At 68.8% G+C, this 57,671-nt stretch carries 50 protein-coding genes, 2 tRNA genes, 1 pseudogene and 1 riboswitch (2 of these 54 cut by a window edge); of the genes and pseudogenes, 30 read left to right on the top strand and 23 right to left on the bottom strand.

The window, feature by feature from the left end; all coding sequences use genetic code 11:
• Together ACWELJ_RS00370 and ACWELJ_RS00375 are read left to right on the top strand one after the other, a co-directional pair.
• Positions 1–101: the 3' end of an SDR family NAD(P)-dependent oxidoreductase gene (locus ACWELJ_RS00370; RefSeq protein ID WP_452364009.1), read on the top strand. It extends 15,835 nt beyond the left edge of the window; only the last 101 of its 15,936 coding nucleotides appear in the window; its start codon lies off the left edge, out of view; the stop codon is at positions 99–101.
• Between the two features lie 31 nt (positions 102–132).
• Positions 133–6,258: pseudogene (locus ACWELJ_RS00375) on the top strand (type I polyketide synthase); the annotation flags it as partial.
• A 66-nt stretch (positions 6,259–6,324) separates the two neighbouring features.
• Here ACWELJ_RS00375 and ACWELJ_RS00380 read toward each other — a convergent pair.
• The 5 genes from ACWELJ_RS00380 to ppgK all read right to left on the bottom strand — a co-directional run bounded on the left by ACWELJ_RS00380 (position 6,325) and on the right by ppgK (position 11,483).
• On the bottom strand, positions 6,325–7,185 hold the full coding sequence (locus tag ACWELJ_RS00380) for a class I SAM-dependent methyltransferase (protein ID WP_452364075.1): 861 nt from the start codon (positions 7,183–7,185) through the stop codon (positions 6,325–6,327).
• Complete coding sequence (locus ACWELJ_RS00385) at positions 7,178–7,933, bottom strand: thioesterase II family protein (RefSeq protein ID WP_452364010.1); 756 nt, start codon at positions 7,931–7,933, stop codon at positions 7,178–7,180. Before ACWELJ_RS00385 ends, ACWELJ_RS00380 begins: the two co-directional genes overlap by 8 nt.
• Positions 7,934–7,975: 42 nt before the next feature.
• Positions 7,976–9,055 carry a cytochrome P450 family protein gene (locus ACWELJ_RS00390; protein ID WP_452364011.1) on the bottom strand — a complete coding sequence of 360 codons (1,080 nt, stop codon included), beginning with the start codon at positions 9,053–9,055 and terminating at the stop codon, positions 7,976–7,978.
• Between the two features lie 280 nt (positions 9,056–9,335).
• Entirely contained in the window at positions 9,336–10,619 is a 1,284-nt protein-coding gene (locus ACWELJ_RS00395; RefSeq protein ID WP_452364012.1) for a cytochrome P450, read from the bottom strand.
• Between the two features lie 123 nt (positions 10,620–10,742).
• The gene (gene ppgK / locus ACWELJ_RS00400; protein ID WP_452364013.1) at positions 10,743–11,483 is read right to left on the bottom strand and encodes a polyphosphate--glucose phosphotransferase; all 741 of its coding nucleotides are present in this window, start codon (positions 11,481–11,483) and stop codon (positions 10,743–10,745) included.
• Between the two features lie 177 nt (positions 11,484–11,660).
• Between ppgK and ACWELJ_RS00405 the strand changes: the two genes are divergently transcribed.
• The 6 genes from ACWELJ_RS00405 to ACWELJ_RS00430 all read left to right on the top strand — a co-directional run bounded on the left by ACWELJ_RS00405 (position 11,661) and on the right by ACWELJ_RS00430 (position 15,905).
• Positions 11,661–12,425: a Crp/Fnr family transcriptional regulator gene (locus ACWELJ_RS00405; protein ID WP_452364014.1), complete on the top strand. Its 765-nt coding sequence runs from the start codon at positions 11,661–11,663 to the stop codon at positions 12,423–12,425.
• A gap of 113 nt (positions 12,426–12,538) precedes the next feature.
• Complete coding sequence (locus ACWELJ_RS00410) at positions 12,539–12,697, top strand: hypothetical protein (RefSeq protein WP_452364015.1); 159 nt, start codon at positions 12,539–12,541, stop codon at positions 12,695–12,697.
• A gap of 5 nt (positions 12,698–12,702) precedes the next feature.
• Positions 12,703–13,008, top strand: coding sequence for a hypothetical protein (locus ACWELJ_RS00415; protein ID WP_452364016.1), 306 nt, complete (start codon positions 12,703–12,705; stop codon positions 13,006–13,008).
• 251 nt (positions 13,009–13,259) lie between these two features.
• Entirely contained in the window at positions 13,260–13,730 is a 471-nt protein-coding gene (locus tag ACWELJ_RS00420; RefSeq protein ID WP_452364017.1) for a prevent-host-death protein, read from the top strand.
• A complete protein-coding gene (locus tag ACWELJ_RS00425; RefSeq protein WP_452364018.1) occupies positions 13,706–14,161 on the top strand; it encodes a cytotoxic translational repressor of toxin-antitoxin stability system in 456 nt (151 codons plus the stop codon). The genes ACWELJ_RS00420 and ACWELJ_RS00425 overlap by 25 nt, the downstream gene beginning before the upstream one ends.
• A 244-nt stretch (positions 14,162–14,405) precedes the next feature.
• Positions 14,406–15,905: an ATP-binding protein gene (locus ACWELJ_RS00430; protein WP_452364019.1), complete on the top strand. Its 1,500-nt coding sequence runs from the start codon at positions 14,406–14,408 to the stop codon at positions 15,903–15,905.
• A 75-nt stretch (positions 15,906–15,980) separates the two neighbouring features.
• On the opposite strand, the gene ACWELJ_RS00435 is transcribed toward ACWELJ_RS00430, so the two are convergent.
• Positions 15,981–16,053, bottom strand: a tRNA-Ala gene (locus ACWELJ_RS00435).
• Between the two features lie 385 nt (positions 16,054–16,438).
• On the opposite strand from ACWELJ_RS00435, the gene ACWELJ_RS00440 reads away from it, so the two are divergent.
• Entirely contained in the window at positions 16,439–17,236 is a 798-nt protein-coding gene (locus tag ACWELJ_RS00440) for a hypothetical protein (RefSeq protein WP_452364020.1), read from the top strand.
• A gap of 7 nt (positions 17,237–17,243) precedes the next feature.
• Here ACWELJ_RS00440 and ACWELJ_RS00445 read toward each other — a convergent pair whose 3' ends face one another.
• On the bottom strand, positions 17,244–18,566 hold the full coding sequence (locus tag ACWELJ_RS00445; RefSeq protein WP_452364021.1) for a putative glycoside hydrolase: 1,323 nt from the start codon (positions 18,564–18,566) through the stop codon (positions 17,244–17,246).
• A gap of 123 nt (positions 18,567–18,689) precedes the next feature.
• Here ACWELJ_RS00445 and ACWELJ_RS00450 point away from each other — a divergent pair, with 123 nt between their 5' ends.
• Complete coding sequence (locus ACWELJ_RS00450; protein WP_452364022.1) at positions 18,690–19,688, top strand: polysaccharide deacetylase family protein; 999 nt, start codon at positions 18,690–18,692, stop codon at positions 19,686–19,688.
• 9 nt (positions 19,689–19,697) lie between these two features.
• Here the strand turns inward: ACWELJ_RS00450 and ACWELJ_RS00455 are convergent, their stop codons facing one another.
• Positions 19,698–20,651 (bottom strand): QcrA and Rieske domain-containing protein, encoded by a 954-nt coding sequence (locus tag ACWELJ_RS00455; protein WP_452364023.1) that lies wholly within the window; start codon positions 20,649–20,651, stop codon positions 19,698–19,700.
• A 159-nt stretch (positions 20,652–20,810) separates the two neighbouring features.
• On the opposite strand from ACWELJ_RS00455, the gene ACWELJ_RS00460 reads away from it, so the two are divergent.
• The 3 genes from ACWELJ_RS00460 to ACWELJ_RS00470 are packed head-to-tail and all read left to right on the top strand — an operon-like array spanning position 20,811 to position 24,460.
• A complete protein-coding gene (locus ACWELJ_RS00460) occupies positions 20,811–21,884 on the top strand; it encodes a hypothetical protein (RefSeq protein WP_452364024.1) in 1,074 nt (357 codons plus the stop codon).
• Positions 21,881–23,332 carry an FtsW/RodA/SpoVE family cell cycle protein gene (locus tag ACWELJ_RS00465; protein ID WP_452364025.1) on the top strand — a complete coding sequence of 484 codons (1,452 nt, stop codon included), beginning with the start codon at positions 21,881–21,883 and terminating at the stop codon, positions 23,330–23,332. The genes ACWELJ_RS00460 and ACWELJ_RS00465 overlap by 4 nt, the downstream gene beginning before the upstream one ends.
• A 57-nt stretch (positions 23,333–23,389) precedes the next feature.
• The gene (locus ACWELJ_RS00470; protein ID WP_452364026.1) at positions 23,390–24,460 is read left to right on the top strand and encodes an amidohydrolase family protein; all 1,071 of its coding nucleotides are present in this window, start codon (positions 23,390–23,392) and stop codon (positions 24,458–24,460) included.
• Here ACWELJ_RS00470 and ACWELJ_RS00475 read toward each other — a convergent pair.
• Positions 24,457–25,170, bottom strand: a complete 714-nt coding sequence (locus ACWELJ_RS00475; RefSeq protein WP_452364027.1) for a phosphatase PAP2 family protein — start codon at positions 25,168–25,170, stop codon at positions 24,457–24,459. The two genes, ACWELJ_RS00470 and ACWELJ_RS00475, sit on opposite strands and share 4 nt — an antisense overlap.
• A gap of 87 nt (positions 25,171–25,257) precedes the next feature.
• Between ACWELJ_RS00475 and ACWELJ_RS00480 the strand changes: the two genes are divergently transcribed.
• A complete protein-coding gene (locus tag ACWELJ_RS00480) occupies positions 25,258–25,947 on the top strand; it encodes a response regulator transcription factor (protein WP_452364076.1) in 690 nt (229 codons plus the stop codon).
• On the opposite strand, the gene ACWELJ_RS00485 is transcribed toward ACWELJ_RS00480, so the two are convergent.
• A complete protein-coding gene (locus ACWELJ_RS00485; RefSeq protein ID WP_452364028.1) occupies positions 25,894–27,303 on the bottom strand; it encodes a sensor histidine kinase in 1,410 nt (469 codons plus the stop codon). The genes ACWELJ_RS00480 and ACWELJ_RS00485 overlap by 54 nt on opposite strands.
• Before the next feature lie 166 nt (positions 27,304–27,469).
• Here ACWELJ_RS00485 and ACWELJ_RS00490 point away from each other — a divergent pair, with 166 nt between their 5' ends.
• Positions 27,470–28,279 carry a class I SAM-dependent methyltransferase gene (locus tag ACWELJ_RS00490; RefSeq protein WP_452364029.1) on the top strand — a complete coding sequence of 270 codons (810 nt, stop codon included), beginning with the start codon at positions 27,470–27,472 and terminating at the stop codon, positions 28,277–28,279.
• A 22-nt stretch (positions 28,280–28,301) separates the two neighbouring features.
• Here ACWELJ_RS00490 and ACWELJ_RS00495 read toward each other — a convergent pair whose 3' ends face one another.
• Positions 28,302–29,414 (bottom strand): cytochrome P450, encoded by a 1,113-nt coding sequence (locus tag ACWELJ_RS00495; RefSeq protein WP_452364030.1) that lies wholly within the window; start codon positions 29,412–29,414, stop codon positions 28,302–28,304.
• A gap of 172 nt (positions 29,415–29,586) precedes the next feature.
• Here ACWELJ_RS00495 and ACWELJ_RS00500 point away from each other — a divergent pair, with 172 nt between their 5' ends.
• Positions 29,587–30,399, top strand: a complete 813-nt coding sequence (locus ACWELJ_RS00500; protein ID WP_452364031.1) for an SAM-dependent methyltransferase — start codon at positions 29,587–29,589, stop codon at positions 30,397–30,399.
• A gap of 23 nt (positions 30,400–30,422) precedes the next feature.
• Here the strand turns inward: ACWELJ_RS00500 and ACWELJ_RS00505 are convergent, their stop codons facing one another.
• From ACWELJ_RS00505 to ACWELJ_RS00520, 4 genes are all read right to left on the bottom strand, one after another.
• On the bottom strand, positions 30,423–30,863 hold the full coding sequence (locus ACWELJ_RS00505) for a hypothetical protein (protein WP_452364032.1): 441 nt from the start codon (positions 30,861–30,863) through the stop codon (positions 30,423–30,425).
• On the bottom strand, positions 30,860–31,717 hold the full coding sequence (locus ACWELJ_RS00510; RefSeq protein ID WP_452364033.1) for a hypothetical protein: 858 nt from the start codon (positions 31,715–31,717) through the stop codon (positions 30,860–30,862). The genes ACWELJ_RS00505 and ACWELJ_RS00510 overlap by 4 nt, the downstream gene beginning before the upstream one ends.
• A gap of 397 nt (positions 31,718–32,114) precedes the next feature.
• Positions 32,115–33,185 (bottom strand): polyprenyl synthetase family protein, encoded by a 1,071-nt coding sequence (locus ACWELJ_RS00515; protein ID WP_452364034.1) that lies wholly within the window; start codon positions 33,183–33,185, stop codon positions 32,115–32,117.
• Between the two features lie 114 nt (positions 33,186–33,299).
• Positions 33,300–35,462: a terpene synthase family protein gene (locus ACWELJ_RS00520; protein ID WP_452364035.1), complete on the bottom strand. Its 2,163-nt coding sequence runs from the start codon at positions 35,460–35,462 to the stop codon at positions 33,300–33,302.
• A 302-nt stretch (positions 35,463–35,764) separates the two neighbouring features.
• On the opposite strand from ACWELJ_RS00520, the gene ACWELJ_RS00525 reads away from it, so the two are divergent.
• Complete coding sequence (locus ACWELJ_RS00525) at positions 35,765–36,973, top strand: UDP-N-acetylglucosamine--N-acetylmuramyl-(pentapeptide) pyrophosphoryl-undecaprenol N-acetylglucosamine transferase (protein WP_452364036.1); 1,209 nt, start codon at positions 35,765–35,767, stop codon at positions 36,971–36,973.
• A gap of 120 nt (positions 36,974–37,093) precedes the next feature.
• Positions 37,094–37,450, top strand: coding sequence for a ribosomal subunit interface protein (locus ACWELJ_RS00530; RefSeq protein WP_452364037.1), 357 nt, complete (start codon positions 37,094–37,096; stop codon positions 37,448–37,450).
• A 26-nt stretch (positions 37,451–37,476) separates the two neighbouring features.
• Here the strand turns inward: ACWELJ_RS00530 and ACWELJ_RS00535 are convergent, their stop codons facing one another.
• Positions 37,477–38,337 carry a response regulator transcription factor gene (locus ACWELJ_RS00535; protein WP_452364038.1) on the bottom strand — a complete coding sequence of 287 codons (861 nt, stop codon included), beginning with the start codon at positions 38,335–38,337 and terminating at the stop codon, positions 37,477–37,479.
• Between the two features lie 55 nt (positions 38,338–38,392).
• Here ACWELJ_RS00535 and ACWELJ_RS00540 point away from each other — a divergent pair, with 55 nt between their 5' ends.
• From ACWELJ_RS00540 to ACWELJ_RS00570, 7 genes are all read left to right on the top strand, one after another.
• On the top strand, positions 38,393–40,030 hold the full coding sequence (locus ACWELJ_RS00540) for an AMP-binding protein (RefSeq protein ID WP_452364039.1): 1,638 nt from the start codon (positions 38,393–38,395) through the stop codon (positions 40,028–40,030).
• A complete protein-coding gene (locus tag ACWELJ_RS00545; protein ID WP_452364040.1) occupies positions 40,027–41,748 on the top strand; it encodes an AMP-binding protein in 1,722 nt (573 codons plus the stop codon). The genes ACWELJ_RS00540 and ACWELJ_RS00545 overlap by 4 nt, the downstream gene beginning before the upstream one ends.
• A 52-nt stretch (positions 41,749–41,800) precedes the next feature.
• Positions 41,801–41,992 (top strand): hypothetical protein, encoded by a 192-nt coding sequence (locus ACWELJ_RS00550; protein ID WP_379094651.1) that lies wholly within the window; start codon positions 41,801–41,803, stop codon positions 41,990–41,992.
• Between the two features lie 68 nt (positions 41,993–42,060).
• Complete coding sequence (locus tag ACWELJ_RS00555) at positions 42,061–42,975, top strand: AraC family transcriptional regulator ligand-binding domain-containing protein (RefSeq protein WP_452364041.1); 915 nt, start codon at positions 42,061–42,063, stop codon at positions 42,973–42,975.
• 49 nt (positions 42,976–43,024) lie between these two features.
• The gene (locus ACWELJ_RS00560; RefSeq protein WP_452364042.1) at positions 43,025–43,951 is read left to right on the top strand and encodes an AraC family transcriptional regulator ligand-binding domain-containing protein; all 927 of its coding nucleotides are present in this window, start codon (positions 43,025–43,027) and stop codon (positions 43,949–43,951) included.
• Positions 43,952–43,960: 9 nt separating this feature from the next.
• Entirely contained in the window at positions 43,961–44,971 is a 1,011-nt protein-coding gene (locus ACWELJ_RS00565) for an AraC family transcriptional regulator ligand-binding domain-containing protein (RefSeq protein ID WP_452364043.1), read from the top strand.
• A gap of 179 nt (positions 44,972–45,150) precedes the next feature.
• Complete coding sequence (locus ACWELJ_RS00570) at positions 45,151–45,342, top strand: hypothetical protein (RefSeq protein ID WP_379275014.1); 192 nt, start codon at positions 45,151–45,153, stop codon at positions 45,340–45,342.
• Positions 45,343–45,364: 22 nt separating this feature from the next.
• Here the strand turns inward: ACWELJ_RS00570 and ACWELJ_RS00575 are convergent, their stop codons facing one another.
• Positions 45,365–45,877, bottom strand: a complete 513-nt coding sequence (locus tag ACWELJ_RS00575; RefSeq protein ID WP_452364044.1) for a DUF3558 family protein — start codon at positions 45,875–45,877, stop codon at positions 45,365–45,367.
• Positions 45,877–46,389, bottom strand: a complete 513-nt coding sequence (locus ACWELJ_RS00580; RefSeq protein ID WP_452364045.1) for a DUF3558 family protein — start codon at positions 46,387–46,389, stop codon at positions 45,877–45,879. Before ACWELJ_RS00580 ends, ACWELJ_RS00575 begins: the two co-directional genes overlap by 1 nt.
• 78 nt (positions 46,390–46,467) lie before the next feature.
• A riboswitch (M-box (ykoK) riboswitch) is annotated at positions 46,468–46,637 on the top strand.
• Between the two features lie 220 nt (positions 46,638–46,857).
• On the opposite strand from ACWELJ_RS00580, the gene ACWELJ_RS00585 reads away from it, so the two are divergent.
• A complete protein-coding gene (locus ACWELJ_RS00585) occupies positions 46,858–48,615 on the top strand; it encodes an ABC transporter permease (protein WP_452364046.1) in 1,758 nt (585 codons plus the stop codon).
• A gap of 25 nt (positions 48,616–48,640) precedes the next feature.
• Entirely contained in the window at positions 48,641–49,438 is a 798-nt protein-coding gene (locus ACWELJ_RS00590; protein WP_452364047.1) for an ABC transporter ATP-binding protein, read from the top strand.
• 3 nt (positions 49,439–49,441) lie between these two features.
• Here ACWELJ_RS00590 and ACWELJ_RS00595 read toward each other — a convergent pair whose 3' ends face one another.
• Positions 49,442–50,404, bottom strand: coding sequence for a DNA polymerase domain-containing protein (locus tag ACWELJ_RS00595; protein ID WP_452364048.1), 963 nt, complete (start codon positions 50,402–50,404; stop codon positions 49,442–49,444).
• Between the two features lie 66 nt (positions 50,405–50,470).
• Here ACWELJ_RS00595 and ACWELJ_RS00600 point away from each other — a divergent pair, with 66 nt between their 5' ends.
• On the top strand, positions 50,471–51,787 hold the full coding sequence (locus tag ACWELJ_RS00600; RefSeq protein ID WP_452364049.1) for a DUF2786 domain-containing protein: 1,317 nt from the start codon (positions 50,471–50,473) through the stop codon (positions 51,785–51,787).
• An 80-nt stretch (positions 51,788–51,867) separates the two neighbouring features.
• Entirely contained in the window at positions 51,868–52,500 is a 633-nt protein-coding gene (locus ACWELJ_RS00605) for a hypothetical protein (RefSeq protein WP_452364050.1), read from the top strand.
• Positions 52,501–52,926: 426 nt separating this feature from the next.
• On the opposite strand, the gene ACWELJ_RS00610 is transcribed toward ACWELJ_RS00605, so the two are convergent.
• A complete protein-coding gene (locus tag ACWELJ_RS00610; protein WP_452364051.1) occupies positions 52,927–53,427 on the bottom strand; it encodes a DUF4232 domain-containing protein in 501 nt (166 codons plus the stop codon).
• A 510-nt stretch (positions 53,428–53,937) separates the two neighbouring features.
• A tRNA-Ala gene (locus tag ACWELJ_RS00615) sits at positions 53,938–54,010 on the bottom strand.
• Between the two features lie 129 nt (positions 54,011–54,139).
• Here ACWELJ_RS00615 and ACWELJ_RS00620 point away from each other — a divergent pair.
• Positions 54,140–55,918 carry a DUF222 domain-containing protein gene (locus tag ACWELJ_RS00620; protein WP_452364052.1) on the top strand — a complete coding sequence of 593 codons (1,779 nt, stop codon included), beginning with the start codon at positions 54,140–54,142 and terminating at the stop codon, positions 55,916–55,918.
• A gap of 214 nt (positions 55,919–56,132) precedes the next feature.
• On the opposite strand, the gene ACWELJ_RS00625 is transcribed toward ACWELJ_RS00620, so the two are convergent.
• A complete protein-coding gene (locus ACWELJ_RS00625; protein ID WP_452364053.1) occupies positions 56,133–56,873 on the bottom strand; it encodes a DsbA family protein in 741 nt (246 codons plus the stop codon).
• Between the two features lie 44 nt (positions 56,874–56,917).
• Positions 56,918–57,671, bottom strand: the 3' portion of a protein-coding gene (locus tag ACWELJ_RS00630; RefSeq protein WP_452364054.1) for an MFS transporter. It continues 467 nt past the right edge of the window; 754 of the gene's 1,221 nt are visible here — the last part of the coding sequence; its start codon lies beyond the right edge, outside the window; the stop codon is at positions 56,918–56,920.

The following is a 57,671-nucleotide window of genomic DNA, read 5'->3' on the forward strand; positions in this document are numbered from 1 at the left end:
AGCACGGCGCGGACGCGTCCGCAGAGCGCAGCGCGGACGAGTCCATCGACGAACTCGATCTCGACGACTTGATCAATCTGGCCTACCACTCCGAGGACTGACAGCGATATGACGAATACAGAGAGCACCGCCAAACTCGCCGACGCGCTGCGGGCCTCGCTGAAGGAGACCGATCGGCTGCGGGCGCGCAATCGTCAACTCGACGCCGCCCTGCGTGAGCCGATCGCGATCGTGGGCATGGCCTGCCGCTACCCCGGCGGCGTCGAGTCACCGGAAGACCTGTGGCGACTGGTCTCCGACGGGGTCGACGCCACCACCGACCTCCCCGCCAACCGCGGCTGGGATATCGAACGCATCTACGACCCCACCGGCGAACTACCCGGCCGCTCCCACACCCGGTCCGGCGGATTCCTGCACACCGCAGGCGATTTCGATCCCACGTTCTTCGGCATCAGCCCGAACGAAGCGGCCACCATGGATCCGCAGCAGTTCCTGCTCCTCGAAACCTCCTGGGAGGCCTTCGAACGCGCCGGAATCGACCCGGCGACCTTGCGCGGCAGCGCGACCGGCGTCTGGGTCGGCATGATGTACCACGACTACCCGGCCAACGCGAACGCGGGATCGCTGGCCTCGGGCCGGGTCTCCTACACCTTCGGACTCCAGGGACCGTCGGTCACCGTCGACACCGCGTGCTCGTCCTCGCTGGTGGCCATGCATTCGGCCGCCGCCGCACTGCGCGCGGGCGAGTGCGAGCTGGCCCTGGCGGGCGGTGTGACCGTGATGGCGGGCCCGGATACGCTGGTGGAGTTCAGCCGCCAACGCGGGCTGGCGATCGACGGCCGCTGTAAATCGTTCTCCGACAGCGCCGACGGCGTCGGCTGGGCGGAGGGCGCCGGTGTGCTGGTGCTGGAACGACTCTCGGACGCGCAACGCAACGGCCACCGCGTTCTCGCCGTGATGGCCGGTTCGGCGGTGAACTCCGACGGCGCCTCCAACGGTCTGACCGCGCCCAACGGTCCCGCGCAGCGGCGCGTCATCGAGCAGGCGCTGGCCAGTGCCGGAATCGCCGCGGATGGAGTCGACGCGGTCGAAGGACACGGCACCGGAACGACTTTGGGCGACCCGATCGAAGCACAGGCCCTGCTGGGCACCTACGGCCGCGATCGCGCGCCGGAACAGCCGCTGTGGCTCGGGTCGCTGAAGTCGAACATCGGACACGCGCAGGCCGCCGCGGGCGTGGGCGGCGTGATCAAGATGGTGATGGCGATGCGGCACGGAACGCTGCCGCGCACGCTGCACGTGGACCGGCCGTCGACCAAGGTCGATTGGTCCGCGGGCGAGGTGCGGCTGCTGACCGAACCGGTGCCGTGGCCGCGGCTCGATCGCCCACGCCGCGCGGGTGTGTCGTCCTTCGGCATCAGCGGCACCAACGCACATGTCATTCTCGAACAGGCGACCGCCGTCGCCGCCGCGACGCCCCCGGCCGAGCCCGCTGCGGTGATCCCGGCCGAGCCCGCCGGCGCGGTCATGCCCTGGGTGCTGTCCGCCGCCAGCGCCCGTGCGCTCGGTGAACAGGCCGTTCGCTTGCGGTCGTATGTCCGCGGCAACGACGTCGCGGCACACGATGTCGGATACTCCTTGGCCGCCACCCGCGCCACGCTCGGCCATCGAGCGGTGGCCCTCGGTGCCGATCGCGACGAACTGCTGTCGGGTATCGAGGCATTGGGGCGCGGAGAGTCCGCACCCCGTGTGGTGTCGGGTCGGGTGGCCTCGGGTTCGACAGGGTTCGTCTTCTCGGGTCAGGGTGCGCAGTGGGCCGGTATGGCCGAACAGCTGCGTACGCACCCGGCTTTCGCGGCGACGTTCGACAAGATTGTCGCGGAGCTGAGTCCGCTTCTCGACCAGCCGATTTCGCTGGACGAGGCGCTCACCTCGACGGACCTGATCAACCAGACGGTCTTCGCGCAGGCCGGACTGTTCGCCTTCGAAGTCGCGCTGTATCGCCTGCTCGAGGCGTGGGGGCTGCGCCCCAACCTGGTGGCGGGCCACTCGATCGGCGAAGTCGCCGCGGCGCATATCGCCGGAGTGCTGTCGCTCTCGGACGCCTGCACCTTGGTGGCCGCGCGCGGCCGGTTGATGCAAGCGCTCCCCGCGGGTGGGGCGATGGTCGCGGTGGGCGCGCCGGAATCCGCCGTGGCCCCGCTGTTGACCGGCGGCGTATCGATCGCCGCGGTGAACAGCCCCACCTCGGTGGTGGTCTCCGGCGTCGAGGCAGAAGTCGAGGCACTGGCCGGGTCATTCGCCGAGAAGGGTTGGCGGACCACTCGTTTGCGCGTATCGCACGCTTTCCATTCCGGATTGATGGATCCGATGTCGGCGGAGTTCGCCGCGGTGGTCGAGGGCTTGAGCTTCGCCCGGCCGACCATTCCGCTGGTATCGACCGTGACCGGCGCTCGGGTGACCGATGAGATGTCGGACCCGGCGTACTGGGTGCGTCAGGTGCGCGCCACGGTGCGGTTCGCCGACGCGGTGACCACGATGGCGGACGCGGGTGTGGTGCGCTTCGCCGAGGTCGGGCCGGACGCGGTCCTCACGCCGATGGTGGCGGGCACCGTGGACGCCGAGGGCATCGTCGCGGTCGCGGTGGGGCGCCGTGACCAGGCCACGACCGCCACGGTGACGGCCGCGGTCGCGAAATTGTTCGTGTCGGGCGCCGAGGTGGATTGGCCCGCGTTCCATCCCGGCGCGCAGCCGATCGACCTGCCCACCTACGCGTTTCAACGCGAGCGGTACTGGCTCGATGCGAAGCGGCATCTGTCGACGACGTGGCTGGCCGCCGAAGCCGATGCCGCAGGATTGGATCCGGTCACCCATCCACTGCTGGGAGTGAGTGTCCCGCAGCCGGATTCGGGTGGGGTGAGCTTCGTCGGCCGCTGGTCGCTGGACTCGGTCGGATGGCTGGCCGATCACAGCGTGCTCGGTACCGCACTGCTGCCGGGAACCGGTTTCGTCGAGTTGGCGACCCATGTGGGCGGATTGCTCGGCCACCCGAGAGTGGACGAGCTGATCCTGCACGCGCCGCTGACACTGCCCGCCCACGACGGAGTTTCGGTGCAGGTGGTGGTCGGCGCGGCGAATGATTCCGGCCGACGGCGCATCACGATTCACTCACGCCAACCGGACGCCGTCGCGTGGACGTTGCATGCGCAGGGTGACCTCACCGCGGAGGACACCCGGCCCGATTTCGATCTCGCCGCCTGGCCTCCGGCCGACGCCGAGGCGATCGACGTCGCCGGTGCGTACACCGAGATGCTGGATGCCGGATACGGATACGGGCCCGGTTTCCAGGGCCTGCGGGCGATGTGGCGACGCGGCGAGCACGGGGCCGACGGTCACGAGCTGTTCGCCGAGGTGGTCCTGCCGAATGCGGAGGCCGCCGCAGGATATGGCCTCCACCCCGCACTGTTCGACGCCGCCATGCATCCCCTCATCGTGGATCGCATTCGCACCGGCGGCCTCGACGCGCCCGCGCTGCCGTTCAGCTGGCGTGGCGTCGCACTACACACGGCCGGATGCAACGCCGTTCGGGCGCGAATCCGCGTGCACGACAACCGTTTCACGCTGTGGCTGGCCGACAGCACCGGCAGCCCGGTGTTATCGGTCGATTCGCTGGACACCCGCCAGGTGTCCGCGGACCGACTGCGCGCCGATCGGGTGGCCGATGCCTTGTTCAGGGTGGATTGGATCGCGGCGTCGGTCGGCACCGGTTCGGTGGCCGCGGCGCGCACAGCGGTGATCGGCGCGCCGGGGTCGGCGGATGTACCCGGCTATCCCGACCTCGCGACGCTGGTCGCAGCACTCGATGCGGACGGCGACGCTGTCGTCCCCGAGCTCGTCTTGCTCCATTGCGCCGATACCGGCGACGCGTCGTCGCACGACGCCCGCGAGGCGTCGCACGGCGTGCTGGCTACCGTTCAACAGTGGTTGGGAGACCATCGATTCGCCGAATCCCGCCTGGTGATCCTGACCCGCGACGCGGTCCGTACCAGCGAGTGGGAGCAGGTGCGCCCGGCGCAGGCGCCGGTCTGGGGTCTGGTGCGCGCGGCCCAGGCCGAATATCCGAACCGGTTGCGGCTCTTGGACCTCGAGTGTTCGGCCGACCACGATCCGGCCGCGGTCGCCACCGCCGCCGCGGCCCTGGCGGCGGAGCCGGAGGGCGCGCTGCGCGGCGCGAATCTCCTGGTGCCGCGTCTGGTTCCGCATCAGATCACCGAGGCGAACCGTGAGCCGGTCGAGCCGCTGGACACCGGCACCGTGCTGATCACCGGCGGCACCGGTGGGCTGGGCGCGCTGTTCGCCCGGCACCTGGTCACCGAATACCGTGCGCGGCGGCTGGTGCTGACGTCCCGGCGGGGGCCGGACGCTCCCGGCGCCGACGCGTTGTGCGCTCAGTTGACCGAACTCGGCGCGCAGGTGACCGTCAGGGCCTGCGACGTCTCCGATCGAGACGCGCTGAAAGCCCTGCTCGACGAGATCGGGTCCGAGCATCCGCTGACGGGTGTCGTGCACGCGGCGGGCATCGCCGACAACGGTTTGATCGAATCGATGACGAGCGGTCGCATCGATGCCGTGTTCGCGCCCAAGGCCGACGCCGCGTGGCACCTGCACGAACTCACGAGCGACCTGCCGCTGTCGCTGTTCGTCCTGGTGTCCTCCGCCGGTGGGCTGGTGCTGGCCGCCGGGCAGGCCAACTACGCGGCGGCCAATGTGTACCTCGATGCCCTCGCCACCTACCGCCGGGCGGCCGGGTGGACGGCCACGTCGATCGATTACGGCCTGTGGGAACGATCGAGTGGTCTGGGCACGGAACTGTCGGACGAGGATTTCGAACGGATGCGGCGACAGGGCTTCCCGGCGCTGTCCGAGTCCGACGGACTGGCGCTGTTCGATGCCGCGGTGGCCTCCGGCGTCGCCCAGCTGGCCGCGTTGCCGGTCGACCGAGCCGTGCTCCGCACGCGAGCCGAGCACGCGCCCGCCCTGGTCCGCGGGCTGGTACCGCTGTCGGCACCGCGCGAGACGCCGTCACCGCTGCTGGAGCTGGTCGGCCTGCCGTCCGCTGAGCGGCTTCCGCTGCTCGTGGAGTTCGTGCGCAAGCAGGCCGCCGCGACGCTCGGCTATGCGGACGCCGACCTCATCGAGGGCGACAATGTGTTCGGCGAGATGGGATTCGACTCGATCACCGCGGTCGAATTCCGCAACGCCCTGCGCGACGCGACGGGCGTGCAGTTGCCCGGCACCCTCGTCTTCGACTATCCGACGCCCCAGATTCTCGCGAAACAACTGGACGAGAAATTGGCGGAAGGCGCGGATGCCCTCGCGACCGCTGTCAGCGCGGCCGCCGAACGAGATCGTCAGGAGGGTGTCGCCGACGACTCGCTGTACGGAATGTTCCGCACCGCGGTGGGGAGGGAGCAGTATTCGGTCGCCTTCCTGCTCCTGCACCTGGCGGCACAGATGCGAGATCAGTTCACCGCCAACGACGTACCGGACATCGAGCCGGAGCTCATCCGATTGACCGAAGGCGCCGCCACGCCGCGCATCATCTGCATCGCCCCGCCGATGGCGGCGGGCGGTGTGCGCCAATACGCCCGCGTGGCAAGCAAACTGCGGACCGCCCGCGACGTGGTCGGACTCGCACCGATGGGGTCCCACGCGGGCCAGCCGCTGCCCACCGACTATGCCGCGGCCACCAAGGCGTTGCTCCGGCCCATCCTCGACGCCGCCGGGGGCGAGCCGTTCATCCTGTTCGGGTACTCCTCCGGCGGGGTCCTGGCCTACAGCGTCGCCGAACAACTGGAAGCCCTCGGCGGACCCGCGCCGACGGGAGTGGTGCTGGTGGATAGCTACCGGGTCGCCGAGGGCGACGGAAGTGAGTGGATTCTCAAGCCGGTCGCCGAGAACATGGTGACCAACGAGGCCGCCTTCGATCGATTCGACCCCGCCCGATTGACCGCCATGGGCCAGTACATCCAGGTGCTCCGCGGTATCTTGCCCGGGAAGATCGCCGCGCCCACGCTGTTCCTGCAGTGCGCACAGCGGATTCCCGGAGTACCCGAGGACTTCGCGGCGTGGCAGGCCCAGCCGTGGGACCAGAGCCATCGCGTGGTCCAGGTGGATGCCAACCACTTCGCCATGCTGCACGAGGGATCGGATCAGGTCGCCGCGGCGGTCGACGATTGGCTGGAAGAGCTGGTGTGACGATGCGGCCGGGAGGGCGATTCGCCCTCCCGGCCGCAGATCTCGCGCTGGGCGCGAGCTATCCGATCATGCGCCGGTGTACCTGAGCCGAACCGCCGCGTACCACGGTATCCGCTTGGCGCCGGCCGGCATCCGGGGGCCGACGGGCGCGAGGGCGAGCGACCACAGCAGCGGAGGCAACCGGCGGAATCGGGCTGCCATACGGAACAATCCGATGACCTCGTCCGCGGTCCAGCCCGCGTCGGCGAAGAAGCGCAGCGGTTCGAGTGGCCCGAATTTCCAGGGTGAGTTCTCGAGCAGCTTCCTGTTCACCCGGTTGAACCGATCGACCACGGGCTTGTTGTTCACATCCATGATCCACCAGGCGATTTCGGGCCGCGCCAGTGCCGAGGCCAATCCCGAGACCTCGTCGTCGGACAGGTAGTACACCAGTCCTTCGGTCAGTACGAGCGCCTTCTTCGCACCATCGAGCACCTGGTCCAGAAACTCGTCGCGCGCTGTCGGGTCCGCGAGATCCACTGCGGCGCGGCTGAGTACGCAGCGGGGCGTCTCGCCTTCCAGCAGACGGTTCTTCTCCGCGATCAGATCCGGAAAGTCGGCTTCGATCCAGCGGAGATCGGCGGGCAGATCGAGACGATACGGCCGCGCATCCAAACCCGCCGCCAGGTTGATGACGAGATCGCAGCCCTCGGCGAGGGTTTCGGCGATCAGATCATCGATGACTCTGGTTCTCGTGACCAAGGGCCAGCCGGCCATCGCGTTCGATCCTTCATTCGCGACGATGGCCTTACCGGTTTCGCCGGCGAGCAGCTCCGCGAGCGGGTCGTGAAAGAGCGCATCGGAACGGGCGGATTCGATCGCGCGATACGCGGCCACCCAATGGGCGGTGTCCGAAACATTCGAAACGGGTCCAGCGGTTTCAGGCATAGTTGCAGTCTCTCTGATCACGAATCAGTTGGGCCACGCCGTGCGAGTTGGCATCGATGTAGAAGTGGCCGCCGGGAAACGACGTCTGTGTGAACGGTCCGGTGGTGTGCGCCTGCCACTCTTTCAGGTCGGCGATGCTGGTGGCGGGATCACTGTCGCCGACCAGCGCCACGACCGGAGACTCGACCGTGGACTCCGGTGCGCACGTGTAGGTTTCGATCGCGCGGTAGTCACTTCGGGTGACCGAGAGAATGAGCGACCGGAAATCGGGGTCCTCCAGCAGCACTGCGGGCGTGCCGCCGAAATCCAGCAGGTGCCGGATCAATTCCTGATCGCTGAACCGGTGCACACCGTCAGAGCCCTTCCGCGCCGGTGCGATTCGGCCCGATACGAACAAGGTGGCGGGCGGCGTCATCTGCTCCTGTTCGAGACGACGGCAGGTCTCGAACGCCACCGCCGCACCCATGCTGTGGCCGAACAGCGAGTAGCCCGTGGTCCGCGGAATCAGTTCGCGAATTTCCGGCAGCGCGCCCTCGACCAGGTCGGCGACGCTTTCGAGTAACGGTTCGTGCCTGCGATCCTGGCGCCCGGGGTATTGCACGCCGAGCACACGGAATTGCGGTCCCAGTGTTCTGGCCAGCGGCCCGTAGGAGATGGCCGATCCCCCGGCGTGGGGAAAGCAGATCAGAGTATGGGCGCCATCCTCCGATCCGGCGGACAACCTACGCAACCAGCTGGTGTTTCCCATGGGACCTCTCGGCGAATCGGTGAATGTCAATGCGGGTGAATGTCATTGCAGCAGAACGGGGACCGACTGATGACCGTTGGAGACGAAGCTGCCCAGCGGCCGGAGTTCGGCGGGGTCCACCGCCAATCGCATAGTCGGAAACCGCTCGAACAAGGCCGGCAGTGCGATCGCCGCCTCGAGCCGGGCCAAGGGCGCACCGAGGCAATGGTGCGCACCGTATCCGAAGGCGATGTGCTCCTTGTTCTCCCGATGAATGTCGAAATCCCCGGCGGTGTCACCGTGCACCCCCGGGTCCCGGCTCGCGGCCCCGTAGGAGGCGAGGATCGCCTCGCCCGCGGCGATCCGAACTCCCGCGATCTCGATATCCTCGACCGCGTAGCGCAGCGGCAGGTGGGTGATCGGCGGCTGGAATCGCAGCGCTTCCTCGATCACCTCCGACCACGGCACCCGGCCGGCGAGTACGTCGGCCCGCTGCTCCGGGTTGGACAGCAGCGCGACGATCGCCTGGTCGAGCAGGTTGACCGTGGTCTCGTGACCGGCATTGATCACCAGGATCAAGGTGTCGATCACTTCTTTCTGCGTCAGCCGGTCGGAGTCCTCGTCGACGGCCGAGATCAGCGCACTCGTGATGTCGTCGCCGGGGTGGCCGCGCCGATAGAAGATCAACTGCCCCATGAGCGAGACCATTTTGAGGACATTGGCCTGCGCCTGCGCCGGCGTGAAGGACGTGTCGAAGAACCCGTCGACGCACGCGTGGATCTTGGCATCCAAATGCTTTGGTACGCCGAGCAATTCACCGATGACCTGAATCGGCACCGGATAGGCGTAGGTGGGCCGCAAGTCGACGACTTCGCCCGCGGGAAGGGCATCGAGTCGTTTCAGCAGACCATCGACGATGGCCTCGATCCCCGGGCGCATCAGGGCGGTGCGACGAGCGGTGAAGGCCGGGGCCACCAGTTTGCGGAGGCGGCGGTGCTGGTCGCCGTAGGCGGTGAACATGTTCTCCGCTATCACCCACGGGTGCAACGGCCACCGGTGATCGATCTCCCCGTTCTTGTAGGCCGTCCAGTGCCGGCGCGGATCCTTGGACACTCGGGGATCGGCGAGAAGTTCTTTCAGCACAACGGCATCGGTGACCGCCCAAGCCGATACCCCACCGGGCAACCCCACCAACGAGACCGACCCGCGCCGGCGTATCCGCTCGTTCTCAGCCTGAACATCGGCGCCCGTCGGATCCAGCACAATCGCTTCAGTATTCAAGAACCAACTCCCCAGCCTCGGGGCGAACCCCGTACTGCCTCAATCTTGTTCCACCGGAGGGTGATGCGGTGCTGCCCCGCCTCACCGACACCACTTCGATGGGGATCGTTATCGCATTGCAGCGAAACTTACCACCCGGTAGTCAACGAGACTTCAGCTGAACGGGCATGTGTGAGTAACCGCGCAGAGTGGACAGGCGGCGGCGGGTCGGCTCGCCGTCGAGGCGGAGGTCGGGGAAGCGCTCGAAGAGGGCGGGCAGCGCCTGCAGGACCTCCAGTCGGGTCAGGCTCGCGCCGATGCAACCGTGCATGCCGGTGCCGAAGGAGAGGTGTTCCCGGGCGTTGGGGCGGGTGACGTCGAAGCGGTGCGGGTCGGGGAATTTGACGGGATCGCGATTGGCGCCGGCCAGGGAGACGACGAGTGACTTCCCCGGCTCGAGCGGAACCCCGCCGTCGAATCGCACCGGTTCCAGGACGCGACGGGCCGTCATCTGGACCGAGGTGTCGAAGCGCAGCAGTTCCTCGATCGCGAGCGGCCAGCGCTCGGGCTCGGCGCGCAGGAGATCGAGTTGATCGGGGTGGGACAACAGGATCGGTACGGAATTGCCGAGCAGGTTCATGGTGGTCTCGAAACCCGCGCCCATCAGGACGTTCGCACTGGCCATCAATTCGGTGGTGGTCAGGTCGCTCGTGGAGACCAGGAGGCTGAAGATGTCGTCGCCTGGTTCGCGGCGCAGCTTCTCGATGTGGGCGGCAAGGTAGTCCCGCATCGCCTCGGTCGCGACCATGGCGCGGTGGTGAGCCTGCCAGGAGATTCCGACGTCCAGGAGCGGAGCGACGTAGCTCCCCCAGCGCAGGAACAGCTGGCGATCGGCGGCGGGAAAACCCATTATCTCCGCGATGACAGCGATCGGCACCTGCGCGGCGAAATCCTCGATCAGGTCCGCGGATTCGTTCGCGGCCATCGCGTCGAGCAGCTCCGCGATGACCTCGCGGACCCGATCGCCCAGGCGGGCGACGGCGCGCGGGGTGAAGGCGGAGGCGACAGGTTTGCGCAGCCGTCCGTGCTCCGGCGGGTCCAGGGCGAACATGGACGGCGCTTCGATCGGGTTGGGCGGCACCACAACTCGTTCGGCGTAGCGGCGCAGCAGGAAGGGCACCGCCGAATCGATCGGCGGGCGCACACCGAATCGCCTGTCGCGCAGAATTTCCCGGCACAGCTCGTAGTCGAAGGCGGCATAACCGGCGCGGGTAACCAGTACCCCGCCGTCACCGCGCAGCTGATCGATCAGCGAGTACGGGTCATCGTAGCCTTCGTCCCCGCTCATCAGTCGCGCGAACGGGTCCCCCATGGCGCGCAGCGCGAGAAACCCCAGCCGCGGCAACCCGTGCTCCGCCGCCCACCTTATCGAGTACCCCGTGTTCATCAAAACCTCTGTGCCGTAACGAAAACCGCGAGCGCTCTCAATATAGGCCGCCGAGCCCCGCCCGCATCCGCTGATCTCGTGGAAACCATCGCCCGGCGAGCGGGTTTCGCGATGTACTCCGAGTCATCCGGCCGCGGCGGCGAGCGCCGCGCCGACGATGCCGGCGTCATTGCTCAGCGCGGCGGGCACGATTTCGGCCCGCACCTTGTCGATGTGCGGCAGGAACTTGGCGGCATGCTTGCTGACCCCGCCGCCGATGATGAACAACGACGGTGAGAACGCCATTTCCAGGTATTGCAGATAACGCTCGACCCGATGCGCCCACTGCTTCCAACTGAGGTCGCGTTCTTCACGCACATTCGCGGCCGCGTGCTGCTCCGCCTCGTGCCCGTCGAGCTCCAGATGCCCGAATTCGGTATTGGGGACCAGCACCCCGTTGTAGAACTGCGCACTTCCGATACCGGTCCCGAAGGTCAGCATCAACACCGTCCCGCGCCGGTCCCGACCGGCCCCGAACCGCATCTCGGCGATCCCCGCCGCATCCGCGTCATTGACCACGGTCACCGGAACGCCCAGCACCCGAGACAGCCGCTCCCGGGCGTCCAACCCGATCCACCCGTCGTCCACGTTCGCCGCGGTACGGGTGACACCGTCCACGACCACGCCCGGAAAGGTGACACCCACCGCCCCATCCCGGGCGAACTGCCCGGCCAGCTCGCGAACCACCTCGACCACCGCCTCCGGCGTCGACGGTTGCGGCGTCAGCACCCTGACCCGCTCCTGAGCCAACCGCCCAGCCGCCACCTCCACCGGAGCCCCCTTGATCCCCGTGCCCCCGATATCGATGCCCAGGTAGGTGTCCATCCCTCCATGATCATCCGCGCGCCCCGATAACGCCACGCCGATCCCCGCCGCCCTGGACAGCAATAGGATTCGCGGCCCACTGTCTCAGATCGTGATGTGCGATTTCATCCTCGAGCGAGGGTGTGCGCCTACCGTGGAGGATTCGGGGGCGGCTTCTCCGAGGCACGGAGTTGGGATATGAACACATCACAGGGCGGCTGGCTGGACAACTGGCCGTGGCCGGAGCGCACCTTCATGGAGCGATTGAGTCCGGCGTCGCGGCGGGATCTGCTCTCACTCGGGAAGCAAACGCCCTTTCAACCGGGCGAGGTGTTGTCGCCGTATGGCGATCCTGCCAGCAGCGTGTACCTGCTGCGGTCGCGGGATTCCAAGGTGTCGGCGTGCGCGAAGATCACGGGAGCCGACGGGAAACTGCTGGCGATCCGGGTGAGCGGGGATGTGATCGGTGAGATCGCGGCACTCGAGCCCAGTTCCCGGCGCTCCGCGACGGTCAGCATCTGCACGGCCGCCACCGTGCACCGCATGCCGGGGACGGAGTTCCTGCGCTTCCTCGACCGGCATCCGGATACGTGGCAGACGCTGTGCCGCACCATGGCGGACCGGCTCGCCTGGGCGGATCAGCGACGGCTGGATTTCAACGACTGCCCGGTCAGCATCAGACTCGCACGGCTGCTCGTCGAATTCGCGGAGTCCTACGGCCGCCGGACCACGGTGCGGCCGAACGGAAATGGCTGTGACGATGGTGACGAGGTGGAGGCGCAGGCGTGGGAGATCACCATCCGGCTCAACTACGAGGAGCTGGGCAACCTCGTCGGAGCGAGGGTCGACGCCGTCGGGCTCGCCATGCGCGAGATGCGCGACCTGGGGCTGGTGTGCCTGCGCAATCGCCACATCGTCGTGATCGATAACAACGCTTGGCAGAACTACGGCGTGAAATCTTGAAAATTACTGTCGCAGAGCCATTCAGCCGCACAAGATCCGGATTTTTCCAGGGCGGCCGGTAGCCGGCCGATGGCACCTTGGTCTTGACCAGCAAGACCACTCGGAGGTGCACAATGCCGTCGCCCCACACCCGCCCCCAGACTCGCGCCGACGAGCTGTACCGCACTCTGCGCGCGGCGCACAGCCCGCTGGCGGCGGCGCTCATGGCCGCCGCGGTCACCCGGCGGTGGCCCGCCGAATTCGTGTCCGCCACAGCGGTTCACACGAGGTGATCGCCGTGGAGACGATCGCGGCACTGGTATGGGCGGCGGTGGTCGCGATCAGAGTCCTGCCCGAAATCATCCGCTCGCGACGCACCTGCGTCTCGGTCACGGTGACCACCCGGGGCGAGGGCGTTCGCGAATTGGCGATCACGGCGACAAACGTCGACGACGCCGTCCAACTGGTGGGGCAGGCCTTGGCCGCGCACCCGGAGCAGCGACGCCGGACCTGCCGCACCGGCGCGGGCTTGCGGCCCCGGCGAGGATGCGGGTCCGCCTGCCTCCCAACCGATCCCGGCCCACCGTTCGGTTCCGGCGAATAGCGTGCGACGGCACCGCCCGGTAACGATGAAGGGCCGACCTGGCGGACCAGCATACGAGCCGCGCGGTGCTGGTCGACGGGCCGGACATCCCTATTCGGGTGGTGGGCGCCCTCGGGTGGGCCCGGGCGCCCGGGCCGATGTCGATATCAGCCCCCGCAACACCAAGCCGCCGATCGATCACAATCGCGCCATGTGGCATGTCGCACCTAGCGCGTCGGCGAACAGATGTACATGATGTACATGATGTACAAATGGCCGTGACGGAAGAGATCGAGGGACCGATGACGACCACGGAACGAATCACATCTGTCGCGCGCTTCAACTCGATGAACAGCGCCAGAGAGCACTTCGCGCAGATGTTGACCGCCGCGGAGCAGGGCAATGTCGCCGTGGTATCCCGTAAGGGTAAGGAGTCGGCGCTGGTGGAGGTCGGGCGTCTGCGGTGGTTGCTGTCCCACATCATCCGCGACCACGAACCGCAGGTGGTGCGGGAGAACAACAACTGGGTCGCGTACCTGCCGGGCCTTCCGCTGGCCGTGGAGGAGCCCGACCTGGACACGGCGATCACCGCGTTGATCGAAGCGATGCGTGAGTACACCGCCGACTGGCAAGACCGTCTCCATGCCGCACTCAACCATCGGAAGAACGTCGACTTCGTACAGTTCGTGGAGCTATCAACGGACGAACAATTGAGAGAATGGTTGACGGCGGCCGAACAATGACCCAGTACCCACCGGGCAACAAGAAGGGCCACGAAGCGTTCTGTCACCATGACGAATGGGTACGAGTCCGAAATGCCACCGGCGGTGTGGTCAAGCACCACAGCACTTGGGAATTGCCCCTTCCGGACGGACGCATCCTGCGCACCCGGATCTCACGGCCCATGGACAACACCGACTACGGTTCCAAGCTGTGGTGCCAGATCCTGAAGGATCAACTCGAGGTCACCGAAACCCAGTTCTGGGCATGCGTCAATGATCGGGTTCGCCCGGCACGCACGTCGGGAGCCGTCACAATCCCCGACAAGGAGCCCATCCCTCTCGGCATCGTCGAGAAACTCATACGACTGGTCCGTCTGTCGCCGGAGGAAATCGAGCAGATGACCAAGGAGCAGGCGGTAAACCGACTCAACCAATTCTGGTCCGAACAGTGAGCTTCAACTACCGCGGATCGTGCCATGTCCGGGTTATCCACGTTGCGGACCGTGATCCGCTGACGCTCCGTCAAAAACCAAGCGAGGCCGCAGGTCCTTGACCTGCGGCCTCACGCTTCCAGTGGACCTGACGGACCAGCATACGAACCGGGCGGTGCTGGTGGATGGGCCGGACACTACGATTCGCGCGGTGGGTGCCCGGCCGGGCCCGGTTGGCGGTGCCCGATGATCGCGACCGCTCCCCGTGCCCGATCGCAACGAATCACCTGCGGACGAAGCCGCCGACTCAACGACAACGCTCCGGCGAAGCAGCGGCTCCGGCATCGGCAAGAAGCGCACAACCATAGCGGCAGATCGCGCACACAGGTTCCGGCAGATCGCGCACGTTATATGCGGCAGATCGCGCACACAGGTTCCGGCAGATCGCGCACGTTATATGCGGCAGATCGCGCACATGATGTGCAATACTGCTGCGGTGACCTCGTCCTTCTCGTCGTCGCCGATTGGTCGGATCCTTCCCCGTCATGCTCACTCGGCAGTGCATGAAGCTCTTGCAGATACTCGCGTCGTCCTGGTCAACGGAGCTCGCCAATGCGGAAAGAGCACGCTGGTCTCCCGGATAGGCAGGGAGCTCGGCGCGACCTGGCGCAGCCTCGACAAGCCGGAGACTCGGCAGGCGGCCGGCTACGACCCCACGCAGTTCGTCCTCGACGATTCCCTCTTGATCATCGACGAGGTCCAGCGAGTACCGGAGCTGCTGCTGGCGATCAAGGAGACCGTCGACGCCGATGGACGACCCGGCCGGTTTCTGCTGACCGGTTCGGCTCACGTCATGGCACTTCGAAGCGTTCCCGACGCCCTCCCCGGACGCATGGAGACGATCGAACTCTGGCCGCTGTCCCAAGGCGAAATCGACGGCGCGCCCGACAGATTCATCGATTGTGCCTTCGAGCGCGGACCCCAGCTACGGCACGACGGGACCGAGAATCGCGATGATTACATCGAACGGATCGCACGCGGCGGCTTCCCCGAAGCCGTTGCACGAGAGGGCAAACGGCGTTCCCGATTCTTCTCCTCCTACGTCGCCGATCTGATCAACCGAGACGTCATGCAACTGTCCGAGATCGAACGTGCCGCAGAGATGTTCACCCTGACCAACCTCGTCGCGGCCAGATCCGGTCAACTTCTGGTGCCCGGCGCCCTCGGCAATGAACTCGGCCTGCCCAAAGACACCGTCACCCGCTATCTCCGCCTCCTGGAAGAGGTTTTCCTGATCAAGCGAATCCCCGCTTGGTCACGAAACCTGACCACCCGGGCCGTCGCGACCTCCAAGGTGTTCATGGTCGATTCCGGAATCGCCACATACTTGTGCGGTGCCGACCCACGCGCACTGCGGGCCGTCAACGGCCCGCTCGGGTCACTGCTGGAGGGCTTCGTAGCCGCCGAACTCGCCCGTCAGCTCACCTGGTCCGACCAGGAGGCCCGCATGTTCCACTACCGCACCCGTGACAACGTCGAAGTCGACATCATCCTCGAGAACAATCGACGCGAAGTGATCGCCATCGAGGTGAAAGCAGCCGCCACAGTCAAGGGCGAGGACTTCCGCGGCCTCCGCCACCTCGCAGACCGCCTGGGTGACGACCTCCTCGCCGGATACGTGTTCTACACCGGCACCGAAACCCTCCCCTTCGGACCGAAATTCCGCGCCCTGCCGGTCAGCGCCCTGTGGAACGCCCGACCATGATCGCCTCGAACGGTTCGCGCGCTGCCACGAAAACGGCAGAGCCGCAGGCGATTGACCTGCGGCTCTGCCGTGGAGTGGAGCTAAGGGGACTCGAACCCCTGACCCCCACACTGCCAGTGTGGTGCGCTACCAGCTGCGCCATAGCCCCGGATGGTTGCCGCTGGGATTACCCGGCGACTGGACGAAGGTACACCATGGGGGCTGGGGGTATGCAAATCGGCTGGTGGTGGTGGGTCTTTCGGGGCGGGGGGCGGGTTAGATTGCTGGCATGACAGGGCGCTCGGTGTGGAGGTTGGCGGCGGCGGTTGCCGTGGGTGTGGTGGTGTTGGGTGGCGGGGGTGTTTCTGCCGTTGCCGAGTGTTCGGGGGGTGGCGGAGTTCGATGATCTGCCTGCGGCGCCGGGGAACTTGAATTTCCCCGCGCGGGTCGAGTTGCGAGATGGGACACAGGGATTCAACAGTGTCGCGGAGGTGGTGCTGCGGGACGGGTCGCTGTATACGCGGCCTCGGGAGTCGGGGGGCGGGTGGCGGAAGGTGCCGACGCCGGGGTGTTTGGACGGGCAGGTGGCGGCGGTGTCGGTGGACGGGAACATGCTCGTCGCGGCCGATCGGAACGGGTGGATCTACTCGATGGACAATCTGCTGTCGGGGCCGATGCTGTGGAATTGGTACGGGGACATGTTCACCCGCAAGTACGACCTGGATATGGCTGGGTCCAACCATATTCCGGGGCGGTACACCTGGCAGGACCAGGGGCCGCTGCCGTCCGCGCCGGATCAGCTGACCGAGCGGCTCGACCCGGCGTACGCCGCCATCTCGCTGCCCGCCGAGGACTGGCGGCCCCAGGCCAAGATCCCGGGCGAGATCACCTCACGCATCTCCATTCACGTCATCGGTGACGCGGCCGAGAATCGCGAGCTGCGGGTCGAGGGCAGGCACGGTGGCCGGACGGGCTACTGGCACAAGGATCTTCGCGCCGAAACCTGGGAGTTCACCGCCGACGATCAGCCGCTGCGCGGCGATCCCGTCCAGAACACCGCACCGGACATGTCCGCGCAGACCCTGGTCGCGCCGACCGGCCGCGACTACCCCGTCCAGCTCTACACCACCGACGGCCTGCGACTGCTGCCGCGCGCCGCCGGACTGGACGACAATCCCCGCGGACTCGAAGGCGCCCTCGACGTCCGTGAAGCCGACCCGGCCGGCAACCCGGAACTGGCGGGCTTCGTCGACGGACCCCTGACCGGCAAGCCGGTTTTCGAGGTGACCGTGCGGGCCACCCGATCCCAGCTCACCGTCGCCCCGCTCGGCGCGACCCTGAACCGGGGCTGACCACCGGCTAGTCGGGGACGATCGCCCCGGGATGGTAGGTGACCGCGGGGTTCCACAGGAAGAATCCGTTGTACCCCGCGGCGTTGGTGGCGTCGATCTGCGCCTTCACCTGAGCATCCCCGTAGGCGACGCCCAGACTGAAGTCCTGCAGCCACGGTATGACCTGCGCGCTCGTCCCGGCCGTGCGCGCCCGGAAGTCCTGCAGGGACCGGAACACGATGTCGTAGGGCTGCGAGTTCGGGCTCGCGACATCGTATTCCCCCGCATGCCAGTGCGACGGATACAGCATGGGCGCCAGGAAATCGGCGTATCGCGCCATCGCCGGAATGTCCTGGGCGATCTCGTCGGGCCGGGTGGCGGCGATACCGAACACCGCGGCGCTCAATGACGCACCGGCCTCGTGGATCGGAGCACGGCCCTCGCGCAGGAAGTTGGCGATCGAGTCCGACGGAGATTCGGTCAGGCCCGGGAACCGCATGCTGCCGAGGCCGCCGTCGGGACGGCGGATGTAGTCGTACATGACGCCGTCGAAGCCGAGCCGAGCCGCCTCGACGGCGAGATCACGGTTGTAGGAGCGGATTTCGGGGCTCGCGAAATTGGTGAACGCGATCGCGCCGTAACCGCTGGAGTACGGCTGCCCGCCCGCGTTCTGGATCACCCAGTCGGGGTGGCCGTGGTGCCAGGCCCACACGGCCAGGGTCGGATCACGGAACGCGACGATGCGGCCGATCACCTTCAATCCCATGTCGTGCAGTTGCCGCAGCGCCGCCGGGGCGTCGTAAATCGTGGTGGCGGCACCGGATTCGCGGGCCAGCGGCACCTGCGAGTCGTAGCCGATCATGCCGTCCTCGTCCTTGATGTCGAGCTGCACGGTGTCGATCCGGCCCTGGCGGGCGAGATCCAGCACCGCCTCCCGCATCGGGTCGTAGGCCCACGCGTAGGCGGTGACATGGACGGCGCGGATCCGCGGCAAACTCACCTCGACCTTGACCGGGCTGACGACGGTGTCCCCCGCCGCGCCGGTGGCCACCACCGTGGCATCGACCGGACCGTGCGGCAGCCGGATCTCGAAGGCGCCGTCCGGGCCGGGACGCACCGACGTGTCGCCGATGGCGACCTGCTTCGCGCCGATCGCCTTGCCGCGCACCAGCACCGGGTCCCGATAGGACGTGGCGGCGGGAGTCGGGGCGAGTTCCAGGGTGGGCGGCTGGACGGCGGCCGAGGGGCGGCTGCGGCCGAAGACGAACACCACCGCGGCGAGCACCAGGAACACCACCGCACCGATCGCGAGCAGGGCGGACCGCCGACGGCGGATCGACCGGAGTCGCATGAGCAACCTAGACACCAACTTCCACAGACGGCTGTTGGCATCACTATCTCGCCTGCGTGCGAACAACGTCCGATTTTCGCCGAGATCACCTCAAAACCGTTGTCGCCGCGTAGCGTTGCGGCGATGAAGGCGTCGACCATGCTGCGAATGGTCACGGCGGCGCTGCTGTGCGCGACCGCCACCGCGTGCGGAGGATCCACCGCTCCCGGCCCGGCGGCCGCGCCCGCGCCGCCCCCGGCGGTCCGGCCACCGGATCCGGCCGCGGTCGCCGCCAACGAGCTGGGCCGGATCCCGATCCTCATGTACCACCGCGTCGAAGCCGCGCCCGGCGGCGAATACGACCAGACCCCGGCGAAATTCACCGCCGAACTGGAACGGCTCCACACCGAGGGCTACCGCCCGATCACCATCACCGAATACCTGTCGGGCGTCATCGACCTACCCGCGGGCACCCATCCGGTGGTCCTCACCTTCGACGACTCCACCGGCAGCCAGCTGACCCTCACCCCCGCCGGCGACCCGGCCCCCGACTGCGCCGTCGGCCTGCTCGAGCAATTCCATTCCCGCCACCCGGATTTCGCGGCCACCGCCACCTTCTACGTCAACAACGAACCCTTCGGCGAGGATGCCCGCACCCTGCCCTGGCTGGTCCGCCACGGCTACGACATCGGCGCGCACACCGCCACCCACGCCAATCTGGGCCAGTTGCCGCCCGCCGACGTGCAACGCGAACTCGTCCAGAATGTCCGCGCCATCACCACGGCGGCCCCGGGCACCACCATCCGGTCCATGGCGCTGCCGCTCGGCGTCTACCCGGCCGACCACGGCCTGGCCCGCGCGGGCAGCTGGGACGGCACGCCCTACCGGTTCGGCGGCGTCCTGCTGGTCGGCTCCAACCCGGCCGCCTCGCCCTTCACCGCGGCGCTCGACCCGGCGGGCATCCCGCGCATCCGGTCCGGCCGCGGCCCCGTCGCGTTCGACTCCGGCTACTGGCTCGACTGGCTGGCGGCCAATCCGGGCGAGCGCTACACCTCCGACGGCGACGCCACGCACGTCTCCTTCCCGCGCGCCGCCGCCGCGGAACTGGCCGTGAACTGGAACTCGACCGCACAGCCGTATTGAGCCCCGGGGTCAACAGCCCAGGCAGCCCGGCGGAATGAACTCGCACCACCAGGGTTTCGGCGGCGGCACAGGGGCGTTCGGATCACCCGCGCCCGACACCACCCAATCGCCCTGGACACTCACCGGACGGCTGTCGAGGGAACGAGTGGCGGGCCCGGCCGCGACCGACCCGTCGAGGTTGAACTTGCTCCCGTGACAAGGACAGTTGATGGTGCCGCCGGAGATATCGTTGACCGCGCAACCCAAATGCGTGCAGACCACCGACAGACCGATGAAGTTGCCCGCATTCGGCTGTGTCACAACGGTATTGCCGACGATCACCCCGCCACCCACCGGAACGTCACCGGTCCTGGCGATGGCGTTGTCCGGCGCACCCGGCTCGGTGACGGTGACCGGCGCGGGCTCGGCCGATTGCGGCTGCGGTTCCTCCGCGGCCGGGGCGGCCGGTGGCGCGGGCGCGGGACCGGCGAACAACTGCCCGTCGCGCGCACTCACCTGGCGCTGCGCCAGGCCGCGGGTGGCGGGCCCGCGCACCAGCGACCCGTCCAGCCCGAATTGGCTTCCGTGACAAGGACAATTGATCACGCCACCGGAGATCGAGTTCACCGCGCACCCCAGATGCGGGCAGACCGTCGAGAAGGCGAGGAAATCGCCGGCGTTCGGCTGGGTGACCACGGTGTCACCGAGAATCACGCCGCCGCCGACCGGCACCTGGGCGGTTGTCCCCAGCACGGTGCCGTTCGGGGGCGCGGGACCGGGCTCGGCGACCGACGGTTCGGGGGCGGCCGGTGCGGGCACGCCCGTCGTGGCGCCCGGTGGTGCGGTCGTGGCGCCCGGCGCCGCCCCAGCTGTCGTCGTGGTGGTCCCCGGTGACGCGGTCCGCTGGTTCGTGCACGCGGCCGCCACCAGTACCACCCCCGCGGCGGCGACGACCTCCCTGCGTCCAACATGATCGATACTCATAGCGACCTCGATTGCTCGCACGCTGGTCTCAGCTGACACGATCCGAGGCCCGATTCGGTTCAATACCCGGCCACTCCGATTCGGTCCCGCTGGTCCGGTTCGGCACCCGCTGCTCCGGTTCGGCACCGGGGCGACCGGATCTGTGTCACGGTGGATTCCGTGTTCGGCGAGCGTGTGGCGATGATGCGGTGGCGGCCCGGTTCCGGTCGCTTGGTCACCATCATGGCGGTCTGCTTCGGGCTCACCGTGGTGATCACCCGGCTGTACCTGATGGCCGCGGGCTATCCCAAGATCGGCGGCAGCACCTATCACATCGCGCATGCGCTGTTCGGCGGGTTGCTGCTGGTCATCGCCTGTCTGGTGATGTTCCTGTTCGCCGGTCGCGGGTCGCTGGCCACCGCGGCGGCGCTGTCCGGGGTCGGGCTGGGGCTGTTCATCGACGAGGTCGGCAAGTTCATCACCTCCGACAACGACTATTTCTTCCCGCTCGCCGCGCCCATCATCTATCTGGCCTTCCTGTCGATCGTCCTGGTCGCCCGCTATGCCGCCCGCAGCCGCGTCCGGCCGCCCACCCTGGTGCTGGCCGATGTCACCGAACAGGTCGGCATGGACGTGGGCACCCCGATCAGCGCCGAACAGCGCAATGCCCTGCTGCACAGCCTCGACCGCGTGGACCGTAGCGGCTTCACCCCCGACACCGTCGCCCTCTGCGACGCGCTGGGCGACTATCTGCGCACCACCCACGAGGCCGCCCGGCCCTCACGTTTCGGGCGACTGCGGCGGGCGTATCGACGCGCCGAGGACACGCTGCTCCCGCGGCGGGTGCTGGCGGCGGTGCTGATCACCGTCCTCATCGGCCACGCCGTGTGGACACTGCTACGCCTGGTGCTGGCCGTCATCGTGCTGGCGGGCCGGCATTCCCCCTCCCCCGCCCTCGATCACTTCCTCGACGTCACCCAGAATCACGGCTGGAAGGCCTTGGCGGGCTTGGGCATCGCCGCGGTGGCGGAATTGCTGGTCGGCATCGGTTGTGCGGTGGCGGCGGCCCAGTGGATGCGCGGCCGGGTGGATCTCGGTGTCCGACTGGGCATTTGGTCCAACATTCTGTCGCTCACCGTGGTGAACGTCCTGGCCAGCTATTTCAGCCAATTTCTCACCGTGTTCACCGCGATCGCGGAAGCCCTGCTGCTTTGGCTCCTGATCCGCTATCGCGCGCGATACTGTTCGGTGTGAGCGCGATTCGGCACAGCCCTGCCCCGGCGAGGTCGAGCGGACGGGTTCCGCGCAATGCCGAATTGCTACTGTGCGCGGCGGCGCTGGCGCTGACCGGATTCGCGTATCTGGCCATGACCTCCACCACCGGCACCGGATTCGACGGGCAGAGCATTCGCGCGCTGGTCGTCTTCACCGTCTTCGTCTTGGTCACGCATCTGGCGGTGCGGCGCTGGGCGCCGGCCGCCGATCCGGTGTTGCTGCCGTGCGTGGTGCTGCTCAACGGGATCGGGCTGGTGCTCATCGACCGGCTCGACCGGGCGGAGGCGGCGCAGGCCGCGCACGCGGGCAAGCCGATCCCGTCGTCGGACTCCGCGCACCAGTTGATCTGGACCGGGCTGGGCATGTTGTTGTTCGTCCTGGTGCTGGCGTTGGTGCCCGATCACACCAAACCCGCCCGCTACGGCTACACCTGCGGGCTGGCCGGGGTGATCCTGCTGCTCATCCCCGCGCTGCTGCCGTCGCGCTTCAGCGAGGTCAACGGCGGCAAGAGCTGGATTCTGATCAGCGGCTTCTCGATTCAGCCCGGCGAGTTCGCCAAGGTGCTGTTGATCATCTTCATCGCCGCGTTCCTGGTCGCCAACCGCGACCTGTTCGCCAGCGAGGGAAAACGCTTCCTGGGCATGACCTTCCCGCGTCTGCGCGATCTGGCCCCGCTGCTGCTGGTCACCTTCGTCGCGGTGCTGGTGCTCGTCTACGAGAAGAACCTGGGCTTCTCGCTGCTGGTGTTCGGCACCGTGCTGGCCATGATGTACATCGCCACCGGGCGGGCGTCGTGGCTGCTGATCGGGCTGGCCATGTTCTCGGTCGGCGCGATCATCGCCTACGGGCTGTTCGCGCATGTGCGGGTGCGCGTGCAGGTGTGGCAGGACCCGCTGGCCACGTATTACACGACGGGATACCAGATCTCGCAGGGCCTGTTCGGGATGGGCACCGGCGGGCTGATCGGGACCGGCATGGGCAACGGGCGGCCGCAGGACGTGCCGTTCGCCAAGACCGACTTCATCATCTCCACCATCGGCGAGGAACTCGGACTGGTCGGGCTGGCCGGCGTGCTCGCGCTGTTCCTGATCCTGTGCGTGCGCGGTTTCAGCGCCGCCCTCACCACCCGCGACGCGTTCGGCAAACTGCTGGGCGGCGGGCTGGCGTTCTCGATCGGGTGGCAGTTGTTCGTGGTGGTCGGCGGTGTCACCAAACTGATTCCGCTGACCGGTCTGACCACACCGTTCATGTCCTACGGCGGTTCGTCGCTGCTGGCCAACTACATCATTCTGGCGCTGCTCATCCGGATCTCCGGCGATGCCCGCTCGGCCCCGCCGCCACCCGCGCGCCCCACGGCCCCGGTGCCGCCGATCGCCGAGGACCTGACCGCCCACGTGTCTCGCCGCCTGCTGCCACGCCGCCGCTGAACCGGACATCGGCCGATTACGCCGTCGCACAACCCGAATCGGGAGGATGCTGCACAGGTGACCTCTTCCAGCACCGGCCGGACCGCCCTCGACAATGTGCGCGTCTTCGACGGCCGCGGCCTCACCGAACCGACCACGATCGTCATCGACGGCGAGATCATCGGCGCCGACGACACCGGAGCCGTCCGAATCGACGCGGCGGGCGCGGTCCTGCTGCCCGGCCTCATCGACGCCCACATCCACATTCACGATCACGACACCCCGGGACTGCTCGCCGCGCAGGGCGTCACCACCGGGCTGGACATGACGTGTGAGCCCGAGGTGGTCGCCGACCTCCGGAACACCGTCGGCACCAGCGATATTCGCAGCGCGGGCCGCGCCATCGTCGGACCCGACGGCATGCACGGCCGGTTTCTCGGCGAACCCGCCATCATCCGGGGCGCGGAGCAGGCCGAATCGGCGGTCGCCCAGCGTCACTCGACCGGCTCCGACTACATCAAGCTGGTGCTGGAGGCTCCCGGCGAGGGCGGCCCGGACGCCGCCTCGGCCAAGGCCGTCGTGGCCGAGGCGCATGATCGCGGCCTGCTCGTCATCGCCCACGCTGCCACCCCGGGCGCGTACACCATGGCGCTGGACGCGGGCGCGGACGTCATCACCCATGTCCCCGCGGGCCATCCGCTCCCCGCCGCCACCATCGAACGGATCGCCGCCGAGGGCACGATCGTCGTCCCCACCCTCACCATGATGGAGGGCATGGCCGCGAGCCAGGGCTTCCCCGACGCGTTCGGCGCGTGCCTGGCCTCGGTCGCCGCCATGCACGCCGCGGGCATCCCGATCCTCGCGGGCACCGACGCCAACGCCAACCCCGGCGTCCCCATGAATCCCGCGTTCGGCGCCAGCCTGCACTACGAACTGGAGCTGCTGGTCGCGGCCGGACTCTCGCCCGCCGAGGCACTGCGCTCCGCGACGGCCGGGCCCGCCGAACGGTTCGGTCTCGCGGATCGCGGGACGATCGCGCCGGGGCTGCGCGCCGACCTGGTCCTGCTCGACGCGGATCCGCTCACCGACATCACCGCCACCACCCGGATCCGGCGGATCTGGTCCGCCGGACGGCCGGTCGCCCGCTAGCGTCCGCCCCGGGCCGGCAGGCGGTCGGTCACCAGGTGGGTGAGCGGCCGGAAGGTCAGGCAGATGGTGAGCCAGCAGGCGCCGATGAGCCATCCGGCCAGGACGTCCGACGGCCAGTGCACGCCCAGGTAGAGACGGGAGATCCCGACGGCCAGGATGAACACGATCGCGAGGGCCGACACGATGACGCGGGTGACGCGGCGCAAGGCCGGCAGGGCGACGGCGACCAGGACGCCGATCACCACCGTCGACCCGAGGGCGTGGCCCGAGGGATAGGAGTGGTTGGTTTCGGTGACCAAGTGGTCGACGACCGGCGGGCGGTCGCGGCCGATCAACAGCTTGCCGAAGAAGACGAGCACGCCGGCGCCGATCGCGGTCACCGCGACCAGTACCGCGTCGTCCAGGTGCTTCCTCCAGGCGAGCACCGCACAGGCCACGACGGAGTAGACCGCGACGGTCGTGGTGTCCCCGGCCGCGCTGACCGCCTTCGCCACCGTCGTCCAGGCGTCGGTGCGGTGATCGATGAACCACTGCAGCCAACGGGCGTCCGGCCCGGCCGGGCCGTCGGCCCACACCACCGCGCAGGTGAGGGCGAGGATGACCGCGGCCAGCGTAGCCGCGATCAGCACGCCGCCGAGCGTGCGATCGGGGAACCGGAACGGCCGTGTCGTCGTGCGTTCTTCCTTCTGCGCGGGCGATGAGGACAGCATGCCACCGAGGTTGCCATGGCATCGCTGAGAGGACGTTGAGAGCGGGCCGCGCCGACCCGGGCCGGGCGGTCGGGCATGCTGGTGGCCGTGCGGGTGCTGGTGATCGAGGACGAGGAACGGCTGGCGCGAACGGTGCGGCGCGGGCTCGAGCTCGAGGGGTTCGTCGTGCAGCTCGCCCACACCGGGACCGAGGGGCTCGCGGCCGCGCTCGAGGACGGGTTCGACGTGATCCTGCTGGACATCATGCTGCCCGGGCTGAGCGGCTACGAGGTGCTGCGCCGCCTGCGCGCGCAGGACGTGTCCACGCCCGTGCTCATGCTCACCGCCAAGGACGGCGACTACGAACAGGCCGACGCGCTCGATCTCGGCGCGGACGACTACCTGACCAAACCCTTCTCCTTCGTGGTGCTCATCGCCCGGCTGCGCGCTCTGCTGCGCCGGCGGGCGCCGCAACAACCGTCGCTGCTGTCGGCGGGTGATCTGGTGCTGGACCCGGCCCGGCGCACGGTGCTGCGCGGGGACACCGCGCTCACCCTGACCCCCAGGGAATTCGGGCTGCTGGAATTCCTGTTGCGGCACAAGGGTTTGGCGCTGACCAAGCACGAGATCCTGCGCAATGTGTGGGACGCGCACTACGACGGTCCGGAGAACGTCGTCGAGGTGTACATCGGCTACCTGCGCAAGAAGATCGACACGCCCTTCGGCCGGACGAGCATCGAGACGCTACGGGGCGTCGGCTATCGGATGCTCGATCCCGGCCGGTCCGGCGACGGGTAGATCCAGGACGAATCGGGCTCCACCCCACGGTGATTCACCGATCGTGACCGAACCACCGTGCGCGGCCACGATTTCCGCGACGATCGCGAGACCGAGCCCGGATCCGCCGGTGGCCCGGGCGCGATCGGCCTCCAGCCGCACGAACCGGCCGAATACGCGCTCGCGGTCGGCCGCGGGGATACCGGGACCGTCGTCGTCGACCAGGACGCGCCCGAAGTCGCCCTCACGCAGGACCGTCACGGCCACCCTCGACCGGGCGTGCGCGGCGGCGTTCTCGACGATATTGCGCAGCACCCGAGCCAGTTTCGGCTGATCGCCCCGGATTCGCACCGGTTCGATCGCGGTGCGCACGGTGTGGCCGCCGCGCCCCCGCAGGGCCTCGGCCTGCGCCCCCGCCAGATCGTCGAGGTCCACATCGTCGCCGCGTATCTCGAGGCCGCGCTCGTCGGCGGCGGCCAAGGTCAGCAGGTCCTCGATCAGCAGTCGCATCCGCTCGACCTCCGGAAGCAGTGTGCCGCTGATCAATTCGGCGTCCAGCGCCTCGGGCCGGTCCCGGGCCAATTCCAGGGCGGCGGTCACCACCGCCAGGGGGCTGCGCAGCTCGTGCGAGGCATCGCCGACGAATCGCCGCTGCGCGGCATGCCCGGCCTCGACCCGGGCGAGCATATCGTTCATGGTCTGGGCCAGCCGCGCGATCTCGTCACGGGCCGGCGGCACCGGCACCCGCTCCGACAGCCCGGCAGCGCCGATCACGGCCACCCGGCTGCGAATCGCCTCGACCGACCGCAGCGAGCGCCCGACCAGCAGATAGGTGGCCAGCGCCGCCGCCGCGACCACGATCGGCCCGCCCACCGCCACCAGCGCCGCCACCCGTTTGACCGTGTGCTCGGCGGATTCGCTGTCACCGGCGACCAGCACTGTGTACCGTCCGTCCGCCGCGCTCGCCCGGCGCGCGGACACTCGCAGATCCTCGTCGTAGGACGAGACGGGCAGGCGCCCGATCTCCCGCTCTCCCAGCGTTCCCGGATCCAGCAGCGGTACGGACAGTTTCGCGTTCGACTCCCGCACGATCCCACCCTGTGGGTCGACGATCTGCACCACCCCGACCTGTCCGGTCGCCTCGAACAGTGAATCCGGCAGCTCCGCCACCGGCGTCCGGCTCAGCTCACCGGCGATCGCGTCCATTCTGGTGGCCGCCGCCGTATCGATCTCCCGCAGCAGGGACCGATTCAACAGTCCGAGCATGACCCCGGCCGCCAGCAGCAGTACCGCGCCCACGGTCAGCGCGGCCGCGATGGCCGACCGAATCCGCAACCCCCACCGCGAGGGCCGCAGCCATTCCAGGATCCGATGCACGCTCCCATCATGGGGCACCGGCATCCCGGCACCCGGTATCGCGCTCTCAGCCATACCCTGCGCGTTATGGGGACTGGCGGAAGCGCCGAAGCGGTCGCATACTCGAAAATGTAAGCATTGGCTGATTACTAATCGGCCATCGAGCCTTCGAACGAAGAGCGCCGCTATGAACGATATGTCGATCGATACGCCCTACGTGTTCGGCGTCTCCCGGGCCGCCATCCACAATGCCCTGGTCACGGCCGGGTACGACCTCGACCACCTGCGGCTCACCGATCTGGCGCTGGTGGAGGACTTCCACACCATGGGCCGGATCGCCACGGGCGCGCTGGTGGAGCTGGCGGGACTCACCGCGGAATCACGGGTGCTGGATGCCGGGAGCGGGATCGGCGGGACCGCGCGGTTCATCGCCGACAGCCGGGGATGCCGGGTCACGGCCGTGGATCTGACCGAGGACTACTGCGAGACGGCGCGGTGGATCAATCGGCTGGTCGGACTGGATGACCGGATCTCGGTCCGACAGGGGGACGTCACCGAACTGCCGTTCGCGGACAACAGTTTCGACGCGATCTTCAGCCAGCACGTGCAGATGAACATCGCCGACAAGGACGGCCTCTACCGTGAGGCGCATCGGGTGCTGGATGCCGGTGGGCTGCTGGCCATCTGGGATATCACCACCGCGTCCGAGGGCGAACCCGACTTCCCGCTCCCGTGGGCGGACCGCGCGGACCAGAGCCATCTGGTGACCGCCGACGAACTACGCGCGGCACTCGGACGAGCGGGTTTGACGGTGGAACGGTGGGAGGACCTCACCGAGCAGGCGACCGCCATCATGCGGATGGTGCTGGCGAATCCGCCGAATCCCGTTGGCCTGCAAGCCTTCGTGGCGAACTTCCCGGCCAAGGTCGAGAACCTGACCGAAGGACTGGCCGACGGGCGCCTACGGGCGGTCCGGGGGATCGCCCGCAAGCCTTGATGATTCGGCGAGCCGTGATGGTTCAGCGCAGCGTGACCGTGGTCGGCAGGATGGCGAAGCCGCGGTTGTTGGAAGCGTGGATGCGCTGACTGCCCGCGAGGTCCACCTCGAAATCGGCGACGCGGGAAGCGATTTCCCGCAGGGCCGTGCGCAGCTCCAGCAGCGCCAGATTGGAGCCCAGGCAGTGGTGGCGGCCGCTGCCGAAGACCAGCGAGGCCGAGGTGTCGCGGTCCAGGTCGAAGGTGTCCGGGTCGGCGAAGACCTCCGGGTCGCGGTTGGCGGCGCCGGTGAGCAGCAGTACGCGCGCGTCGGCGGGGATGGTGACGCCGTGCAGTTCGACCGCCTCGGTGGTGGTGCGCAGCTGGGTCTGGGTGGCCGGATCCCAGCGCATGGCCTCGGCGATCCAGTCGTCGATACGACCGTCGAGGGCGGCGCGACGCGCCTGCGGGTGCAGGGCCGCCGCGTTCCAGGCATTGCCGAAGGTCAGCATGCTGGTCTCGATACCCGCGCCGACCAGCAGGATCAGCACGCCCACGATCTCCTCGGGGGTGAGCCGATCGTCGCCCTCGGCGGCGTCGAGCAGGCCGGAGAGCAGATCCTCCTGGCGGGACTTGCTGCGCTCGATGGTCAGCTCGGTGTAGTAGCCGACCAGCGCACCGATCGCCTGCATGGCCTCGGGCCGCAGGTCGGTGGACTCCTCCTCGGTGTACATGATCTCCATGCCGAGCTTGCGCAGCATCTCCCGATCGCTCTCGGGGACGCCGACCAGTTCGGAGATCACCTCGGTCGGGAACGGACCGGCGAACTCCGCCATCAGGTCGAAGCTGCCGCGCGCGAGCAGCGGTTCCAGCATCGAGACCGCGATCTCGCGCAGCCGCGGCCCCAGCGCCTGCACCCGATGCGCGGTGAAGGCCCGCGTCACCAGGCCGCGCAGCCGGGTGTGCTTGGGCGGGTCCATGGCGACGAAGGAGAAGAAGCGTTCGGCCTGCGGACCCCAGAAGGCGGGCTCCATGCGCAGGCCGTTCTTGCTGGAGAAACGGTCCGAATCGCGGAGGGCGGCGAGCACGTCCGCGTGGCGCGACAGGGCCCAGAAATCGTCGGTCTCGTTCCGGTAGACCGGGGCCTCGCTGCGCAACCTGGCATAGTAAGGGTACGGATCGGAATGGACTTCGAAATCGAACGGGCTGTATCGCAACTGCATGACGAACCTTCCGGCGATGTCGCGGGCGCGGGCGCGGGGCCGCCGCTACCGATCCGCAACTGGAGCTGACATAGTCAGACAGTAGCCGAAAAGAATTGGGAGCGTTGTGAACTCGGATTCAGCTGCGGCGCGCGTCGACACCACCAAACCGCACCCGGCCCGCCGGTACGACTATTGGCTGGGCGGTAAGGACAATTTCGCCGCCGATCGCGAGTCCGCCGACGCGGTCGCCGAGGCCTTCCCGACGGTCCAGCTGGCCGCGGTGGAGAACCGGAACTTCCTGCGTCGCGCCGTCGCCTACCTGACCGGCGAGGCCGGGATCCGCCAGTTCCTCGACATCGGCACCGGCCTGCCCACCGCGGGCAATGTGCACGAGATCGCCCAGGGCATCGCCCCCGAATCCCGCATCGTCTACGTGGACAACGACCCCATCGTGCTGGTGCACGCCCGCCACCTGCTCGACAGCTCCCCCGAGGGCAAGACCGCCTACCTGGACGCCGACCTACGCGACCCGCGCCACATCCTCGACCACCCCGATCTGCTCTCGACCATCGACCTGAGCCGTCCGGTCGCGCTCATGGTGGTGGCGGTCGCGCACTTCATGACCGAGGACGCGCGCCCCTACGAGCTGGTCCGCACCCTCACCGACGCGCTGGCGCCAGGCAGCTATCTGGTCATGTCGCACGCCACCAACGACTATATGGACGAGCACGATCTGGAGCGGTCCGCCGAGGCCAACTCACGCAGCGGCGTGCCGTTCCAACTGCGGTCCAGCGCGGAGTTCGCGAAGTTCTTCGACGGTTTCACCCTGGTCCCGCCGGGCATCACCGCGGTCACGCTGTGGCGGCCGGAGGAGTATCGGCCGCATCCGCGGCCCGAGGCGGTGTCCATGCTCGGCGCGGTGGCCCGGATTCCCTGACCGGTCCGCGCCGAGCCGGGTGATCACAGCCTGCCGACATCCTTGAGCACCCGCCGGGTCTGGGCGAAGAGCATGCCCACATTGACCGATTTGCGGCACACCACCACCACGACCACGTCCTCGCGGCTCTCGGTCCGCACGAACAGGTGGGTGAGGTTGTCACTGTTGACCAGGATTTCCTGGAAGTAGTGGCGTTCCAGGCGGATCCCGCGGCGCTCCTTCCAGATGTTCTCGATCATGACCACATTGCGACCCTGGAACAGCTCCAGGGTGGCCGCGGCCAGCAGATCGAGCACTTCGGACGGGTGGTTGTCGACGGTCTCCACGGCCAGCAACATGCCGGTCGCCATATCGATGGCGCCCGCGGCGATGCATTCGGGCACCTCCGATCGCAGCACCTTGACCAGCGTCGCGACCCGATCCGTCATGCTGCCGGGTGCGCCGGCTCCGCTCGGATTGTTCATGGTGTCCTCTCTGATTTCCTTGGGGTGAGGCTTCGTTGGCCGCCGCGCAGCATGGGCTGGGGCGGGCGGGGCGGGAGCGCGTCATTGATGCCGCTGGCCCCGCGGCGGCGGCGCGGCAGCAGGGTGCGACCGGTCAGGCCGCGGACGGGGGCGGGGTCCAGCGGAGGCGGATCGGCTTCCACCGGCGCGATGACGAGCAGGTCGTCGTCGAGCATCCGGACCACCTCGACCGTGACCGCGTACAGGCTGCGGCACAACAACTTCGCGATATCGCGGCAGCTGCGGCGGCCGTTGGCCCACAGCAGGATCTCGCGGCGGTGGCCGCTGCCCGGCCCGCTGAGCAGTACCCGGCCGCGTTCGGTGAGCTGCAGGTGATTGCGATGCGGGGAGACGCGGCCGTGGGCGAGCGCGCCCAGCCGCCGTTCGGTCTCGAGCAGCAGCCACCCGGGTTCGAGGCCGGGCGTCTGCGGCGCGGCGTCCTCGGGCGCGTCTGGCGTGTCGGTGGATTCGGGGTGGGCGTCCGCCTGCCAGAAGCAGTTGCCGATCCAGCCCGAGGTGATGGCGAAACAGCCGTCCACCGCGGCCATCATGGCCACCACGCGCAGTTCGGCCGCCCCGGCGGAGGTGCGCCCGGGGCGCGCGAGCAATTCGCGAACCCCGGGCGCGCCGGGCGAGTCCACCGTGACCACCAGCCCGTGGACGACATGGAGGTCGCCGCCCGGCTCCCCGGTCACCCGCAGCACCCCGGTCCGCGTGGTGGCCGCGGCCTGCGCCAGTTCCCGAACCAGTTCGCGGGCCGACTCGCGGTCCAGCGCCGGCGAGCGCCCGGGTCCGGCGACAGGTCCCGTAGTCATGCGCGAACTCCTGGGAAATAGGCAGGACGATATGGCGCGAATGCGCGGCCGACAGCGACCGAGAGCGAAACGCGCACGCCTGGTTGATATTTCGACGGCGAATCGCACCGACTCCGCTCACCGCGTGTGGAATATCGTGACAGCCCAGCTGTTTTGGAGCAATGGATTCCTGCGAATCGATTACTTAAGTCCCTTCGCGGCTACCGAATTCGCTGGGCACCGAAACCAGCATCACCAGCGCAAGCGGTCCGCTACGCGCCCGCCACCAGGGTTAAGTCTTCTTGACAGGGGCGCCGCGGAGTCACAATAATTCCCTACGGAATGATATTGCGGCGCAATATGAACCGCCCGGTCGAATTGATTTGTCCGATTTGAATTCGGCGCGAATATCGGAGCGTCACCGGCCGCGCGCGACGACGCATTCGGCCAAGGCCAGCAGATCCGCGGCGGGACGCCCCGCCAGCATGTCCGCGGCGGCGCGCAGATGGCGCAGGGATTCCGCTTGCGCCCAAGCCTTTCCGCCCGCGCGCGCGATGAGATCCGCGGCGTGCGCGGCCGACTCCCGATCCAGGGCGGTGTCCGAGGCATAGAGCTCGGCGAACTCGCGGCCCGCCGGCGTGGGCGACTCCAGCGCCGCCACCACGGGTAAGGAGCGCTTGCGCCGCATGAGATCATGGCCGACCGGTCGGCTCGGATTGCCTGGATCACCCCAGATTCCGCGCAGATCGTCACACAGCTGACAGGCGATGCCCAGCTCCCGGCCGAAACGGTCCATGGCCGCCACCACCTCCGAGGGCGCGCCCGCGCACAACGCGCCCATGGCGCACGCGCAGCCCAGCAGGGCCGCCCGCTGATGCCGCAGCGTCTCCAGGCACTCCGCGAGCGAGACGGCCGGACCGGATTCCTGGGCGCGGTCGTGATGGCGCCCCAAGCACAGCTCGATGACCACGTCCGCCAGCCGCGCGATGCTGTCCAGGGTCGCGGTCGCCGGAGCATCGGCCAGGGTCCAGATGGCCAGGCTGTGCAGGGCGTCCCCGACCAGCACCGCCTCGTCCACACCCCATAGCCGCCACACCGTGGGACGCCCGCGGCGGACCGTGCCGCCCTCGACGATGTCGTCGTGGATCACCGTGAAGTCGTGCACCATCTCGACCGCGGCCGCGGCGTGCACGGCGGCGGCCGGCTGGGCGTCCAGCGCCGCGGCGGCCGCGAGCACCAGCGCCGGGCGCAGCCCACGGCCCGACTCCCCCGCCGTCACGGCACCGTTCGCATCGCACCAGCCCACGTGATACTCGGCCATCAGGCGCAGCTCACTGGGCAGGGTGTCGAACGCGGCCCGCAGCAGCGGCCGGGTGAGGCGTTTGGCCCGGCGCAGCAGGTACGGGGCCCGGTCACCGGACCCGAATCCGCTGTCCCGCGCGCCTTTCCGGTGAGAGAAGGCGGGACCGGCCGCTGTCGACGAACTCATGGCAACCTCCAGTGAACTGCTGCGGACTCGTGGTCGCCGGACTCGGCGCCACCCCCGACCGGGTCGCCGCCCGATCCGATGGGCACCGAGCCCGCGAGACCTGGATGGACCGGCTCAGCGGCGAGCCGCCGGAGCGGCGTGCACGCTGACGAAGGGCCCCGGTGGGCGGCCGAGGGTCGGCCGGGGACGCGACGCGCGCAGCGCGGCCGCGGCGTAGCGGCCGGTCCTGGTGTGCCAGTGCAGGTTTCCGGCCATGTGATCACGCAGCCGATCGACGTGCGTCAGCAGCGCGGCCCGAACCTCCTCCGGCAACTGGTGATCGGCCATGAAGCCCGGAAGCTGATCGCGGACGACGAGTTCGAATTGCGTCAGCCGTTCGTTGGCGAGGTCCACCACGATCTCCGAGGCGCGCTCGCGCGAGCAGCCCAGGAACGACTGCGTCAGATACACCAGATTGTGCAGCTCGTGGTCGTATTCGATTTCCCGCTGATACGAGTACAGATCATTGACCAGGCCGCAGAAGTCCTGCGCCGAATGTTGCAGCTGCCGGACGATACTGGAGTCCGAGAGTTCCGCGATCACCGGGTCCGAGGCAACTCCGGGCGAATGGAGAGCATCCAGCGCGCCGAACAACGGACCGCCGGAGGTGACGCGCCGCAATTCGAGATAGTCGACCGGGTCCGGCAAACGATGCCGGGTCTCGTTCTCCAGCACGGTGATCCAGCCGTCGACGAGGTCGATCAATGCCGCGCGCAACCCGTTCAGACCGCTGTCGTCGCAGACCGCCGCGGTCTCCCGCCACAGCGCGGCCAGACCGAATTCGAGCGGGCTGGACGGCGCGGGCGCACCATCGCTCAGCTGGAGAGGTAAGCGCCGCAACTGATCCCGCCCCGAGACGGGATCGGCCCGGAACACCCGCGTCCCCAGATCATCGGCGTAGGTTCCCCAGGTACACCAGCGCGAGCGCAACTTCAGGGTTGCCGCATCGGCCTCGGGGTCGATCATGGCCATCAACGCCGGAAAGTCCGCGTCGGCCAGCGATTCCGCCGTCCAGCCCACTCGCGGATCCAGCAGTCCCACCGATGCCGCCCACTCCGCGACATCCGCACGGGCCGGCTCGACATGTGGATTCACGCCGACGGGGTAGGGCATCGCCAGCCCGTTGACCGGCAGCGGACCCGCCGCCCGGGGCGGCGGCACATGCTGATTCAGTTGCACGCGCAGGCCCGGCCGCAGTCGCGCGCCGGCGGTGCCCAGGCCGGTCGGCCCGCGATCGACGCCGCTGTTCATGTAGCGGCTCGAGCGCAGATGCCATTCGTGCCCGCCGGACTGCCAGTCCTGCAGGCCCAGCGTGTAGCGCGCGACCGCGAGCTGTTCCTCGGGGGTGGCGGCGCGTTCGGTGAACAGCTGCGGCACCTCGGCGAGCGCGGTGTGCTCGAACTGTTTGAGGCGGGAGGTGAGCACGTCATTGGTCAGCTCGGCGGCCGCCTGGGTGGGCAGGCCCAGGAACCGTTCCAGCACCAGCACCATGTTCGCGTTCTCGCCCTCGACCCGCACCTCGCGTTCGTAGGAGAACAGATCGTTGCGCAGATGCACTGCGTCGGAGAAGGTTTCGCACAGCACCCGCAGCGGGCGCTCGTCGGCGAAGCGGTCGGGCACTTCGGCGCCGCAGGCGAATTCCACCAGGGCCGCCGACCAGGGCGCACCGCCCACCCGGCGGCGCATCTCGATGTACTCGACCGGATTGGCGACCCGATCGCGGGCGATATTGTCCAGTTCCCAGAGGGATTCGACCATGAGGTTGTGGGTGGAGCGGCGCATGCGCCGCCGCCAGTCCTCCGACATGGCGGGCACGGTGCGGGCCCAGCAATCGGCCAGCCCGGCTTCCGACGCGTTCTCCGGCTCCGGTGCGAGACAACCCGGTTCGGCCATGAACTCTTCCAGCCGGGCCAGGTAGCGGGTGGCCTCGGCGCGGTTGCCGGTGCGCTTGTAGGCGTCGAGGAACCAGTCGTCGAAATAGAAGACCCAGATGTACCACTCGGTCAGCAGCGCCAAAGTCTCGGCGTCGCAATCGGGATGGGTGTAGGCGCACAGCAGCGCGTACCCCATGCGCTCCAATTTCTCGGCGTCCCAGATGGGTTTGCCGTCGACCCCGGGCTCGCCGAGCAGGCCCAGGCGTTCGGCCCACGCGGCGGCGTGGACGCGGGCGTAGTCGTGATGGGGATTGAGCCGCGCGGGGTGCGGGGTGTAGAAGTCGGGCAGGGTGAAGGGCTTCAATGCGGGGCCCTCTCGCTGGGCTGATCAATGAGGGACATACCGGTAAAGCACTGCTTTGGGGGATATCGCTACTCGGGAAACGCCGAACGGGACCGCGTCGGAACTGCACTGCGAAGACGTGACTCTTACTGCGACAACGTGATCAGTGTCACAACCATGGTAAAGGCCCGTAGCCGTCTCGCCAACACCTCGCAATCTTCTCCGACCGACCGGTACCTCCCGGACCGATCCCCGCGGCCGTTCCCGGGATAGCCTGGGCTCTGCCTCACCCACCCGACCCACCCCGCCCAGGAGGATCGTTCATGTCGAATCCCGCCGCCGACCGCACCCCGATCCTGCAGCGGCTGGGCGATCGGGGCCGGGTCCGGGTGATCGTCGCCGGCGGCGGCACCGGCGGCCACACCTATCCGGCGGTGGCCGCGGTCCGGGCGCTGCGCGATCTGGCCGCCGAGGCCGGAGCCACCGCCGACGTGCTGTGGGTCGGCGTGCCCGACAGTCTGGAACAGCGGGTGGCGGCCGAGAACGACATCGACTTCACCGGTATCAAGGCCGGAAAGCTGCGGCGCGACCGCAATCCGCTCAAGATGCTCAACAAGGACAATGCCCGCGACGCGCTGCGGGTGCCGGTGAGTGTGCTCACCGCCCAGGGCGTGGTGGGCCGCTTCCGGCCGGACGCGGTGCTGTGCACCGGCGGCTACGTCTGCGCCCCGATCGGCATGGCCGCCGCGCTGCGGCGCCGGCCGCTGGTGATCCACGAGCAGACCACCGGCATCGGCAAGGCCAACCTGCTGCTGGCCCGGATGGCCGACCGCATCGCGCTGTCCTCGGACGCCTCCATCGACATGCTGCCCGCCAAGGTCCGGGGCCGGGCCCTGGTCACCGGCAACCCGATTCGGCCGGCGCTCACCACCGGCGATCCCGCCGCGGCGGTCAAGGCGCTCGACTGGGAGGGCTACGCACCGGGCCTGCCGACCGTCTACATCACCGGCGGCGCGCAGGGCGCGGTGCAGATCAACGACCTGATCCGGGAGCTGCTGCCCGAACTGCTGCACTCCGCCAACGTGATTCACCAGTGCGGACGGCTGTCCTACACACAGGTGCGCGACTTCGCCGCCACCCTGCCCGAGGACGTGCGCGGCCGCTACCTGGTGCGCGAGTTCATCGGCCCGGAGCTGCCCGACGTGCTCGCGCTGACCGATGTGGTGATATCCCGTTCCGGCGCGGGCACTCTCGCGGAGCTCACCACCCTGGGCAAACCGTCGGTGCTGATCCCCTACCCGCATTCGGTCGGCGGTGAGCAGATCCGCAACGCGCGGATCCTGGCCGACCACAATGCCGCCCGCGCCCTGGTCGGCGCGGACGCCACCGCCGCCAATCTGAACGCCGCCCTGACCGAGCTGCTCACCGAATCCGAGACCCGCGCAGCCGTTTCCGCCGCCGCCCGTGCCCTGGGGCACCCGGCGGCCGCCGAGCACCTGGCCTTGACCGTCCTGGACCTCGCCACGCGGTGAACCGGCTCACCGCGCGGTGATTCCGGTCGCCACGCGAGCGATCCCACAGGCGAGTCTCAGCCGGGGTGGGTATGGTCGAAGATGTCAGCAAGTTCTCGGCTATTACCGAGAAGATTGGAGATGCCAGCCATGCAAATCCAGGTCTTCGCCGACAAGAACGTCGGTGGCGGCGCGATCGCCCAGGATGCAACCGATACCATCGCCGCGATTCTGGAGCGGTTCGCGGACCATCTCACCCGGGTCGAGGCCCACATCACCGATGTGAACGGCCACAAGGGTGGTTCCGAAGACAAGAAGTGCACCCTCGAGGCCCGGCCCAAGGGCCAGCCGCCGGTCGCGACCACCCATCGCGCGGCCACCGTCGAGGACGCCTACACCGGGGCCGCCGACAGCATGGCGCACCTGCTCGACAGCAAGTTCGGAAGATTGCATCACGCCAAGGGCGGTGAATCCATCCGCCACCTGGTCACCGACTAGTCGACCAGCTCGCTGTCAGGACGTACTCACGGAAGGAGCCCGAGGCGGCGTGCTCGCACGACCGCCTCGTGGCGATTGTGCGCGCCGAGTTTGGTCATGGCGCTGCGCAGATAGCTCTTCACCGTCTCCGGGCTCACCGAAAGCCGCTGAGCCGCTTCCACATTGGTGCATCCGAGCGCGATATGGGACAGCACGTCCAGTTCCCGCGGAGCCAGGCTCACCGCGTCGTCGGCGGCCGCCACACCCGACACCAGACGGGCGAGTCTGTCCGTGACGTCCCGCAGCCGCGCCCGCGCCGTCGCGTCGGAGACCGCCTGGGTGATCCCTCGCAGCTCCGCGTGCAGATCCCGGAGTTGTTCGGCGGCAATCACATTGGCGCTGTCGAGGGATTCCCGCGCGAAGGACAGGCGCAGCCGCCGATCCACCTCGTCGCGAATGGCCAGTTCCGTGCTGAGCCGCCGCGCGGCCTGCATCATCTCGTCGGCCACCCCGTCGCCGATCACCCCCGTCTCGCGATTGGCGACGTAGAGCACCGCCCGCGCCTCGCCCTTCACCACCACCGGCACCGCCACCACCGCGCGCAGGCCCTCCCCCAGCACCGGAACGTCGTAGTGGTGGGTGATGGTGGACGCCGAGCGATAGTCGGCCACCGAGCGCGGGCGGCCCGTCGCCACCGCCGAACCGCCCAGTCCGGAGCTGTGTGTGACCGCGAGCCCGCGCATGCTGTTGGTGCGGGTCCCGACGAACTCGCTGAGCACCAGCGTGCCGGCGTGCACTTCGCCACCGAAGACGACGGGCAGCTTGCTGAGCGCGGCGAGCGCGCGCAGCTCGGCGCGCAGGGCGTCGCCGTCGCTGGGGCGCAGGAGCCCGTCGGCGGCCGTGGTCATCGGGTAGCCCCTTTCGGGGGTAGTCGAGTCTGGGTGTGACGTAGATCCTACTGGTGTGACCGAGAGCACGAGCTACACCTTCGGAGTCTGGGACGCTCCCCTGCTGGGCGACACCATCGGGGCGAACCTGGACCGGACCACCGCGGCGCACCCGGACCGCGAGGCCCTCATCGACTACACCACCGGCATCCGCTGGACCTACCGCGAGTTCACCGACGAGGTGAACGCCCTGGCCCTGGGCCTGCTGGCGGCCGGGATCGGCAAGGGCGACCGGGTGGGCGTCTGGGCCCCGAACTGCCCGCAGTGGACGCTGACCCAGTACGCGACCGCCAAGATCGGCGCGATCCTGGTGAACATCAATCCGGCCTACCGGTCCCATGAGCTGCGCTACGTGCTGGGTCAGGCCGGGATCCGGTTGTTGATCGCGGCGCCCGCGTTCAAGACCTCCGACTACGCCGCCATGATCGACGAAGTCCGTCCGGAGTGCCCGGAGCTCGAGCAGGTGGTGCTGCTCGACAGCACCGAGTGGCGGGACCTGTTCGCCACCGGGCGGGCGGCGGAGCCCGACCTGCTGGCGGCGGCGCAGTCGGCGCTGTCCACCGACGATCCGATCAATATCCAGTACACGTCCGGCACAACGGGTTTCCCCAAGGGCGCGACGCTCAGCCACCACAACATCCTCAACAACGGCTATTTCGTCGGCGAGCTGTGCGGATACACCGAGCAGGACCGTATCTGCATTCCGGTTCCCTTTTATCATTGCTTCGGCATGGTCATGGGCAATCTGGCCGCCACCACGCACGGCGCGGCCATGGTGATCCCGGCCCCGGCCTTCGACGCCCGCGCCACCCTGGAAGCCGTTGCGGCCGAACGCTGCACCTCGCTGTACGGGGTGCCGACCATGTTCATCGCCGAACTCGCCGACCCCGACTTCGACGCCTACGACCTGTCCTCGCTGCGCACCGGCATCATGGCCGGATCGCCGTGCCCGGTGGAGGTGATGAAGCAGGTCATCGAGCGGATGGGCATGCGCGAGGTGAGCATCTGCTACGGCATGACCGAGACCTCGCCGGTCTCCACCCAGACCCGCCGCGACGATTCGCTGGTGCAGCGCACCGCCACCGTGGGCCGGGCCGGGCCGCACATCGAGGTCAAGATCGTGGACCCGGTGACCGGGGTGACGGTGCCGATCGGCACCTCCGGCGAGCTGTGCACGCGCGGCTACTCGGTGATGCTCGGCTACTGGGGTCAGCTCAAGAAGACCGCGGAGGCCATCGATTCCGCGCGCTGGATGCACACCGGCGACCTGGCCACCATGGACGCGGACGGGTACGTCGCGATCACCGGGCGGATCAAGGACATGGTGATCCGGGGCGGCGAGAACATCTACCCGCGCGAGATCGAGGAATTCCTCTACACCCATCCCGACATCCTCGACGCCCAGGTGATCGGCGTGCCCGACGCCAAGTACGGCGAGGAGCTGATGGCCTGGGTCCGATTGCGGCCCGGCGCGGCCGAGCTCACCGCCGAGACCCTGCGCGAGTACTGCACCGGCAAGCTCGCGCATTTCAAGGTGCCGCGTTACGTGCATGTCGTCGAGGAGTTCCCGATGACGGTGACCGGCAAGATTCGCAAGGTCGAGATGCGGGAGATCAGCGCGCGGCTGCTGGGGCTGACCGAGGAGAACGCATGAGCAACGCCAATACCGACGCCTACCGCGCGGCCCGTGACGGGCTGCTGGCCGCCGCCACCGACTACGACGCGGCGGTGCGGGAGTTCGAGTGGCCGCGGCTGGCCGGTGAATTCAACTGGGCCATCGACTGGTTCGACGTCATCGCGCGCGGCAACGATCGGCCCGCGCTCTGGATCGTCGAGGAGGACGGGTCGGAGCAGCAGGTCAGCTTCGCCGAGATGGCCGAGCGCTCGGATCGGGTGGCCACCTGGCTGGCCGGGCTGGGCGTCGGCAAGGGCGACCGGGTGATGCTCATGCTGGGCAATCAGGTCGAACTGTGGGAGGCCATGCTGGCTGTGGCCAAACTGGGCGCGGTCATCATGCCGACCACCGGCGCGCTGGGCCCGGCCGACCTGAGCGACCGGATCGAGCGCGCGGGAGCGCGTTTCGTCATCGCGAACCACGGCGATGCGGGCAAGTTCGACGAGGTGCCCGGCGACTACACCCGAATCGTGGTCGGCGGGGCGGCGTCCTCCGAGCGCACCGTCGGCTGGCGGGACTACGCCGAGGCGGCCCATGTCGAGTCCGCGGGCCCGTTCCGGGCGGTCACCGAGGTGACCGATCCGCTGCTGGTCTACTTCACCTCCGGCACCACCAGCAAGCCGAAGATGGTGCAGCACTCCCAGATCAGCTACCCGGTCGGTCATTTGACCACCATGTACTGGATCGGGGTCCGGCCCGGCGACACGCACCTGGCCATCAGCGCGCCCGGCTGGGCCAAGCACGCCTGGAGCTGCTTCTTCACGCCGTGGCTGGCCGAGGCGACCGTCTTCGTCTACAACTACGCGCGTTTCGACGCCGCCGCGCTGCTCGCGCAGCTACGCCGGGCCGAGGTGAACACGTTCTGCGCGCCGCCCACGGTGTGGCGCATGCTCATCCAGGCCGATCTGGGCGAGCGCCCGGCCGGGCTGCGCGAAATCCTCGGCGCGGGCGAGCCATTGAACCCCGACGTCATCGCGCAGGTCGAGAAGGCGTGGGGCCTGACCATCCGCGACGGCTTCGGCCAGACCGAAACCACACTCCAGGTGGGCAATACGCCCGGACAGCCGCTGGTGCCCGGCTCCATGGGCCGGCCCGCGCCGGGCGTGCCGGTGGCGCTGTTGGATCCGATCACCGGGCAGCTCGCCGACGAGGGCGAGATCTGCCTGGACCTGTCCGCGCGGCCGGTCAACCTGATGACCGGCTACCTCGGCGATCCCGAACGCAATGCCGCGGTCATGGCCGGCGGCTACTACCACACCGGCGATGTCGCGGCCCGGGACGCGAACGGCTACATCACCTACGTCGGCCGCACCGACGACGTGTTCAAATCCTCCGACTACAAGGTGTCGCCGTTCGAGTTGGAGAGCGTGCTCATCGAGCATCCGGCCGTGGTGGAGGCCGCCGTGGTCCCGCAGCCGGACGACACGCGGCTGGCCGTGCCGAAGGCATACGTTTCGCTGGCGGCGGGATGGGAACCCAACGCCGAAACCGCCCGCGCCATCCTCGAATACGCTCGCGACCACCTGGCCCCCTACCTGCGGGTCCGCCGGGTGGAGTTCACCGAACTGCCCAAGACCATCTCCGGCAAGATCCGCCGCGTGGACCTGCGCCATCGCGAGGAACAGGCGCACGCGGAAGGCGTCACCATCCCCACCGAATACCGCTACGAGGACGTACTGAACGACACCACCCGCTGAACCCGCCCCACCCCCACCACCCGCCCTGCCCCTGCGACAGATAGGAACACCCGTGTCCCACACCGTGGAATCCGCGACCGCCTACGTCATCGCCGCCCTGGAGGCCAAGGGAACCGCCTCCCGCGACGACTTCGACGTGTCCGGCATCGTCAGCGCCACGCACAACATCATGCAGACATGGGATTTCCGCGCGGTCGCCCGAGACCGCTTCTGGGGCATCGCCGCCACCTTCATCCGAGCCTGACGAGCGGGCTGGCTCACAGTTCCGCGAATTCCGGGTTTCCGGCCCGGAATTGCCCGCACCATTGGCACGTGCACACCTCCGACTCCGTGCTGCTGCCTCGCTTCGTGCTGTCCCGCGCCGCGTCGGCGGGCCTGGATCCGGCCCGCCTGGCGCGGGAAGCCGGGATACCGGGCTGGCTGCTGGCCGACGGGGACGCGCGGGTGTCGAGTGACTACTTCCCGCGTCTGTGGGAGCTTTTCGAGCACGAGCTCGGCGATCCGGAGGCCACGCTGCGCGCCACGGGCAGCTACCGGCTCGGCGAATTCGGGCTGATCGACTACCTGATCTCGACGGCGGACACGGTCGGCGCGGGGCTGGGGGTGCTCGGGCCCTACGTCGGCTCGATCTCCACCAACTTCCGCATCGAGCCCGGCACGCAGACCGAGACCGAATCCACCTTCGACGTCTACACCGTCAACATGGCGGGCCGCGGGCGCGATCTGTCGGTGCAGATGGCGCTGACCTCGCTGGTCTCGCGCATGCGCCAGATCACCGGGCAGCCCATGGATCCGGTGTGCGTCGAACTGCGCGAGCGCGCGCCGCGACGACTGGACGCGTTCACCGAGCAATTCGGCACGGCCCGTCTGGAATTCGGCGCCCCGATGGACCGCATCACCTATCGCAACACCGATTTCGAACGGCCGCAGATCACCGCGGACCCGATGCTGGCCGCGGTGCTGCGCCGCCACGCCGCGACCATGCCGCCGCCGCCCCCGCGCACCACCGAATGGCCCGACCGGGTGGCCTCGGTGCTGGCCGAGGTGCTCGACGGCTCCGACGCGCTGCTCGAACAGGTCTCGCGGCGGCTGTACACCAGCCCTCGCACCCTGCAACGCCGTCTCGCCGAATCCGGCACCACCTGGCGGCTGGAGGTCGATCGGGCCCGCAAACGCCATTTCGAAGACCCCGGGCCGGCGATACCGCCCACGGGCGGCACGCCATGACGCCCGGGAGCGACCGCGGAACCGGATTTCCAGCCTCGAAGGCGGACGGGTGACCGGATCGGACAGCGTGCTGCTGGCGCGCTTCGTACTCACCCGGGCCCGGTCCGTGGGCGTGGATCCGCGGGAGCTGGCGCGGGCGGCGGGGATCGGGCCGGGCGCGCTGGACACGTCGGCGGGAAGTGTTCCGGGGCAGTGTTATCCCCGATTGTGGGAGTTGTTCGAGCGCAGGGTGGACATGCCGCACGTGGGACTGCGGGCGGCCGAACGACATGGAATGGGGGAACTGGGGTTGATGGACTATCTGCTCGCGACCGCGCCGACGGTCGGCGAAGGCTTCCGGGCCGTAAGGGAATTCGGGTCGCGACTGTCGGACACCCGGCGGGTGGCCGTGGTCGCCGAGACCGATCGGCAGGTCACCTTCGCGCCACAGACGGCGGCGTGGGGCCGGGGCGCGGAGGTCGCCGCGCAGGCGAGTCTGGCCTTCCTCACCGGCCGGGCCCGGCTGGCCGCGCGAGCGCGGATCACGCCGGTGGCGGTCACTCTGCGGGAACGCGCGCCGCGGCGGCACGGACCGTATCGGGAGTTCTTCGGAACGACGGCAGTGGATTTCGGGGCCGAGACCGACAGCATGACGCTGCGCCGCGCGGATCTGGACCGGCCCCAGCATTCCGCCGATCCGGGGCTGGCCGCCGTGCTGCGCCGCGGCGCGGCGGTCGCGACCCTGTCCACGCCGCCCGCCCGGGCCTGGGTCGATCTGCTTGCGGCCGAACTTGATTCACTGAGTGATCCCGCCCCACCCGGATCCGATCGCGACACCGCGGACTTCCGGGCGGCGGTGTCCCTGGACACCGTCTCACTACTCGATATGGCGCGGCGGCTGGATACCAGCCCGCGCACCGTACAGCGGCGGCTGGCCGCGGCCGGAACCAGCTGGAGTCGGGAGCTGGCGAACGCTCGCCGCCGGGCCGCGTGGTGACGGGCGCCCGTGAACACTCGATCCGATTGTCACGACAGCATTCTCATGGCCCGGTTCGCGTTGCAGCGGGCGGTGCGGGCCGGACTCGACGCCGACCGGATCGCCCGGGTCGCGGGCGTGCCCACCTGGCGCGAGGGCGGTGAGGGCACCCGGGTGTCATCGCGCTACTGCCTGCGCGTGTGGGAGCTGATCGAGCGCGAGACCGGGGATCCCGATATCGCGCTGCGGGTGTCCGACCAGAGCACCACCGGCGAGTTCGGGCTGCTGGAATATCTGTTCCTGTCCGCGGCCACGCTCGGCGACGCGCTCGAGGCGTGCGTGCGCCATACCGGCAGTCTCAGCACGAGTTACAGCTTCCGCGTCGCCCGCCGCGACGAGCAGGAGGTCTGCTACGAGGTGTTGTCGCGGGTGGAGGAGTGCCGGGGCCGGGAACTGTTGATACAGGCGACTTTTGCGCTGCTCGTGGCGCGGGGGCGGGCAGCCACCCGCTACCCGGTGGTCCCGGTACGAGTGAGCTTCCGGCAGACCGCACCCGCCGATCTCGCCACCATCACCGAGCTGTTCGGCACCCGCGCAGTCGATTTCGGCGGCCCGGCGGACACCCTGACGCTGCGGTCGGCGGATCTGGCGTTGCCGATGAAGTCGGCCGATCCGGAACTGACGGCGGTGCTGCTGGCCTACGCGGCCACCCTGCCCGCCACTCCGGAGGTGGGGGTGACCTGGCTCGAGCAACTCGGCGACGCCATCGACCTGGCCCTCGCGGACGGCGCGGCGACCCTGGAAGTGGTTGCGCGGCGGCTGCTGACCTCACCCAGATCACTGCAACGCCGGCTGACCGAGGCCGGAACCACTTGGCGGCGTGAGGTGGATCACGCGCGCCGCCGCAGATTACAACGGGCCGAACATCTTCCGCGCGCCCAGCAGGCGGAATTCCTGGGCTACGCGGATCCGGCGAGCCTGCGGCGGGCGGTGCAGCGGTGGCGGGACCGCGGCGCTCCGGAACCCGAGGATCCGCGCTGAGGGGCCGAAATCGCACCTACCGTACGGTATTCCGGCTACCCCACAGCAAGGTTGGCGTGTCCCGGACTGGTTTGGCGCTTTCGGAACTCCCGCGCGGCGTGGACGGAAATCAGACTGGTCGGAAACGCCAGGACACTGTCACGCGTTCCCCCGGACCGGTACTCGATTGGAGCTTCCTCGTGCCCCACACCGCAGAAACCGCCACCGCCTACGTCGTCACCGCCGTGGAGGCCAAGGGCACCGCCACGCGGCACGACTTCGATATCAAGTCCATCGTGAGCACCACCCACAGCCTCACCGAGAGCTGGGACTTCCACACCGTGGACCCGAACATGTTCTGGAACATCGTCGCTACGTTCCTCGAGCACTGAGACCGGTTCCGCGCGGAGCGCGTCAGATGCCGTCGACCGAGAGCGTCGCGTTCATCAGACTCATGGCCGCCGCGCACGGATCGGGCCGCGCGGTGTGATCGCGGTTTCGCACCCACCAGGTGACGGTGCCGGTATCGGCCACCGTCACCGCGCAACCACCCGGATCCGCCGGATCCCGCCAGTACATGCCGCCGAAGTTCCGCACCACCAGCCGCTCGACGCGGTACCCGAACCGGTCGGCGATCCGCACCTCCCGTGCGAGCGTGTCGTCCCGCAGCCAGGCATAGGTGATATCGACCGCGCCGCCACCGGGATTGGTGGCGGTCCAGTCGCACACGGTGGGCGCGCTCTGCTGCCGCATCCCGGTGACGCCGATGGCGGCGGCCAGCTTCGAATCCTCCAGGGGGCCACAGCCCGCCAGCAGGTTCGGATCGGCCGCGGGGCGCACCTCGGCCTGCCGACCGGACTGCGAACATCCGGACAGGGCGGCGATCAACAAGGCCGCCACCGTGATTCGGATTCCCGGGCGCGCCATCAGCTCTGTCCCGCCTGCGCCAAGGTGGCCGCCGCCAGCTGTTCCACGCCCTGACAGGCGCGCGCGCTCGAGCGTTCGGTCCAGTCGATGAAGTCGGTGTCGCCGAACGCGACCGCGACCTCGCAGGATTGCGCACCGCGCCATTCGATGCCCGGCTGCCCGGCGATCCGGACGGTGGCGGGGCCGCCGGTGGTGACCTGGTCGCGGCGGGCCTGCAGCGAGCTGCCCCGGAACCAGTGGAAGATGACGGCGTAGTCCTCGCCGGCGGCGGGCTGCCAGGCGCAGCCGACCGCGTTGGCCGAAACCCGTTGCGCACCGGTCGATCCCGTGGCCTCGATCACCTGGGCGTCGGATACCCCGCCACACAAGCCGATGGTGTCCGGGGACGGCGCGGCCGCCTTGAGCGCGGCCGTCGTGGTCGCCGCGGCCCGCTGATCCGCGGAGTTCCCGCAGCCCGCGACCGCCAGCCCGATCAAGGCGATCCCCACCGCCGCGCGCATCGCTCTCGTCACGCGGACCAGACTAGGCGAATCGGGCCGACCGTGCGCGTACACACTTTGACAATTCATCGGGCCTTTACTACGTTCGATAACGCACCTCGATAGGCGAGGCTCCTGCACGAACACAGGCCACTGATCTGACGACGTCGAGAGACGCCCAAGGTTAGGACAGATTTCCCCGGATTAAGGGGTAATCCAAAGTGGCTTTCCGATTCGGAACACGTCGTGCAGTGCCGAAGCTCTGACGAGAGGGGTGTGCGTCCTTCCCCGGGTTCCCCGGGTCGACCTCCCCCGCGTGCGCTGATGAATCCGCGTATGAGCCAGGTGAGGAGGTACCGGTCGAATGACTACCGACGACGACCCCGGACCTCCCCTCGCGCACTCGTAATTTCCCGGTATTCGGCGACGCCATCCCCTTTTCGTGACTCGGCGGACGCCTATTTCCGCGTGCCCTTTTTCGATTAGATGCGGATTCATCCAATGACGCTCCAGATCACCATTCCCAACCGTCCTGAAACCCGGCAGCCGATGCCGCGTTCGCGAAAGCCGCTGCGCGCCGTCGACTTTCTCGTGCTCGGCGCGGCCGTGTTCCTGATCGCCGTGGCGCTGCGGCTGTTCCGCGATATGTCGGTGCCGTGGACGCCGGGCTCCGGGCCGGAGTCGGTGTCGACCGATCCCCGGGAACTGCCGTACTACGCGGCGCGCACCACGCTGCGAATGTTCCTCGGGCTGGCGGCCTCGATCCTGTTCACGCTGGTCGTCGGCCAGTGGGCGGCGCATTCCCGGCGGGCGGAGCAGGTGCTGGTCCCGATGGTGGACGTGCTGCAATCGGTGCCGGTGCTGGCGCTGGTCTCGATTACCGCGACCGCGTTCGTGGCGCTGTTCCGCGGCTCCTTCCTGGGCGCGGAGGCGGTATGCGTGTTCGCCATCTTCACCGCCATGGCCTGGAACCTGACCTTCGCCTACTACCAGGCCGTGCGCACCCTGCCGCGCGAACTCGACGACGCCGCCCGCATGCTGCGGCTCACCCGCTGGCAGCGGTTGTGGCAGCTGGAGGTGCCGGCCGCCATGGTGCCGCTGATCTGGAACGGGATGATGAGCTTCGGCGGCGCGTGGTTCATGCTCGCCGCGTCCGAGGTGATCACGGTGTCCGGGCGGGAGGAAGCGCTACCCGGCATGGGCAGCTTCATCGCGGCGGCGACCGCGCAGGGACAGGTCTCACGACTGCTGCTGGGGGCGTTGGTCATGGTGGCCACCATCGTCATCGTCAACGTGCTGTTCTGGCGGCCGCTCACCGCCTGGTCGGAGCGGTTCCGGGTGGAGCACACCGAAAGCGCCGAAGTCCCACGCAGTCTCGTGCTGGACCTGCTGCGCCGCAGCACGGTGCCGGGGCGGCTGGCGCGGGCGGCCCGACCGGCCGGCGCGGGGATCGATCGCGTCATGCGGGTGTTCGGGCGCAGCACCCGGTCCGCCTACGACGACCGGCCCGGCAGCCGGGCCGGGGACGTGATCTTCTTCGGACTGCTGCTGGCGGCGCTGGCCTGGGGCACCTGGACACTGGCCGCCTACTTCGAAAGGACCGTCGGGCTGGCCGAATTCGGGCCCGCCACCCTGATGGGCCTGGCCAGCCTGAGCCGGGTGATCGTGCTACTGGTGGTGTCCACCGTGGTGTGGGTGCCGGTCGGGGTGTGGATCGGGCTGAACCCGCGGGTATGCCGATTCGCGCAGCCGGTGGTGCAGGTGCTGGCCAGTTTCCCGGCGCAGTTCCTGTTCCTCTTCGTGATCGCGGCACTCACCTGGACCGGCATCTCACTGAACATCGGCGGCATCGTGCTGATGGCGTTGGGCGCGCAGTGGTACGTGCTGTTCAACGTGATCGCCGCGGCCGGGCAGATCCCGACCGACCTGCGCGAGGCCATGGACGATCTCGGCGTGCACGGGTGGCTGCGGTGGAAGTCGTTGATCCTGCCGGCGATCGCCCCCGGCTATGTGGTCGGCGCGATCACCGCGTTCGGCGGCGCCTGGAACGCCACGCTGGTCGGCGAGGTGGTCGAGGCGGGCGGCACCCACCTGCAGGCGTACGGGCTGGGCGCGTACATCACCAATGCCACCGCGGCGGACATGTTTCCGAAGGTGCTACTGGGCACCGTGGTGATGAGCGTCGTCACCGTGACCATCAACCGGCTGGTCTGGCGGCGGCTGCAGCGCCGCGCCGAACAGCGTTTCTCGTTGAGCTGAAAGAGTTTTCGAAAGGAGGACAACCATGTCCACCCCCATCCTCTCCGTCGATCGCGTCACCAAGCACTACACCGATCCCTCCGGGGCGGCGCTGCCCGTGCTCTCCGATGTCCGCCTGGAGCTGTGCGAGGGCGAGATCGTCGCGCTGCTCGGGCGGTCCGGCTCCGGCAAGTCCACGCTGCTGCGCATCATCGCGGGGCTGGTCGCGCCGTCCGCGGGCACGGCGCGGCTGCGCGGGGCCGAGATCACCGCGCCACACGCCGCCGGCGCCATGGTGTTCCAGAACTTCGCGCTGCTGCCATGGCTGACCGTGCGCCAGAACATCGAGCTCGGGCTACGCGCCCAAGGGGTTTCGGGCTGGGAACGCTGGGAGCGGGTCACCGACGCCATCGCCATGATCGGCCTCGGCGGATTCGAGGACGCCTATCCCAAGGAGCTCTCCGGCGGCATGCGCCAGCGGGTCGGATTCGCGCGGGCCCTGGTGCTGCGGCCGGAGGTGCTGCTCATGGACGAGCCGTTCTCGGCGCTGGACGTGCAGACCGCGGCGAACCTGCGCGGTGAGCTCATGCGGCTGTGGGCCGAGACCGCGTTCCCGACCAAGACCATTCTGATGGTCACCCACGACATCGAGGAGGCGGTGCAGCTGGCGGACCGAATCCTGGTGCTGGACCACAATCCCGGCCGGATCAAGGGCGAGATCCGGGTGCCGCTGGACCCGCCGCGCGATCCGCGCTCGCCCGCCTTCCAAGCCCTGGTGGATCGCGCCTACCGGCTGCTCGTCGACACCGGCTCCCCCGAGCGCGCCCGCGACTCGGCGGCCTGACCCTCAGTCCGCGCGGCGGGCGCGGGCGCGACGCTTGCCCTCGTGCATGGCCTGCACCCGCGCCACCGGGATGGTGTGGCCCTCGGCGATCAGATCCGCTGGGAGCGTTTGCGGTTCGGGCATGGACTCGGCCCAGGGATCACGGTCGCCGAGGATCGCGGCGGCGGTGCGCACGGTGAAATCGCGCGGATCGACCTCCGGCAGGTCGGCCCAGCCGACCGGGAACGACACCGTCGCGCCCGGCCGCACCCGCGGGCTGTACACCGACACCACCGTCGCCCCGCCCGCCCGGGTGGAGTCCAGGAAAACCTTGCCGCCCCGGTCTTCTCGAATGAAGGCCGTGGTGGCCAGGTCCGGGTCGAGCCGTTCGGCGCGCGCCGCGATGGCCCGGGTCGCCGCGGCCGCGTCCTCGATATCGATCCCCGCCCGCACCGGCACGAAGATGTGCACCCCCTTGGACCCGCTGGTCTTCACCGCCCCCGCCAGCCCGTCGTCGGCCAGCGCCCGCCGAATCAGCTCGGCCGCGGCCACCGCCCGCGAAAAGGGCTGCCCCGGTTCGGGATCGATATCCAGCACGAGATGCGTTGGCCCACCGGAATAGTCGACCAGATCCTCGGCCAGCAGCAGCGTCACGTGGTACTCCACCGCCCGCTGATTCCCGAACCACAGCAGCGTCCGCACGTCGTCGCACAAGGCGTACGACACTTCCCGTTTCGAGCTCCCGGCCCACAATGTCTTCCGCCGCACCCACTCCGGCGTGTACTTCGGCAGATTCTTCTGCATGAACGGTTCCTGCCCCGGCCGCACCCGCACCACCGACAACGGCCGCTCCCGCAGCGCCGGCACCATCCGCTCCCCCACCGCCTCGAGATAGTCGATCAGCTCCCCCTTGGTGGCCCCCGCCCCGTCGAACAGGGGACTGTCCAGACTGGAGAACTTCAGGCCGGCCCGCGCGTCTTCGCCCATCGGCCCACCATGCGTCAGCACCGCACGCCCGTCAACCATCCCGGCCGTGAAATAGGGTTGGTGGCCGTGGGTAAGCCGAATCGCAAGCATCGGGCCGCCAAGTTGCGCGCGCAACTGGGTGGCGTCCGCTTCCTGACCAGCGAGGGCGAGCAGGCGACCGCGCAGGAAGCCGGGAACGCGGTGCTGGCGGCCGCCATGGCCGCGGCACGGGTGGGTGCGGGGAGCAAGACGGCTCGGGGGGATGCCGGGATCGCGGGGCGGTTCGCCGACGAGGTCGCCGAGAGCGGGCTGCCGGATCACATTGTCGGATCCGGGGTGCACCTGGCCGGGCGGCATGTCATTCGACGGGTGTTCCAGCACGGGTGGCTGCCCGGGGATGTGCACGAGGCGGCGGTGCGGCGGGTGGACGAGTTCGCGGTCGGGTTCCTCGTCGATGTGATGGCCGATCAGGTGCGGCCGTTCGCGGCCGAGACCATGGATGAGACGTGGGTCGAGCAGCTCGACGCGATCGAGGCTCGGGTCTGGTGGTCGGACGCGGAGCCGTTCTTCGGGCAGTGGACGGCCAAGCACCTGCTGACCGCGCGCGAGGCGATCACGACCGTGGTCGAGGCGCTGGCATTGCTGCTTCTGCTGCCGGAATTGGAGCTCATCAGGCCGTTGCCGGGCACCGCGCGGCCGCGGGCGGGGGCGCATCACCACGTCGACGAGAAGGTGCTCGGGCGAGTGCGCGGGTTGCTCGCGAAGGCCGAATCGACCCCCTTTCCCGAAGAGGCCGAGACCTTGTCGGCCAAGGCGCAGGAGCTGATGACCAAATACGCGCTCGATCGGGTGCTGGTCGACGCCGACACCGCGGTTCCCGATCTGCCCGGGGCGCGGCGGATCTGGCTCGACACCCCTTATGTCGACGCGAAGGCGCTGCTGGTGGACGTGGTCGCCAAGGCCAATCGCAGTCGCGCCATCGTGGCCTCGGAGTGGGGGTTCGTCACCATCGTCGGGGACGACGCGGATCTGGAGGCGATCGAGCTGCTGACCACCTCGTTGCTGGTGCAGGCCACCCGGGCGATGATCGCCAGCGGGCAGGACACACCCGGCGACGGGGCGCGCAGCCGGATGTTCCGGAAATCGTTCCTGGTCGCCTACGCCACCCGCATCGGGGAGCGGCTCGCGACGGCCACCGCGGCCACCATCGCCGAATCACCCGACTCCGAACGGCTGCTGCCGGTGCTGGCCTCACATCAGATCGCGGTCGACGCGGCCTTCGAGGCGCTGTTTCCGCAGGCCCGCAATCGCGGCATCACCATCCGCAGCGCCGAGGGCTGGGATGCGGGACGGGCCGCCGCCGACCGCGCGCAGCTCGACGCGCGGCGGCCGATCGGCAGGTGATCACCCGCACGATCCAGCCGGTCGGTCTCGAGTCCATGACGGCGCGAGCAAACCCGACAAGAACACGTTACAGTCTGGCCGTGAAATATCTTGTGGGATGCGCAATGGCCCTGTCGTTCGCGGCGACGGGTTCACCGGTAGCGCAGGCGGATTCCGCACCGACCTGTACCGACACCCCGAATTCGTACACCGCCGGCTGGCAGACCGGCTGGGCGTCGTACCAAGCCGCGGAGAAGAGCGGAAACTCCGGCTCCGCTTCGCGCACGGTCGACCTGCCGATCACCATCAACGCCCCGATCGACAAGGTCTGGGCGGTCTACTCGAACCTGCGCAACGACATCGGCCGCCACCCGTTCCTCAAGGACATCATCACCCACCGCACCTGCACCGACGGCGTCAGCACGACCATCGACTTCACCGCGCTGGAGAACGTCCCGATGGGCTCGGTCGACTACCCCGCGAAAACCCAGGCCGAACAACGCCTCTTCCCGGCCGACCGGTACTACCTCACCGACAGCTATGACACCCCCGGTGTCATCACGCATCAGAAGGTGACTTTCACCGACAACGGCAACGGCACCACCTCGGTGAACGAACACATCACCTTCAGCTCCAACCCCTTGCTGCTCAACTTCACCGTCACCAACGGCGTCTCCTCACACCAGGCGTACCAGGCGGCCCTGAAGCGGGACATCGAAAACGGCACCCTCTGACCGCCCCGAGGCGCAGCCCACGAAAAGGCCCGGTCCGTACAGGACCGGGCCTTTCGCATGCGACGCCGCGGTGCGTCTTCTCACGTACCTTCCTCAGAGGCACCAAACCAAGTCTGCGGATCCCGGCAACGGGAACGTGAAACAGATGCCGACCGACCCGTCCACGGGCGTAGCCTGCGGTTCGCTGGCCGATGCCACCGACGCTCCGGCGACACCGAGCGACAGCACGACCGCGGTCGCGGCCACTGTCCCGACGATTCTTGCAATCATTTGATCAACTCCTTGCACCATTTTCCGAGGAAGTCTTTCATCTTCAACGGTAGCCAGGAGTTTCCTCAGCCGTAACCGTCGACACTGACCCTGAACAGTGGTGGACACTCTCCAGTACCTCCACTGAGGGCCCATCGCCGGCGACCCGGATCTGGTTCAGGCGTGCAGGGGACCGATGAAGGTCCCCGGATGCGTCGCGCCCTGCGGCCACACCATGATCGCACCCAGTTCCGCCGGCCACGCGGCACGCAGCTGGGTCGTGGAGTCCGGTGGAGTGAGAACCACCTCGCTGGGCGTGCTGGTGCCGGTGGCATAGGTCAGCGTACTCGCGGCCCGACCGCCGGGAGCGAGGCTCACACGCTGCGGCTGCTGGCCCGTCCGCGGCAGCGAGGCGGGACCACCCTGGTCACCCACGGCGCCCAGATCCACCCCCGGAAAGCCCTGCAGGACACAGGATTCGCCACCCGCGTTGACGAGCACGAGACTCGCGGTGCGCTGACTGGCCCCGGCCTGCGCGGGCTCGGCGCGCACCGTCAACCGCAATTGCGAAGCAGCGCACCAAGGTTCGTCCGCCTGCGCCTGCCCGGCCGCGACGAGAGGCACCACGCCGCCCACCGTCGCCGCGAAAACTACCGAAGCCACTGCCCTGGAACGCATCTACCGACCCTCCGAATCATTGTGATCGACCATCACCCTTCTGGAGGGACCTTGCGATCGGCTGAAGATCGACTGAACACGCCAACGGGTCCACAAGGCTCCGGACCCACACCGCTCGAACCCGCGTATCGCGACTACATTCGACGCGAGGTGCGAGACACCGAATAGCTACTGCGGCTCGAGTTTCGAGCCGCAGTAGGTCAGTACAGTTTCCTTTGTCACCACGACCCCTCTCAGCATCAGGATGGGATACCTGCTGGGTCTGTATTGGACGAATTGGACTGGCTTGTTGTCCCGAATGAACAAGTAGTACCCATCCGATGGGTCGTCGGACGTAGCAGATGTCGGGGGCAGACCCTTCCAGCAGTACCGGGCGTCTGGGCACGGGAATTCAGTTCGTCCTGGTTGGTGTGCTCGCCGACATCGACCATCCGATCCCAGTCGTCGGACCAACCCGCGGCCGGAAAACAAAAGAGCCACAGGTCAATGACCTGTGGCTCTGTCGTGGAGTGGAGCTAAGGGGACTCGAACCCCTGACCCCCACACTGCCAGTGTGGTGCGCTACCAGCTGCGCCATAGCCCCATGTTCACTTTTCCGCCAGCCGGGCGTTGCCCTGCTTGCTTGAACGAAGTTACACGACCGGTGGTGAACAAACCAAATCGCCTGGACAAGAGCTGGCGGCGGCGATCTTTCGGAGGTACTCTCGAACGCATGTTCGATAGCCGAGAGGTGGAGGCGATGGGCGAGGACGAGCTGGTCGACGCGCTGCGGCGGGCACATGGGGCGGCGGCGTTCGCCCAGGCGGCGGAAATCACAGCGGTTCGCGAGATGTATCGACGGCATCGGGCCGCGAACGCCGCGCCGGGCGCCGGCGGGGTGCGGGCCGGGGAGTTCGCGGCCGCGGAGATCGCGGTAGCGGTGCAGGTGCCCGAGGGGGTGGCGGCGGCGCTCATCGATATCGGGCTCGCACTGGACTCACTACCCCAGACCAAGCTGGCGTTCGCGGCGGGGCGGATCGACCTGTCGCGGGTCCAGGTGATCGCGGACTGCCTGCGCGGGATGGCGCGGGACATACGAGAAGTGCTGGAGCCCAAGCTGATCGACGCGGCGCTACGGTCGGACCCGGTGCGGTTGCGGCAAACGGCGCAGCGCTGGGTGACGCGGCTGGATCCCGACGGTGAGACGCGCCGGCGCGAGGCCAGGGAACAGGATCGGGATGTTCGGATTCGCGCGGTGCAGGACGGGATGGCCGTGTTCGACGGGCTGCTGCCCGCCGCGGGGGCGCAGGCGCTGGCCATGCGACTGCGGGAGATGAGCCTGCAGGTGTGCGAGGACGATCCGCGCACCATGTCCCAGCGCCGGGCCGACGCGCTCATCGCGCTCGCCGACGGTTCGGGCCGCCTGCACTGCGAGTGCGGCAAGGAACTCGACTGCCCCAAGGCCGCCACCCCCGCCACGCCCCGCCGTCCACTGATCCAGGTCGGGGTCTCCGCCGAAACCCTCCTCGGCCTGCGCGACGACCCGGCCTTCCTCTCCGGCTACGGCCCCATCGACGCCGCCCTGGCCCGCTCGCTCGCCGAGCACGCCCGCTTCCAGGTCATCCCCGAGTATTTCCCGGACGACGCCGAAGGCCCCAGCGCAGACGACACTCCCGCGCCGCCCTCGGCAACAGTGGAATCGAGTCCGGGAGAAAGCATCGCGGAGACAAAGGTATCGGTCGCAGCGGGCGGTGTTCCGAGCCCGCGCCGGACACGACGGACTCGAATCGCCGCCGAAGCCCCGTGGGAGCGAGCCGCGGCCGCCCACCTGCGTGAGCGTCGTGCGCAAGACGATGCCCCGACGACGCCGCGCGTGGATCGCGGCCGCCTCACCACCGAAACCCCCGCGGCCCCCGACAGCCCTGCCGCGCAGGAACGTCCCACCACGCCCGTCGAGCCGGCTCCCCCATCCGCGCCACTGCGCAAACACACCAAAACAGCCGCGGTGCGCCCCTTCTCGAACGCTCCCGCCCGCGAGGTGCGGGCCCTCGACGGATTCTGCCGCTTCCCCGGCTGCACCATGCCCGCCGCGGAGACCTCACTCATCCAGTTCGGCCCGCTCCCCCACCTGCCCGCGCACCCGAACTCCGCCTTCCGCGCCGTCCTGTGCACCCACCACAACCGCCTGAAATCACTGGCGGACAAGGGAAAACACCCGTGGCGGGTCTACCTCGCCGACTCCGACCGCATGCGCTGGATCGATCCGAGCGGTGAAACCCACGAAACCATCCGCGAAGGCGCCCGCTATCTCTTCCCCCACACCGACATAGACGCCCCCGCCAAACCACCGCGTCTCCGCCCGGTCCCCACCGAACCCGCCACGGCCGGAAGCCATTTCACCACCGACCTGGCCTACCCCCTCGAATCCCACGTCCTCATCCACCCCCAGTTGTCCCGCACCACGGCCGACAACGACATCCCCGAATCCCCCACCCACCCGGTCCCCCACTGACCGCGCACCACCCCGAACCACGGGGCCGAGCCGCCAGCTCGGCCCCCTGCCCGGGGTGCGGCTCACATGCTCCGTTCCCCTGCTGGGCCGCACCCCACCCAATCCGTAGCACGGCATCCGTGAATGCCGCCGAATGCGAGAGGCCGGGCGGTCAACTCTGTCGGAGTCGACCGCCCGGCCCGCGTCGAATGCTCGAAGACCGCTGTTCCGCAGCCTACTTCGCGGCGTCGAGGACCCAGTCCGCGTTGCCGCGGTCGACCTTCTTGCCGTCGAGGAAGACCGACGGGGTGGCGGCCGGACCGTTCAGGGCGTCACCGAGAGCCTTGAGGGCGGCGGTGGCGTGGGCCCGGGCGGTGTCGGCGCGATCGCCGGAGGTGATGCACTTGGCGACGGAGTCGCTCGCGCCCGCTTCCTTGGCGATGGCGGCGAGTTCCTTGTTGTCGTGGTCGGAGCCGCCCTCGGCGGGCTGCTTCGTGGTGAAGAGCAGCTCGTGGAACTTGGCGTACACCGGGCCGTTCCCGTCCTGCGCCACGCATTCGTTGGCGGCGACGGCGCGGGTGGAGTAGTCCTTGCTGCCCGAGCGGGAGTCGAGGAAGTTCACCAGCCGGTACCGCACCGCGATCTTGCCCTGGTCCACCTGCTGGGCGATCTCCTGGCCGTTGACCTTCTCCATCTGGCCGCACGCCGGGCACAGCGGATCCTCGTAGATGTCAAGGGTTTTCGCCACCTTGGGCTTGCCCAGCACGATGGCCCCGTCGGAGTCCAGCGCCACTTCCACGGCCGGATCGTGCGCCGACCCGTACCCGTCGTTGCGCACCGCGTCACCGCCACCGCGATTCCACTGGAACACCGCGAACACGATCAACGCGATCACCACCACCGCCACCCCGGCCAGTGCGTAGGTGGTCTTGCTCGAGACCGGCTGCGGCGTGTGCTTCGAAGTCGGATTGCTCACCCGCACCACTCTGCCCGACACCCCCGTCCCGCCGATACCCACCCCTAGCGGTCGACGGCGATGGCGGCTTCCTTGCGGCGCAAGGTCTCGGGCACGATCAGCCAGACCGCGGAAGCGGAGGCGAGGAGGATGCCGGTGACGCCGAGAGCGACGCCGTAGGAGACGCGGTCGGCGAGCAGGCCGATGGCGTAGGGGCCGAGGAAGGTACCCAGGTCGGCGGACATCTGGTAGCCGGCGAGGACCGGACCGCCGCGGCGGCCGGGGCCGATGATGTCGGCTACGGCAGCCTGCAGGGCGGGGGTGAACATGCCGGATCCGACGCCCGCGAGGGCGGAGGCGGCCAGGAGCCAGGGCAGGGTGGCGGCGAGGCCGATGCCCGCGGTGCCGACGGCGCACACCAGGGTGCCGGCGATGAGGAAAGGTTTGCGGCCCAGGGTGTCCGACCAGCGGCCGGAGAGGAACAGGACCGAGGCGTTGCCGAGCGCGAACGCGGTGAGGGCCACGCCCGCCAGGGCGGCGTCCTGTTTCAGGACCTCGACGACGATCAGGGGGACCAAAGCCATGCGGACGCCGAAGACGGCCGCGCCATTGCCGAAGTTGGCCCAGAGCGCGGCCCGGTAGGCGGGGCGGGCGGCGGCTTCGCGGAAGGACATGCTGGGGGCGCCGTCGGATTTCTCCGGGAGCGCCAAAGGGGAATCGCGCAGGGCCACATAGACGATGAGGCTGGCGATGAGCAGCGCTACGCAGTAGATCAGGAAGGGCGCGCGCAGGCCCAGGAAGGACAGGGCGCCGCCGACC

This window comes from Nocardia sp. NPDC004582, assembly GCF_053602115.1.

Excerpts from the sequence above, each read along its gene's own strand:
- ACWELJ_RS00380 (WP_452364075.1), bottom strand. The coding sequence starts at position 7,185 with ATGCCTGAAACCGCTGGACCCGTTTCGAATGTTTCGGACACCGCCCAT.
- ACWELJ_RS00385 (WP_452364010.1), bottom strand. The coding sequence starts at position 7,933 with ATGGGAAACACCAGCTGGTTGCGTAGGTTGTCCGCCGGATCGGAGGAT.
- ACWELJ_RS00395 (WP_452364012.1), bottom strand. The coding sequence starts at position 10,619 with ATGAACACGGGGTACTCGATAAGGTGGGCGGCGGAGCACGGGTTGCCG.
- ppgK (WP_452364013.1), bottom strand. The coding sequence starts at position 11,483 with ATGGACACCTACCTGGGCATCGATATCGGGGGCACGGGGATCAAGGGG.
- ACWELJ_RS00405 (WP_452364014.1), top strand. The coding sequence starts at position 11,661 with ATGAACACATCACAGGGCGGCTGGCTGGACAACTGGCCGTGGCCGGAG.
- ACWELJ_RS00410 (WP_452364015.1), top strand. The coding sequence starts at position 12,539 with ATGCCGTCGCCCCACACCCGCCCCCAGACTCGCGCCGACGAGCTGTAC.
- ACWELJ_RS00420 (WP_452364017.1), top strand. The coding sequence starts at position 13,260 with ATGGCCGTGACGGAAGAGATCGAGGGACCGATGACGACCACGGAACGA.
- ACWELJ_RS00425 (WP_452364018.1), top strand. The coding sequence starts at position 13,706 with ATGGTTGACGGCGGCCGAACAATGACCCAGTACCCACCGGGCAACAAG.
- ACWELJ_RS00445 (WP_452364021.1), bottom strand. The coding sequence starts at position 18,566 with ATGCGACTCCGGTCGATCCGCCGTCGGCGGTCCGCCCTGCTCGCGATC.
- ACWELJ_RS00450 (WP_452364022.1), top strand. The coding sequence starts at position 18,690 with ATGAAGGCGTCGACCATGCTGCGAATGGTCACGGCGGCGCTGCTGTGC.
- ACWELJ_RS00455 (WP_452364023.1), bottom strand. The coding sequence starts at position 20,651 with ATGAGTATCGATCATGTTGGACGCAGGGAGGTCGTCGCCGCCGCGGGG.
- ACWELJ_RS00475 (WP_452364027.1), bottom strand. The coding sequence starts at position 25,170 with ATGCTGTCCTCATCGCCCGCGCAGAAGGAAGAACGCACGACGACACGG.
- ACWELJ_RS00490 (WP_452364029.1), top strand. The coding sequence starts at position 27,470 with ATGAACGATATGTCGATCGATACGCCCTACGTGTTCGGCGTCTCCCGG.
- ACWELJ_RS00505 (WP_452364032.1), bottom strand. The coding sequence starts at position 30,863 with ATGAACAATCCGAGCGGAGCCGGCGCACCCGGCAGCATGACGGATCGG.
- ACWELJ_RS00510 (WP_452364033.1), bottom strand. The coding sequence starts at position 31,717 with ATGACTACGGGACCTGTCGCCGGACCCGGGCGCTCGCCGGCGCTGGAC.
- ACWELJ_RS00515 (WP_452364034.1), bottom strand. The coding sequence starts at position 33,185 with ATGAGTTCGTCGACAGCGGCCGGTCCCGCCTTCTCTCACCGGAAAGGC.
- ACWELJ_RS00525 (WP_452364036.1), top strand. The coding sequence starts at position 35,765 with ATGTCGAATCCCGCCGCCGACCGCACCCCGATCCTGCAGCGGCTGGGC.
- ACWELJ_RS00530 (WP_452364037.1), top strand. The coding sequence starts at position 37,094 with ATGCCAGCCATGCAAATCCAGGTCTTCGCCGACAAGAACGTCGGTGGC.
- ACWELJ_RS00535 (WP_452364038.1), bottom strand. The coding sequence starts at position 38,337 with ATGACCACGGCCGCCGACGGGCTCCTGCGCCCCAGCGACGGCGACGCC.
- ACWELJ_RS00545 (WP_452364040.1), top strand. The coding sequence starts at position 40,027 with ATGAGCAACGCCAATACCGACGCCTACCGCGCGGCCCGTGACGGGCTG.
- ACWELJ_RS00575 (WP_452364044.1), bottom strand. The coding sequence starts at position 45,877 with ATGGCGCGCCCGGGAATCCGAATCACGGTGGCGGCCTTGTTGATCGCC.
- ACWELJ_RS00585 (WP_452364046.1), top strand. The coding sequence starts at position 46,858 with ATGACGCTCCAGATCACCATTCCCAACCGTCCTGAAACCCGGCAGCCG.
- ACWELJ_RS00590 (WP_452364047.1), top strand. The coding sequence starts at position 48,641 with ATGTCCACCCCCATCCTCTCCGTCGATCGCGTCACCAAGCACTACACC.
- ACWELJ_RS00595 (WP_452364048.1), bottom strand. The coding sequence starts at position 50,404 with ATGGGCGAAGACGCGCGGGCCGGCCTGAAGTTCTCCAGTCTGGACAGT.
- ACWELJ_RS00610 (WP_452364051.1), bottom strand. The coding sequence starts at position 53,427 with ATGCGTTCCAGGGCAGTGGCTTCGGTAGTTTTCGCGGCGACGGTGGGC.
- ACWELJ_RS00620 (WP_452364052.1), top strand. The coding sequence starts at position 54,140 with ATGTTCGATAGCCGAGAGGTGGAGGCGATGGGCGAGGACGAGCTGGTC.